Raw genomic sequence first — 57,443 nt, forward strand, 5'->3', positions numbered from 1 at the left:
ACCCGCGGCGCGATCGACACGTTCCCGTGGAACGGCAAGCAGGTCATGGACATGCAGTTCGGCCCCGACGGCGCCCTGTACGTCCTGGACTACGGTGCGGGCTTCGGCAACGGCGACGCCAACTCGGCCCTGTACCGCTTCGACTACGTCGGCAGCGGCAACAACCGGGCACCGACCGCGGTGGCGAGCGCGAACAAGACCTCGGGCCCCGCGCCGTTGACGGTCAACTTCTCCTCGACCGGCAGCAGCGACCCGGAGGGCGGCACCCTGTCCTACACGTGGGCGTTCGGCGACGGCACCACCTCGACCGCGGCGAACCCGACGAAGACCTACACCACCAACGGCACCTACAGCGCCACGCTGACGGTGCGCGACCCGCAGGGTGCCACCGGATCGGCCAGTGTGCAGATCAGTGTCGGCAACACCGCGCCCACCGTCGTGGTCAACACGCCGCCGGCAGGACAGCTGGTGTCCTTCGGCGACAGCGTGCCGTGGAGCGTCACGGTCAGCGACCCGGAGGACGGCACGATCGACTGCACCAAGGTCACCATGACCTACGTGCTCGGTCACGACCAGCACGCCCACCAGATCACGTCGCAGACCGGCTGCTCCGGCACGATCACGATCCCGGTGGACGGTGAGCACGACGACGCGGCGAACATCTTCCCGGTCTTCGACGCGCAGTACACGGACAACGGCGGGCTGACGGTCCACGCGCAGAACATCCTGCAGCCGCGGCACCGCCAGGCGGAGCACTACAAGAGCTCCTCCGGCATCAACCAGTACTCCAAGACGACGGCCGAGGGCGGCAAGACCGTCGGTGACATCCACAACGGCGACTGGATCTCCTTCGACCCGTACAAGCTCAACAACGCCACCTCGATCCAGGTCCGCGCGTCCTCCGCGGGCGCCGGTGGCACCGTGCAGGTCCGCACCGGCTCGCCGACGGGCACCGTCATCGGCTCCGCCACGATCCCCGTCACCGGCTCGTGGGAGACGTTCACGACCGTCACGGCGGCGATCTCCGGCGCACCTACCGGTACCACGTCGCTCTATTTGACGTTCGCCGGCAGCGGCACCGGGCTGCTGTTCGACGTGGACAGCTTCACCTTCGGCACCGGCACCGCGCCGTCCGGCGTCGGCCCGGTCAAGGGCCTGGCCGGCAAGTGCCTCGACGTGCGCGGCGGCGCCTCGGCGGACGGCACGCAGATCCAGCTGTACACCTGCTCGGGTAGTGCCGGACAGACGTGGACGCGCAACGGCCAGACGCTGCGGGCGTTCGGCAAGTGCCTGGACATCAACGGCGGCTCGTCCGCCGACGGCGCGAAGGTGCAGTTGTGGACGTGCAACGGCGGCGGCAACCAGAACTGGGCGCCGCAGTCGGACGGCACGCTGCGCAACCCGCAGTCCGGCAAGTGCCTGGACGTATCGGGTAACAACTCCGCCGACGGCACGGTCGTGCACCTGTGGACCTGCATCTCCGGTGCGGCGAACCAGAAGTGGACCCTGCCCTGACCTGACGATCCCGGGCCGCCCGTGGATGCGGGCGGCCCGGCCCCACCTTCCGCAACCGGAGGAACCATGCGCAGACTTCTCGCCGGTGCGAGCGCCGTCCTGGCCCTCGCCGCCGGCTCCCTCGCCGCGGCGCAGCCGGCCTCGGCCGCCGACGCCCCGTACGACGTCCTCGTGTTCTCCAAGACCGCCGGCTTCCGGCACGACTCGATCCCGGCCGGGATCCAGGCGATCCGGGACCTGGGCGCGGCGAACAACTTCACCGTCACCGCGACCGAGGACGCCGCCGCGTTCACCGCCGCGAACCTGGCCCAGTACGAGACGGTGGTCTTCCTCAGCACCACCGGCGACGTGCTCAACACCACGCAGCAGGCCGCGTTCGAGTCCTACATCCGGGCCGGCGGCGGCTACGTCGGCATCCACTCCGCCGCCGACACCGAGTACGACTGGTCCTTCTACGGCACGCTGGTCGGCGCGTACTTCGCGTCGCACCCGGCCATCCAGCAGGCGAACGTCAAGGTGGAGAACCGGGCCCACCCGGCCACGGCGCACCTGCCGCAGACCTGGACCCGCACGGACGAGCTGTACAACTACCGCTCCAACCCGCGCTCCACCGCCCGGGTGCTCGCCACGCTGGACGAGTCGTCCTACTCCGGCGGCTCGATGGGCGCCGACCACCCGATCACTTGGTGCAAGACGATCGACAGCGGCCGGTCGTTCTACACCGGCCTTGGGCACAGCCAGGCGTCCTACGCGGAGTCGGCGTTGCGCGCCCAGCTGCTCGGCGGCATCCGGTACGCGGCCAAGCGGGCCCAGGCCGACTGCCGGCCCGAGAGCGGGTACACGACGCTGTACAACGGCTCGACCACCGGCTGGTCGCAGGCGGGCCCCGGCGGATTCACCAACACCGACGCCACCCTCACCTCCACGGGCGGGCTCGGCCTGCTCTGGTACAACGCCCGGCAGTACACCTCCTACTCGCTGAAGGCGGACTGGCGGCTGACCGGCGACAGCAACTCCGGGGTCCAGGTGGGGTTCCCCAACCCGGGCACCGACCCGAACGTCGCGATGAACCAGGGCTACGAGATCCAGATCGACGCCACGGACTCCGCGGACCGCACGACGGGCGCGATCTACGGGGTCAAGTCCGCCGACATCGCAGCCCGCGACGCGGCGCTGAACCCCGCGGGGGAGTGGAACACCTTCGAGGTGCTCGTGGAGGGGCAGCGGATCCGGGTGTACCTCAACGGCAGCCTGATCAACGACTTCACCAACACCGACCCGAACCGCAACCTCGACGGCTACATCGGCATCCAGAACCACGGCAGCGGCGACGTCGCCGCCTTCCGCAACATCCGGATCAAGGAGCTCGGCACCCAGCCGTCCGGCGTCGGCCCGGTGAAGGGGCTGGCCGGCAAGTGCCTCGACGTGCGCGGCGGCAGCTCGGCCAACGGCACGCAGATCCAGCTGTACACCTGCCAGGGCAACGCGGCGCAGACGTGGACCCGCTCGGGTCAGACGCTGCAGGCGCTCGGCAAGTGCCTGGACGTCAACGGCGGGAGTACGGCGAACGGCGCGAAGGTGCAGTTGTGGACGTGCAACGGCGGCGGCAACCAGAACTGGGCGGCGCAGTCGGACGGCACACTGCGCAACCCGCAGTCCGGCAAGTGCCTGGACGTGTCGGGTAACAACTCCGCCGACGGCACGGTCGTGCACCTGTGGACCTGCATCTCCGGTGCGGCGAACCAGAAGTGGACCCTGCCCTGACCTGTCCGACGTGCGGAGGGCGGCCGGTTCGCCGGCCGCCCTCGAGTCTTCATACCTGCGACGTAGCCCACCCCGCCGAAGGAGTTACCGTGCCCCCCAGACCCGCTTCCCCGCCGCCAGGCAGGGCCGCCGCGCTCGTCAGGATCGCCGCCGCCGCCGTCCTCATCGCCGGCGGCGCCGCGACCCTCTCACCGCCGGCCGCCGCCGCCGTCATGCAGACGCTGTACGCCGCGCCGTCCGGCGCCGGCACCGCCTGCACCGCAGCCCAGCCGTGCTCGCTGTCCCAGGTGCAGACCGCCGTCAGGGCAAGCGCAGCGAACATGACGGGCGACATCGTCGTGCAGCTCGCCGGCGGCACGTACACCCTCAACGCGCCGCTCACCTTTACCGCCGCCGATTCCGGCACCAACGGCAACACCGTCATCTGGCAGGCCGCCGCCGGCGCCCGTCCGATCATCTCCGGTGCCCGGAAGATCACCGGATGGACGGTGTCGGACTCCGCCCAGAACATCTGGCGGGCCGACGTCGGCACCGGTTTCGACACCCGCCAGCTGTACGTCGACGGCCGCATCGCCACCAGGGCCCGTACCCAGGTCAACCGCGCGGACTTCACCGCCTCGACGACCGGGCTCAGCTTCACCAGCGGGGCACTGGGCTACCTCAACAACCTCGCCAACAAGAGCCGGGTCGAGCTGGAATCGGTCGACTCGTTCACCGACCGGTACGTGCCGGTGCAGACCATCGCCAACAACACGCTCACGATGCAGCAGCCCGCGTGGAACAACAACACCTGGGGCTACGACACGCTCACCAAACCGTTCCGCAGTGGGCCGATGTATCTGGTGAACGCCCGTGAGTTCCTGGACGCCGCGGGCGAGTGGTACCTGGACGCCGCCGCCGGCGTGCTGTACTACAAGCCGCTTTCCGGGCAGACCATGGCCACCGCCGACGTCCAGCTGCCGCGGCTGGAGTCGCTGCTGCGTGTCGGCGGCACCTACGCGGCGCCCGCCCACCACCTGACCTTCTCCGGCCTGCAGTTCTCCGGCACCAGCTGGCTGCAGCCCAGCAGCAACCAGGGCTACGCCGATCAGCAGACCGGCGCGTACATGTACGGCACCTGGAGCCGCCCGGCCGACGCGCTCACCTCGTGCCAGTCCGGCTGCCAGCTGTTCGAGGCGACCCGCCCCGCCTGGCGGCAGATGCCCGCCGCGGTGCAGGTGTCCGCGGCCAGCACCGTGTCCTTCACCGGCAACCGGTTCACCAACCTCGGCCAGGTCGGTCTCGGCATCGGCAACGACGCCAACGCGCACGGCACCGGCGTCGGGCTCGGCGCCCGCGACATCACCGTGACCGGCAACGTGTTCGAGTACATGTCGGCCGGGGCGGTCATCGCGGGTGGTGTGCAGGCCGACGCGCACCACCCGAGCGACAGCCGGATGACCAACAGCAACATCACCGTCAGCAACAACGTCGTGCACGACGTCGCCAGCGAGTACCGCAGCCACGTCGGGCTGCTCATGACCTACACCGCCGGCTCGACGATGGCGCACAACGAGCTGTACAACCTGCCCTACTCCGGGATCGCCCTCGGCTACGGGTGGGGTGCCAACGACGCCGGCGGCAGCCAGGACTACACCGACCGAGGGCTGTACAACTACCAGCCCAGGTACACCACCGCCACCGTCGCGGCGAACAACCGCGTCACGGCGAACTTCGTGCACGACGTGGTCCAGCAGATGACCGACGCCGGCGCGTTCTACCACCTCTCGGCGAGCCCCGGCACGACGGTCAACGAGAACTACTTCCGCAACAGCAACGGCTGGCTCGGCCTGTACTTCGACGAGGGCTCACGCTACGTCTCCGCGGCGAACAACGTCTTCGACAACACCGGCACCTGGGCGTACACCCAGGAATGGGCGAACAACAACACCGGCAACCTGACCCTGACCGGCAACTGGACCACCAACAACGGCAGCAACGTCAAGACCGGCACCCGCGGCAACACCAACAGCGGCACGGTCGTGGTCAGCGGCGGCAACTGGCCCAGCGGCGCCCGGGCGGTCATGGCGGCGGCCGGCGTGCAGGGCACCCAGCAGCCGGCGGATACCTTCGCGCTGCGCGGCCAGGCGTCCGGCCGGTGCCTGGACATTGCCGGAGCGTCGCAGGCCAACGGCGCACTCGCGCAGATCTGGGACTGCCACGGCGGCGCCAACCAGCGGCTCACCCTGACCGCCGCCGGTGAGTTGCGGCTGTACAACGGCAGCAAGTGTCTCGACGTGCTCGGCCGCGGCACCGCCAACGGCACCGCGGTGGAGATCTGGGACTGCAACGGCCAGACCAATCAGCAGTTCCGGCTCAACGCCGACGGCAGTGTGACGGCCGTCGGGGCGAACAAGTGCCTGGACGTCAGCGCCTTCGGCACCGCCAACGGGACGAAGGTCCAGATCTGGGACTGTCTCGGCGCCACCAACCAGCAGTGGAGCAGGGTCACGTCGTAGCCGCCTGCCCGCGGTCGCGGGCCGGGTGGCTCACCGCTGCAGCCGCAGCGCGTCGCCCGGCCCGCCACGGCGGGCCAGCCAGGCATCGGTGATGTGGGCGAACATCGCCTCCGCGGCGCCGTGCGGGTCGTGGGCGACGATGCGCTCGTACACGCGCCGATGACCCAGGTTCGACGCCACGCACAAGGCCCGCTCGGTGCGCCCCACGTACCGCGCGGTGTGGATGACCTGGCTCTGCAGCGCCTTGACCACCCCGCGGGCGATGCGGTTGCCGGATGCGTGCATGACGATGTCGTGGAAGGCGCGGTCGTGCTCCTCGTATGTGACGTGGTCGTCGACGAGTTGGTCCATGCGGTCCACGAGCGCGCGGAGCTGGTCGACGGTGTCCTGATCGGCGCGCCGGCTGGCGACGCCGGCCATGTCGGACTCCAGCAGCCGGCGGGTGACGACGACGTCGTCGAGGACACTGAGGGTGTCGTCCTCGGCGATGCTCGCGGCGAGCACGAGCTCGTCGAGCATGTTCCACGTGCCCGGCGCGGTGACGATGGTGCCGCTGCCCTGGCGGACCTGCACCAGCCCCTTCTCCTGCAGCAGCTTCACCGCCTCTCGGACCACGGTGCGGCTCACCGAGAACGTCTCGCACAGCGCTGGCTCCGGCGGCAGCGGCGTGCCGGGGAGGTGCAGCCCACGCACGATCCGGCCCACGAGCTCGGCGGTGATGGCCTTGGCGAGATTCGCCGGCCGCCGCGTCCAGGCAGGCGATGGCGCGGCCATCTGCGGTCCCGTCATGGCGCCTCCCGACCTTCCTGGCGTTCACGGCGTCGCGACGCCACCCAAGTATATGGGGCCGATGACGTCAGACGTAATACGAATACGTTACTGGCTCTTGTAGACGTCATACGTATGCCCTATATTTTGGGCGCGAAGAACCGGTGATCCTCACAGCGTTCGACACAAGGGGCACGAATATGGTCGGAAACGCACGGCAAGGACAGCTCCGGCGATGGACCGGTGCAGCCGCGCTGGCCCTCACCCTCACCGCTGCCGCCTGCGGCAGCGACAGCGGCACCACCTCCGGTTCCTACGGATTCCCGCAGGCCGCGCAGGACGACAAGGCGAAGATCACAGTGTGGGTCGACGCCGACCGGTCCTCGGCGGTCGACGCGTTCAAGAAGGCCCACCCGGACGTGCAGGTGGAGGCCGTCACCTACGACGGGTCGGCCAACGGCTCGAACTCGTTCCGCACCAAGATGCAGCTGTTCGACCGCGCCGGCAGCGGCTGGCCCGACGTGGTCTTCTCCACGCAGAACAACGACGCGGCCTGGGCCAGCCAGCAGAGCAACGGCAAGCAGGCCTTCGCCGCCGTGCTCAACCAGGGCCTCGTCGCCAAGGAGACCCTGGACCGCTTCACCACCGGCGCACTCAACCCGTGCACCGTCGAGGGCAAGCTGTACTGCCTGCGCAACGACCTCGCCCAGGTGGTGCTCTGGCACAACAAGGCCCTGTTGGACCAGTTCGGCTACACCCTGCCGACCACCTGGGAGGACTACCAGGCCCTCGGCGAGAAGGTGGCCCGCGAACACCCCGGCTACATCGTGGGCGCGGCCGGCGACGCCTTCACCCCGGAGATCTACCTCTGGAGCAGCAAGTGCCAGGCCAACGGCATTACCGGACCGAAGACGGTGACCGTCAACACCGCCACCACGGAGTGCAAGCGCGCCGCCTCGATGCTCGACACCCTGATCAAGAACGGCACGGTGCCCACCGTCAGCGTTTTCTCACCCGAGTTCGTGAAGAACTACGCGAACAAGGTCCTGCTGATGCCGGGCCCGGCGTGGTACGCCGGCGCCATCTTCAACAACCCGCAGTCGCTCAACGTCCCGAAGGGGCAGCTCGGCGTGGCCGCGCCGCTGGCATGGAAGGGTGAGGAGGCGGCGACCGGCAACGTCGGCGGCGCCACCTGGTTCATCAGCAGCCACTCCAAGAACCTCAAGGCCGCGCAGCGGTTCGTCGAGTTCGTCACCACGGCCGACGACTACCAGGTGAACCTCGCACCGGGGTATCCCGCGTACGCGCCCGCCGCCGACAAATGGATCAAGAAACAGGAGTCCAGCGGGTACTACGCCACCGACCTGCAGGCGATGGTCAAGGCCGGATCGCAGATCTGGAGCGGATGGGGCTCGGGCATCTTCAGCCAGGAAGCCATCTGGGCCAAGACCGTCACCCCCGCGATCGTCAGCGGCAAGAGCCTGGTCGGCCTGCTCCCTGAATGGCAGACCGCCATCAAGAACCAGGCCCAGGTCGACGGATACACCGTCACATGACAATGGCATACGAGGCCGCCCGCCGACCCGGCGGGCGGCCCCGCCCGACGCAGCACCGCAGCGCGGTCAGCTATGCCTTTGTCGCGCTCTACGCCGTGCTCGCGATCGCCTTCGGCATCCTGCCGGCCGCCTACGCCCTCTATCTCGCGTTCACCAACGGCGACGGCACCTTCGCCGGCATCACCAACTTCACCAAGGTCGTCGACGACTTCCGGTTCCTGCCCGCCGTCGGGCACGTCGCCTGGTACCTGGCGATCTGGCTGATCTCGCTGGTGGTGCTGGTGACGTTCCTGGCGATCGCGGTGCACGCCGTCGGCGTCCGCTGGCTGAGCCGCACCCTCCGGCTGGTGTTCTACCTGCCGGGCGCGGTCGCCGGCGCGTCCAGCGTGCTGCTGTGGCTGTTCGTGCTCGACCCGACCGCCAGCCCGGTCGCAGGGCTGCTGCGGCTGTTCGGGTTCGACAGCTTCAACCAGGTCATCGCGCCCGGACACCTGCCACTCATCTTCGCCGTCATCGCGTTCTGGACCGGCGCCGGCGGCTGGATCGTCATCATGTACGGCGCGCTCAACAACATCAGCGCCGACGTGATCGAGGCGGCGCGCATCGACGGCGCCGGGCCGGTCCAGATCGCCTGGCGCATCCAGCTGCCGCTGCTGCGCAAGTGGATCTCGTACATGGGCATCATGTCCCTGGCCGCCGGCACGCAGCTGTTCGTCGAGCCGCAACTGCTGTCCCAGGCCAGCAACGCGATCGTGCCCAACGACTACTCGCTCAACCAGCTCGCGTACCTGTACGCGTTCCAGCAGAACGACTTCAACGCCGCAGCCGCCATCTCGCTGCTGCTGCTCGTCATCGCCCTCGCGTTGTCGGCCGTCTTCGTGACGCGCGGCGGCCTGTTCGAAAGGGACTGAGCCATGACGACAGTGCTCACCCGGCGCCCGCACCACGTGTCGTCCGGCCCTTCCAGAGGCCACCGTGCCGGTGCCGGCGGCGGCGCGGGCCGCGCGCTCGTTGCAGTCGTGCTCGCCGTCTTCGTGCTGTTCTTCGTCATCCCGATGGTCTGGCTGCTGCTGGCCACGACGAAGTCGGCGCACGAACTCCTCGTCGGCAGCCCGTTCCTGCCCGGCACCCCGGCCGACCTGGCCGCCAACTGGCGTCAGCTGTTCGACTTCCAGGACGGCGCGGTGACCGCGTGGGTCGGCAACTCCGCGCTCTATGCGGTGGGCGCCCTGGTGATGACGCTCGTCGCGAGCATCCCGGCGGGCTATGCCATGGCCATGACGGACTTCCGGTTCCGCCGCTCGCTGCTGGTGCTGACGCTGATCATCATGCTCATTCCGAACACCGCGCTGGTACTGCCGATCTTCCTCGAACTCAATGTGGTCGGGCTGATCGGCAGCCCGCTGTCGGTGATCCTGCCCATGTCGTTCTTCCCGTTCGGGGTGTACCTCACCTACATCTACTTCTCCACCAGCGTCCCGCGGGACCTGCTCTCGGCGGCGCGCATCGACGGATGCTCCGAGCTCGAGGTCTTCACCAAGGTCGCGCTGCCGCTGGCGACGCCCATCGTCGCCCTGGTCGCTTTCTTCAGCTTCGTGCAGAGCTGGAACAACTTCTTCCTGCCCTTCGTGATGCTGCCGTCCAGCGACGGCTACCCGGTCCAGGTCGGACTGACGTCGCTGCTCGCCTCAACACCGGCGTTCAACCCCAGTTCCGCCGGTGCCCAGTCGGTGCAGCTGCCGACGCTCGCCCTGGCGACCGTCGTGTCCGTGCTGCCGGTGCTGATCGTCTTCGTGTTCGCCCAGCGGTTTCTGGTCGCGGGCATGACGGCGGGCGGCACCAAAGAGTGAAACCGAACCACGCCGAGAAGGAGCACGTGTGAAAGTCACCGGATACCGCAGCCTGACGACGAAACATGACTGGGGGCGGCTGATCGGCGACGCCAACGGGGTGATGTCGGAGCCGCGTACCGACGTGCACGTGCTGATCGTGGAGACCGACACGGGACTGGAAGGCATCGGGCTCGGCCAGCACGGCGACATCGACCGGGTCTTCGGCGCGGTCGAGGGCGAGGATCCGCGGGCAGTCTCGGCCCTGTACGACCGGATGCTGAACTGGGTGTTCAAGACCGGGCACGCGGGCGCCGCCTTCGGCGCGATCGGCGCGATCGACATGGCGCTGTGGGATCTCAAGGCGAAGGCGGCCGGCGAGCCGTTGTGGCGCACGCTGGGCGCGCTGGACCGGTTCGTGCCCGGCTACGCCTCCGGGCTGGACATCGCCTTGGACGACGACGCCCTGATGCGCCTGTACGAGGGGTTCGCCGACCGGGGTTTCAGCGCCGCCAAGCTCAAGGGCGGCCACGACGTCCAGCGGGACCTGCACAGGCTGGAAATGCTGCACGAGGTGCTGCGACGCAACTCGACGCAGCCGGCCCTCATGTTCGACGCGAACGAATCATGGAACCGCACCCAGGCGGTACGGTTCGTGACCGCCCTGGAACGCAGCGTCGACCTCACCTGGATCGAGGAGCCCGTGCGCCGCTGGGACGCCGCCGGCCTCGCCGCGGTCCGCCGCGGCGTCCGGGCCGCCGTGGCCACCGGGGAGAACCTCACGGGACTGGAGCAGTACCGGCCGCTGCTGGACGCCGACGCCGTCGACATCGTCCAGGTCGGCAACGTCTGGGGCATCACCCACTTCCTGCGGGTGGCCGCGCTCGCGCACGGGCACGACCTGCCGGTCAGCGCGGTCGCCTACCACGCCAACCCGTCGGCGCACGCCGCCGCGGCCGTACCCAACCATCTGGTTTTCGAGGTGCAGGACGTCACCTCACCGATCGGCCTCACCGTCGACCAGCAGTACGAGGACGGCGGCATCGTGCTCGGCGACGAGCCCGGCCTGGGCATCCGCGTCGACGAGCCGGCCATCGCCGCCCTGCGGGTCACGGCCCCGCCGGTCGTGGTCGCCGGCCCGCACGTCCGGCCGTCCCGGGCCGGGCTGAGGATCACCCCGGAGGCCCGCCGCGACGAGCGTCAGGGCGTGCCGGCGGCAGACGGGGTGAGCCGGTGAGCGCGCAGCGGCGGGTTGAGCGGCACGCGTTCATCGTCGGCGTCCGGCCGGAGCGGCGGGAGGAGTACCTGCGGCTGCACCGCAACGTGTGGCCGCAGGTCGAGCAGACGCTGCGCGACGCGCACATCACCAACTACTCGATCTTCATCGTCGGCGACCTCCTGTTCGCCTACTACGAGTACGCCGGTGACGACCACGCCGCCGACCTGGCCGGCATCGCCGAGGATCCGGTGACCCGCGAGTGGTGGACGCACACCGACCCGTGCCAGATCCGTGTCGTGGAGGAGCGGGACGTTGGCGCGCTGTGGCAGCCGCTGGAGGAGATCTGGCACCTGGCGTGAGCGGGGTGGGTGTTCAGAGCATGGCGAAGCGGCGAGCGGGACGCCACATCCGCCCGCGTCGCTCGGTAGACTCTGGCCCACCCGCAGCACCTGGCCGCGGCGGGCCGGCGGAGGGCACATGACGGCAGCACAGCATTCAACCGTGGAGGGTTCACCACCCCCTGGGTGGGTTCGAGGACCCGCCAGTCTCGCGAAGGCGCTCACTGCCGAACTGGTGCAGCGCATCGTCGGCGGGACCTACCCGCCGGGCAGCGCGCTGCCCCCGGAGCCCGTGCTCTGCGAGACGTACTCGGTCAGCCGGACCGTGGTGCGCGAGAGCGTGAAGATCCTGCAGGAGAAGCGGCTGGTCCAGGTCCGGCAGGGCAGCGGCACGGTCGTCAACCCGCCGGCGATGTGGGACCTGCTCGACGAGCAGGTGCTCGCCGCAGCGATCGCCGTGGACGAGGGCCTGACGGTCCTCGACGACGTGGTGGTGACCCGCCGGCTCCTGGAGGCCGACATGGCCAACGTCGCCGCCCGGCTGGCCGACGCGCAGGTCCTGCAGCGGATCCTCGCGTTCGTGGAGCTCATGGACGAGCACGTCGAGGATGCCGACACGTTCCACGAGCACGACGCCGCCTTCCACGACGTCATCATGCAGGCGTCCGGTAACCGGATCGGCCGGGCCGTGGTGCGCTCGTTGCAGCACCAGGTCGCCAACATCGACCGCTACGTGGGCAGGACGGACCGCGCGCTGCGGGAGGAGGCCAACCGCGGCCACCGGCGCATCTACGAGCGCATCGCCGCCAAGGACGCGGCGGGCGCGGCGGAGGCGATGTTCGCGCACATCACGGACGCGTGGCTGGTCCGGCGCGGCGGTAGCGCGGACCCGGACCGGCTGCACCGGTAACGGCGCCCCGACGGTCGCTGGTACCGCACCGTGACCCTGCGGCCAGGCCTCCCGCACCGGGCCGCGGGTGGGGGCAGGGCGTCGAGCGGCGGGCCGGCCGGTCGGCTGCGCGGTACCACCCGCGCCGGCTCGGTGCCTGATCATCATCAACGCTCTTCCGCAAGCAGTGCTGTCGGTGCTGCCGACCGGCCGCGTGGCCACGGACGGTCCTTCTGGAGGTGGCGTGCCTCGAGTTTCCAATGTGCGGGAAAGGCGCTACCGAGTCAAGGGATCGCTGGTACGCATTTCATTTATAGGGGAGGCGACTCGCTCGTCGTCCTTCAAGTAACAGAAAACGCGTGAAATTCGTTTCCGGAATTCTGTTATCCCTGACCGGGCCGTCGAGTCGTCGCGAATTTCTCGGGACCGTGCGGTCGGCGAATGCGGTCACACGGGTGGCGAAGCCGCCGATGGGGTTGTGTCATTGGCGGCCGAGAGCTGCAACGTTTGCAGGTGGCGAGTCGCGGTTCGCGCCTGGATTGTCCTCGCTCTGTTACCCACCCGGCCGAGCCAGCATGCTGCTGCGTTTGCCGGAAACAGCCTTGGCGTAGTTCGTCGAATTCCGCCGTCGTGTGTTGTCCCAATCGGTATTCGTTGACGTCGCTGGCGTCGTGGATGCAAGGTCAGCGGCGTGGTGACGGTGCGAAGGTTCCGCGATACCGACGCGCCCGTGTTGTGGGTGCCGTGACCGGTCGGACATCCCGTGTTCACGCCAAGCCCTTCCGGGAAGTGGGCGGGTGCCGGACCGGGCGCGAAGATCGCGCGGACGCGTGATGACCGGGAATGGTGCAGCTTCAAGACTTGCCTGTGGACGCCACCAGACACTCGGACCCGACAGGCAGGTGGACGCGATGCGACCGAATCCGATCTTGTTCTTCGGGGTCGTCACGGCGCTCGCGGTGGCGATCCATCTCTACCTGTGGTGGCGCCTGGTGCGCTCCACCGCGCGGTCCCGCCGCAACCGTCGCATCGGCGCGGCCGTCATCGGTGGGCTCGGCGCGTTCGGGCTCGTCGGACTGCTGGTCACCCGGACCGTCGGGGTGGATACCCGCTGGCTGGCGTGGATCGGCTACGGCTGGATCGCGGTCATGTTCTACCTGCTGCTCACCCTGCTCGTGCTGGAGATCCCGCGCGGCGCGTACGCGCTGTGGCTGCGCCGCACGGCAGCCACGGCACCGGACGGCACACAGCAGCACAGTACGCAGGAGCAGCAGGACAGCGCGCCGGCGACCGCCGCCGCGCACGGCGGGCCGGTCGTCACGGCACCTGCGCGCACCCGGCCGCGACCGACGGCGGAGGAACCCGGGGACGCCCCGGACCCGGGCCGGCGGTTGTTCATCGCCCGGGCGTGCGCGCTCGCCGCGTGCGGCGTCGCCGCCGGCGCCGTCGGGGCCGGGATGCGCACCGCATTCGGTGACCTGCGCACGGTCCGGGTGACGACACCGATCACCGGTCTCGACCCGCGCCTCGCCGGGTTCCGCATCGCGGCCGTGAGCGACACGCACTTCGGCCCGTTCATGCGCGAGCCGCTCGCCGAGCGGATCGTCACGGCGATCAACCGTGAACAGGTGGACATGGTCGTGGTCCTCGGCGACCTCGCCGACGGGTCCGTGGAGGAGGTCGGCTACGCCGCCGAGCCGATGCGCCGCTTCGAGTCCCGCAAAGGCACGTTCTTCGTCACCGGCAACCACGACTACTCCTCCGGCGTCGACCCGTGGGTGGAGCGGGTCCGTGAGCTCGGGATGCGGCCGCTGCTCAACGAGCGGGTCGAGATCACCTCCGGCGGTGCGGCGTTCGACCTCGCCGGCGTCAACGACCTGTTCGCCACCATGTACGACAAGCAGGGGCCGGACTTCGCGGCGGCGCTGAACGGACGGGACCCGGCACGCGCCCTGGTGCTGCTGGCCCACCAGCCGGTGCAGGTGCACGAGGCCGTCAAGTACGGCGTCGACCTGCAGCTGTCAGGGCACACCCACGGCGGGCAGACGGTGCCCTTCGACCGCATCGCCGGGCTGCAGCAGCCGGTGCTCGCGGGCCTGGCGAGGCGGGGCGACACGTCACTGTTCGTCACCCGCGGCGCCGGCTTCTTCGGCCCGCCGATCCGCGCCGGCATCCCGCCGGAGGTCGCGATCGTGCAGCTGCAGCCGCGTGGCTGAACGCCGGCACCGGCCGGCACCGCAACCAGATGGGGGAGTAGCAGTATGAGGTTCACCGGTCCGCGGGTGAAGCTTGCGCGGGGCGCGAGTCCGTGGCTCGTCCCGGTCGTCGCCGCCACGGCCACCGCCGTGCTCAGGTCCCGCCGGTCCCGCGCCTGGGCTGTGGCCGCGCCGCCACTGGTGACGCTGACAGGTCTGATGCTGTGGTTCTTCCGCGACCCGGAGCGGCAGCCCGCCGACGGCGTCGTGCTGTCCCCCGCCGACGGGGTCGTGCAGAGCATCGACCCGTGGCCCGACGGCCGGACCAGGGTGGCGATCTTCATGAACCCGCTGAACGTGCACGTGAACCGGGCGCCGTGCGCCGGGACGGTCAAGTCCGTCCAGCACATCCCGGGCGGTTTCCTGCCCGCGTTCGACAAGGAGAGCGACCGCAACGAACGGGTCGTGTGGCACCTGGACACCGACCTCGGCGACGTCGAGGTGGTCCAGATCGCCGGGGCCGTGGCGCGGCGCATCGTGCCGTACGCGAGCGCCGGGCAGCCCGTCGAGCAGGGCGACCGGATCGGGCTGATCCGGTTCGGCTCGAGGGTCGACGTGTACCTGCCACCCGGCCTCACTCCCGCCGTCACCGTCCGGCAGCGGACCCTCGCCGCCCGGACGCCGCTGGTCTGAGGAGCCCGAGGAGGCACCTTGCGCACGGACGCCGACACGACCGCCACCCTGCCGCACGACCCGCGCGCCGCGTACCTGGCCGTGCAGCGCGGCGCCGCCTTCACCCGCCTGCGGTCCAGGTCGCGCCGGTACGTGACCGCGATGACCGCCCTGGTGCTCGGCCTGTTCACCGGCGCCGTCGTGGTCGCGGGCTGGTTCCCGGGCGTCCTCGCCGCGCGGGTCGCCGGCAACGTCACCGCGGGCATCGTGCTCGCCGCGGGGCTGATCGTCCTGCCGGCCGTCACGTGCGCCGTCCACCTGCGCTACGCCGGCCGGCGGCTCGACCCGCTCGTCGAGCGGATCCGCGACGGGCTCGACGGGGGACGGCGGTGACGGCCGGCGTGGCGCACCTGCCCGCACGCCGCTCATGATCTTCAGCCTGGTCATCTTCTTCCTGGTGTCGAGGCTCGGCCGGGCCCGCGACACCCGGTCGGACTTCTACACCGCCGACCGCACGTTCACCGCGCCGCAGAACGGCGCCGCGCTGTTCGGCACGTTCATGATGATGACGTCGTTCCTCGCCGCCGCCGACGAGGTGGCCCGCAACGGCTACGACGGTGTCCTCGTCACGGCCGGCCTCGCCGTGTCGTGGGTCGCCGCGCTGCTGCTGGCCGAGCCGATGCGCAACACCGGCCGGTACACCCTCGGCGACACGTTGAGCATCCGGATGCGGCAACGCCCGGTCCGCCTCGCCGCTGCCACCGTCACGCTGCTGGTGTGCTGCTGCACCACAACCGTCCAGCTGGTGGGTGCGGGCCGGCTGCTCACCCAGCTGCTGCACCTGCCCGGCACCGCCGGCGAGGCGCTGGTCATCGCGACCATCGGCGGGCTCGCCGCGATGACCGTCTACTACGGCGGCATGCGCGGCACGACCTGGACCCAGATCATCAATGCGGTGCTGCTGTTCGCCGCGGTGCTCGTGCTGGCCGGCGCGCTGCTCGTACGGTACCGCTTCGACGTCTCGGCGCTGCTCGGCGACGCGGCGACGCAGGCCGGCCCGGGTGATGGGGATCCGCTGGCGCCCGGCGCGAAGTTCGGCGCGGGCACGCACCGGACGCAGTTCGTGTCCGAGCTGCTGACCTCGGTCCTCGGCTACGCCGCGCTGCCGTACCTGTTCATCCATCACCTCACGGTGCCCAGCGCGGCCACCGCACGGCGCTCGGTCGCCTGGGCCGTCTGGCTCATCACACCGTTCTACCTGCTCGTCGTGGTCCTCGGTGTCGGCGCGGCGGCGCTCGGCGGCGTGGATCCCCGCCAGTCCGCCGTGCCGCAGCTGGCGTCGAGACTCGGCGGGTTCCCGCTGGCCGCCGCCGTCGCCTCGGTCGTGTTCACCACGATCATCGCGGTCACCGCCGGACTGGCGATCAGCGCCGCGGCGAGCTTCACCCGCGACGGCTACGCCACCGTGGTGCGGCGCGGGCCGCTCGACGAGGCGCGGGAGATCACGGTGGCCCGGCGGGCGATCGTCGTGCTGTGCGTGCTGCAGACGCTCTGCGCGATCCTGCTGATGCACCAGGACATCGGGTTCCTGCTGTCGCTGGACGTCACCGTGGTCGCCTCGACGATCCTGCCGACCCTGCTGCTGTCGTGGCTGTGGCGGGGCTTCAACACCGCGGGCGCGCTGTGGAGCATGTACGGCGGCGCCGCCGCGTCCCTGGCGTTGCTCGCCGTGTCGCCGGCTGTCTCCGGCTCCCCGGGGTCGCTGCTGCCGGGCGTCGACTTCGCGTACTTCCCGTGGACGTCCGTCGGCCTCGTCTCGATCCCGCTGGGCTTTGTGTTCGGCTACCTCGGTGCCGGCCTGAGCCGGGAGCGTACGGAGACGGGCTATGCGGTGATGGAGGTGCGGGCCCTGACGGGCGCAGGCGCCGCCGAGGCGGTCCCGGCCGCCGCGACGACGGAACGAGGATCACGGTTCCGCCGGCGCCGAACCGCGGCGCGCGGCGACGGCCTGCGCCATCACGCAGACGGCGACGGTGACGGTGACACCGAGCAGCAGCCCGCCGGCGACGTCGTGCGGGTAGTGGACGCCGGTGAGGAGCCGGGCGGCGGCGACGACGAGCGCCAGGACCGGCGCCGCCCACCGGTACCGCGGCGACAGCAGCAGCACCGCCGAGGCGAGGGCGGCGGCGGTGGTCGCGTGGTTGCTCGGGAATGACCACCGTCCCGGCGGCGGGCACGTCACGGCGGCGACGACGGCGCGGCAGGGCCGTTCCTCCGCGACGAGCCGCTTGAGCAGCTCACCGGCGAGATAGGCGGCGACCACGCCGGCGAGGACGCCGGGCCGCAGTCCCCGGACAGGGCCGGCTGCCCCGCGCCGTATGGCGAAGGCGAGCAGGACGAGCAGGCCGAGCAGCCCGGCCGTGCCGGCACCGTCCAGGGCCGGTGCAACCCAGCCCGGCGCGGCTGCCACCACGGCGGCGATGTGCCGGTACTGCCCGGTCGACACCTGGCCGATCGGACCCACGGGTCCGGGCGAGACCAGCAGCAGGCCCGCGCCGGCGACGGCGACGGTGACGAGCGCGGTGCCGGGTGACGGTCGCATCACTGGGCGCCGGACAGGTTGAGGGTCACGACACCACCGATGATGAGCAGCAGGCCGGCGATCTTGGCGGCGGTGAGGGGCTCGTCGAACGCGTACAGGCCGATGACGGTGATGGCCGCGGTGCCGACCCCGGACCAGATCGCGTACGCCACGCTGATCTGCAGCTGTTTGACGGCCAGGGCGAGCAGCCCGAAGGACAGCAGGTAGCCGACGCCGACGACGACCGTCGGCACGAGCCTGGTGAAGCCGGCGCTCTGCTTGAGCGCCGACGTGGCGGTGACCTCGGCGGCGATGGCACCGATGAGCAGGATCCAGGCCATGGACGGCGTCCTTTCCGAAAAGATGCGGGTGAGCGACGTTACGGGGTGGCGGGTCCGAGGCTGCGCCGGCGGGTGAGCATCTCGCTCAACAGGAACGGCACGCCGACGACGATCTGCGACACCACCTGCTGGGTGTGGAAGATCAGGGCGAACGCGACCGCGGCGGCGGTCTGGCCACCCAGCGCGTCGAAGGCGGCCAGGACGCCGACCTCGAACGTGCCGGCGTGCGCGGGTGCCGACGGGAACAGGTTCGAGGTGTCCACGACGAACAGGATCACCGCCGCGGCGATCAGCGGCACGTCGATGTCCAGGGCGTACAGCACGGCCACGACAGCGGCGAGGTCGGCGAGCTCACCGACCACGGCGAGGGCGATCGCGGCGCCGACCCGCCGCATGTCGCGCAGGAACGTCAGCCCGGCGGTGAAGCGCCCCCACCGGGTCGCCGGCGCGTCCGCCCGGATCCGCCGGCCCGCGACGACGAGCGCCACGGTCAGCGCCGCCATCGCCGCGGCGAACACCCAGATGGTGCCGGTGAGCCAGCCGGGCAGGCCGGGCAGCAGCCACGGGGCGGCGAGCGCGAGCAGGGCCAGGCCCAGACCCTCGTACAGCTTCTTCACCCCGACCAGCGCGGCCGTGGTGCCCGGCGGCACGCCGTCGCGGCGCAGCAGCCACACCCGCAGCATCTCACCCGCCCGCGCGGGCATCAGGGCCGAGGCGGCCTGGGCGGTGAACTCGTAGCGGACCTGCCGGCCGAACGGGATCCGGTACCGGGGGCCGAGCATGACGGACCAGCCGAGGGCACGCACGTAGTGGCTGCCGATCCCGACACCCACGGCGACGACCAGCGGTGCGGGGCTGGTGCGGGCGAACGCGGCCCGCAGGTGATGCAGGTCCAGGCCGCGGACGAACCACACCAGCGCCACCGCCGTGCCGATGATCGACACCCAGCGCAGGATCGTCCCGGCCCGCTGCCGTACCTGCGGCCGGCGCAGCCAGGCGATCACCCGGCGGCGCGCGGCTGCGGCGCGGCGGTCGGCAGGCGGCGGGCCGCCTCGGTGCCCGGCAGCAGTCGCCGCTCGCGGGCGTACGCGTCGAGCAGGCCCGCGCGGGAGATCCCGGCGGCGGCCCGGATCTCGCCGAGCGGGCGGTCGAGCAGCTCGTGCCACGGCAGCGACTGCAGCGGCGGCAGCCGGTGCAGCTTCGCGAACGCGACACCGAGGTCGAACACGAGCAGGTCCGCCGGTCCGAGCCGGTACGGGCCGCGGTACAGGCGCCGGGCCGCGGTGGCGTACAGGCGGTGCTGCCAACCGGACAGCCGGCCGGTGGCGCCCATGGTGACGCCGATGACGAACGCCTCGTCCTGGGGCAGCATGCCGCGGCCGAGCGTGATGTGGACGCAGTCGTGACCGAACAGGTCGATCGCGCCGGGCAGCGCGACCGGGCTCGCCGGGTTCTCCAGCAGTCGCACGTACCAGGGGATCGCCGCCTGCGGGTCGCCGGGCATCGTCGCGTACACCGTGCGCAGCGTCGGCCGGTCGTCCAGGCCTGGCGTCCAGGCCCCGATGCGTGCCGGTGGCGGTGCGGTGCCGTTCGGTGCGGTGCTCATCTGGGTGCCTCCCCGTCGGTGGACCGGTCAGTGGACCCGGCCGCGGTCGCCGTCGACGGTCACGACCTGGCCGTCGACGATGTGCCGGGTCGCATCGGTGGTGCCCATGACGGCCGGGATGCCGTACTCACGGGCCACGATCGAGCCGTGCGACAGCACCCCGCCGACGTCGGTGACGACCGCGCCGGCGATCGCCAGCAGCGACGACCAGGCCGGCGTGATGTGCGGGGCGACGAGCACGTCGCCCGGCCGGAGCCGGCCGAAGTCGTCGGTGGAGCGCACGACCCGGGCGGTGCCGGTGACCCGGCCGGGGCTGACGGCGGCGCCGCGCAGCCCGCCGGGCTCGCCGTCGTCGGTGTCGGCGCCGAACACGGCCAGCGCGGTGATGTCGAACGGCCCGAGGTGGATGCGGGCGTCCGGCGGGACCTGCCGCGGCGGGTTGAGCCGGCGCTGCCGCTCACGTTCGCCGCGGCGGCGCCGCACGTCGTCGCGCCGGTCGGTGGGATCGCCGTGCACCGCCGCGCGCAGCTCGTCACCGCTCAGGTGGAACACGTCGGCGGGCGCGCCGAGGACACCGGTCGTGGCCAGCCGCCGGCCGAGCTCCAGGTACCCGCGCCGCAGCACCGGCCAGCCGAGGGTGAAGGCGAACAGGGTCTCGTCGCGCACCTGGGCGTAGCGGCGGCTCCAGCGCAGCAGCCCGCGAAGGACGCGCCGGCGCAGCGGCGAACGGCGCAGCGCGTGGAACACCGCGGCCTCGGCGCGTTCCCGCCGCCCGGCGAGGTCACGCAGCCGCTCGTGCGGGTCCGTGGCGTGGCCCTGCCGGTAGGCGTCGAGGGCCGCGGTGAAGGCCACCGGGTCCTCGGCCGGTGTCGGTTCGGCGAAGTCGAGGTTGTGGACCTGATGGCCGTACCGGGCGAGGAACGCCGCGAACGCCGCCGTGTCCGGGCCGCCCCCGTCGCGGGCGAGGTGGTACAGCTCCTGCTCCGCCCGCGAGGTGGTGGTGGGGTAGCCCAGCAGCAGCGGCGTGTGACTGTCGCCGGAGCCGCTCAGCCGGCGGAACGCGGCCGCGAGCAGCCACTCGCCGACGTTCCAGTACCAGGCCAGCCCGCCGATGATGGCCCAGTACTCGGCGCTGAGCCGCTCCACGTCACCGAGCAGGCGCAGGACGGCCTCGCCGTCCATGGCGGCCAGGTCGGCGGCGGCCGCCTCGGCGATCCGCTCGACGTGCCGGGGCAGGATCGTGCCGCGCCAGCGCCGCTCGAGCCGGGCGAGGTGGAACCGGAACCACCCGGCGACGAGCCTCGCCGTCCACAGTGGATGGCGGTTCAGCGGGAAGTCCAGCCGCAGGTAGGCGAAGCCGTTGATCACGCCGGCCATCGGTCTGGGCAGCAGCGGGTTGCGCAGCGCGGCACGTTCGCCGCCGGCCCAGTTCCAGGTCCACCGTTGCACCATGCTCGGGTAGAGCGTGGTGGCGAAGAGGGTCGACAGTGGCTCGGGCAGCCAGGCGTCGCAGATGCTGATGCGCGCCCACCAGGCACCCTCGACCGGGCTGTGCCAGGCCACGTCGGGCACCGCGACGCTGCGGGTGACGGGCCGCGCCTGCAACACCGCCGGCCGTCCGGCCGCGTACGCCCACTCCACGTCCTGCGGGGCGCCGAAATGACGCTCGATCTCCAGCGCCAGCCGGGCCAGCTCCGCGACCTGCACCGCGGTCAGCGACGGGTGTGCCTGCCGTTCGTCGGCGACGTCGACAGGGCCGCCCGGCCCGACCGCGACCGTCTTGCGCGACAGCTCGGCGCGCACGATCCGGCCGCCGGCCCGCGCGACGTGGAACCGGTCGGGGTTGACCAGGCCACCGACGACCGCCTCGCCGTAGCCCCAGCTGGACTCGATGACCAGCTCCCCGGACCCGGCGGCCCCGGGATCGGCGGTGAACAGCACGCCGGCGGCGTCGGCCTCGACCATCACCTGCACGACCACGGCCATCGCGGCGTCGGTGTGCGCGATGCCCTGCCGCTGCCGGTACCTGACGGCCTGCGGCTGCCACAGCGAAGCCCAGCAGCGCCGCACGGCGTCGAGGAGCCGTTCGGCGGTGACGGCCAGTTCCGTGTGGTACTGCCCGGCAAAGCTGGCCCCGGCGGAGTCCTCCGACGTCCCGGACGAGCGCACGGCCACCGGGCCGCCGTCCGGGCTGATGCGGCGGTACGCGGCGACGAGCTCCGCCTGGATCGTCGCGGGCAGGTCGATCCGCTCCACGGCGCGCCGCAGCCGGTCGGCGTCGCCCTCCACGTCACCGTCGAGCAGCCCGGCCAGGGCCGGCGTGACGACCTCGCGGTAGACGGCGACAGGCAGGCAGAAACCGGCGGGGATCGGCAGCCCGGCGTGGATGAGCTCGCCGAGGTTCGCCGCCTTCGCCCCGGCGACGCCGGCGTCGCCGGCCCGCAGGTCGGCGAGCGCGACCACACGGTCAGGCATGCGCCGGCTCGTGCGTCGTGGCGGGTGCCGCCCGGTCGACCCACTCCTGGTAGTACCGGCGGAACCGGCGCACCCCGTGATCGCCCTCGACGTAGATGCCGTGGTGGTCCCCGGGCCGGATCGTGTCGAAGATCGGCAGGTCCTGGTTGGAGGCGACCGTCACCTCGATCCGGTTGACCAGGTAGTGCCACAGGTCGCGCCAGTAGCGGCCGGACCGCTCCACGGCCACGGCGATGTGCTGCACCGTCCTGTTCGCGGCGACCGGGGTGGCCGCCAGCAGCAGCCGGTACTGGGGGACACCGTCGGCGTAGTACGTGATCCGCTGGCCGGCGGGCCAGCCGTCGACCCGCAGCACGAACTGGGCCGCGTTGGTGCCCATGAGCCGGGTCAGCGCGCCGAGCCGGCCGCTGTACCGGGGCCAGCCGAGCTCGGCGCCGAACCACGCCTCGGCCGGGATGGCCGGACCGTGCTCGGCGGGGAAGTCGGCGGGCGTCAGCAGCCGCAGCCGCAGCGGACCGGCGACCTGCAGCCCGTGCAGCTCGACCAGATGGTCGGGGTCGTAGGTGTTCTCCATGATGCGCCGCACGGTGGCGCCGGTCGTGTCGGCGAAGCGGAACCGGCGGTGGCCGCGGCCGGCGGGGTCGAGGGCGGGCAGGTGCGGCAGCGGGAACATCGGCTCGGCGCTGCCGTACCAGACCCAGATGTAGCCGTACCGTTCGACCGCCGGGTACACGAGCCGGTGCGCCCGCACGGGGATGCGGTCCGCGCCGGGGACCGCCACGCACGTGCCACCGGCGTCGAAGCGCCAGTGGTGGAACGGGCACTGCAGCGCGCCGCCCACGACGCGGCCCTGGGCCAGGCTGGCGCCCATGTGCGGGCAGGCACGCGGCATGACCGTGACCCGGCCCGACCCGTCACGCCACACCACCATCGGGCGGCCGAACAGCGTGACCGGCTTCGGCGACCGCCCCAGCTCGCGCGAGGGCATGGCGACGTACCAGCTCGCGGCGAGGTTGAGCGCGGCATCGGCGGCAGGATGTGCCCGGCGGCGCATGTCACGCTGCCCCGGCCGGTGCGGTGGCGGCCTCGGTGGCCTCGGCTCTGTCCACCCAGCCTGCCCAGAACCGGCGGAAGCGCAGCACGCTGCGGTCGTAGCGGACCGGCACCGGCGTGTCCACGTCGGCGGCGTGGCGGTACACCGCCAGGTCCTCCCGGGTGCCCTGCCAGTGCTGCGCGCGGTACATCAGCAGCAGCGTGAGGTCCCGCGGCAGGAACCCGGAGCGCGGCACGAGCGTCCAGCCCTGCATGACGGTGCGGCCGGCCGCGACGGGTGTCACGCCGAGCAGCTCCTTGGCGACCATCCTGCCGTCGAGGTAGAACGTGAGACGCTGCCCACCGGGCCAGCCGTCCACCAGCAGGCTGAAGGTGTCGGTCCGCAGGCCCAGCGCCCGGATCGGCGCCGGCACGTGCAGTCCGCGGGACCGCAGGCGCGCGCCGATCCACGCCTCGGCCGGGATCGGCGGGCCGTTGTCGGCAGCCTCGGACGGGTCGTCGAGCAGGTCCAGCTCGACCGGCTCCCGGGAGCGGACCTGGTGCAACGTCATGAAGTGGTAGAAGTCGAACGCGTTTTCCAGCACGCGGCGCGGCGAGGCGGGGGTGCTGTGCCGGAACCGGTAGGTGAGGTACCGCTCCGGCGTGTCCAGCGCCGGCACCTCCGGCAGCTCGTAGGCCGGCCGGGGCCCGCCGTACCAGGCCCACAGGTAGCCGTGACGTTCCCGGAGCGGGTACGTGCGCAGCCGCGCGGTGCGGGTCAGGCCGGTGGCGCCGGGGATGTCGACGCACGTGCCGGTGGCGTCGTAGCGCCAGTGGTGGAAAGGGCAGCGCAGGCAGCCGTCCACGACCTTGCCGAGGGCGAGGCTGGCGCCGAGGTGCGCGCAGTGGCGCGGCATGAGCACAGCTCGTCCGGTGCCGTCGCGCCAGGCGACGAGCTGCCGGCCGAACAGGTCCAGCGGAACGGGCCGCCGGCGCACGGTGTCGGCGCGGGCCGCGATGTACCAGCCGGCGGCGAGGTCGAGGTCGCCGGCCACGGTGGTGCCGTGCCGTGCGCCGGTCATGACTGCACCTCCGCCGTGCCGCGGGCCGGTTGGGCGGCGCGCTCCACCCAGTGCTGGTACTGCCGCCGGAACTTGAGCACCCCACGGTCGTAGGGCACGTGGAAGCCACCGCCGGTGGCCTCGGTCGTGTCGTAGATCGGGATGTCCTGCCAGGTGCCGCCGCGGCTCTGCCCGTACAGCAGCAGCAGGTTGAGCAGCGTGCGCCAGGGCCGGCCGGTGCGGCGGACCAGCGCCCAGCCGACCTGGGTCGTGCGCCGCTCGTCGGTGGGGACGAGCGCCAGCAGGACCTTGTAGACCTCCCGGCCGTCGATGTACCCGGTGAACCGCTGCCCGCCGGGCCAGCCGTCGACGAGCAGCTGGAATCGGCGGCCGGAGCCGTAGGTGGCGGCGGTGTGCAGCAACCACCGGGCCGGGCTGCGCCACCAGCGGTACGACGGCACGGTGCCGTCCAGCCACGCGCCGAAGAAGGCGTCGGCGTCGATCGGGGTGCCGTTGTCGCCGGCCTCGGCGGGGTCGTCCAGGACGCGGAACTCCAGGGGATCCAGCTGCAGGCCGTGCAGCGTCAGGAAGTGGAAGTAGTCCACGGCGTTCTCGATGAGCTGCCGGGCGGTGCCGGCGGTCACGTCGGTGTACCGGAAACCGGCGTAGCGGTGCCGGTGCTCGCCGAGTGCGGGGAAGTCCGGCAGGTCGAACAGGGGCTGCCCGCCGCCGAACCAGACCCAGACGTAGCCGTAGCGCTCCTGCACCGGATACGTCGCGAGCCGCGCGGTGGACGGGATGCGGTCGGTGCCGGGGATGTGGGCGCACTCGCCGGACGGCTCGAACCGCCAGCCGTGGAACGGGCAGCGCAGGCACCCGTCGACGACGGCGCCGATGGCAAGGCTGGCGCCCTGGTGCGGGCAGTAGCGGGCGGCGACGACCGCGCGGCCGGCCATGCCCCGCCATGCGACGAGGTCGGCGCCGAACAGCCGGACCGGCACCGGCCGCCGCCGCAGCCGTGCCGACGGCATCGCGACGTACCAGCTGGCCGCCAGGCCGGACATGCCGTTGGGCGCGGCAGCGCCCTCGTCGGACCGGTGCATCGCCGCTCAGCTCGATCGTGCGCAGACGTAGTCGGCCATCGACAGCAGCGCGGCCGCGCCGCCGGCGAGCGGCAGCAGCTCCGTCTTGGCCCGCTCCACCAGGTCCCGGGCCCGCCGCACCGACTCCTCGACGCCCAGCAGCCGGGGGAAGGTCGCCTTGCGCGCGGCCTGGTCCTTGTTCGGCGTCTTGCCCAGCTGCTCGCGGCTCGCGGTGACGTCCAGGACGTCGTCCACGATCTGGAACGCCAGGCCGAGATCCTGCGCGAACCGTGACATCCTCGCGATGAGGTCCTCGTCCGCGCCGGACAGCACCGCACCGGTGACGACGGCCGCCTCCAGCAGCGCCCCGGTCTTGTGCGTGTGGATGAACTCCAGGGTGGCGAGGTCGACGTCGTCGCGGCCCTCGGACTCCATGTCCACGGCCTGCCCGCCGACCGCGCCGTGCACGCCGACCATGTGGATCAGCGTCCGCATGACCCGCAGCAGCCGGTCGGACGGCACGTCGCGGGTGTTGTCGATGATGAACTCCAGCGAGTACGCGAGCAGCGCGTCCCCGGCCAGCAGGGCCATGCCCTCACCGAACACCTTGTGGTTGGACAGGCGGCCACGGCGGTAGTCGTCGTCGTCCATCGCGGGCAGGTCGTCGTGGATGAGCGTCGCCGTGTGCAGCATCTCCAGCGCGCAGGCCGTCGGCAGCGCGGTGGCGGCGCTGCCACCGGTCGCCTCGCAGGCGGCGATGCACAGCACGGGCCGCAGCCGCTTGCCGCCGGACATCAGCGAGTAGCGCATGGCGTCGTAGAGCCGCTCCGGGTACGCCGACGCGACGGCCCGCTCGAGCTCCCGGTTGACGAGTCCCTGCCGCATCCGTAGGTAGTCGAACAGGTCGAATTGTGCGGCGAATTGCACGCTGCTTTCCCCCGAATAGCCCACGGCAACGGAAGCTAGCACCGTTACGAGAGGACCGTCAATCGTCTGGACGGGAATTTGCGCAGCAGTGAACGCCAGGTAATCAAGATCGACATAAGTCGATCAATGAATGCGGGTTGACAATGGTTGGAAGACCTCTGAGTCTGAATGCTGCCGCAATTCGGATGCCTGCACCACGGGGAGTGGAATGGTGTTGAGCAATGACGGCGACACGCGATGAGTAATGGGACCGGGCGGTGAGCGCGCCGTGGCGCAGGCGGCTGCGCGCGAGCGGTCTGGACGCACCGCGCAAGGCGTGGCGCATCTACCGCGACTACGTCCAGCGCTGGTACTTCCCGCTGCATGGCCTGACGGTGTCGCAGCGCGTGCGGTGTGCGCCGCTGCTGCTGCTCGTCGAGGTGCTGGTGTACCAGGTGGACGCGGTCAGCGAGGGGGCCAAGGACGTCGACCTGGACGTGGTGCGGAACGACGACTACGCCAAGCTGCACCGCTACAAGGCAGCGTTCGAGGCGTTGCTGCGGCGGGCGCACGCCTACAACGACGCCGTCGCCCGCCAGCTGCAGATGGGTGAGCAGTACGTCCGCCTCGAGAACAAGGTCACCGCCACCCGCACCGCGGCGCGTGAGGACGTGCTGCGCCTCGCCGAGCTGCGCCCCTCTGACGTGCGGCTGCTGCACGCGATGATCTTCGCGCTGCTGCGCCAGCCCGCCGACGAGGAGCTGCTCGACCTCGCCTGGCCGGTCGAGGTGCTCGCCGACATCGGCAATGACCTGCGGCATTACCACGACGACGTGGCCAGCGGCCGCTACAACACCTACGCGGCCTTCGTGGCGCTGTACGGCGCCGACGCCCCGGCCCGCATGCGCGCCGAGATCCAGCGGTACGAGGAGGCCTTCCGCAGCCGCCTGCACCGCGTCCCGATGCCCCGCCGCGCCGCGGTCGAGCAGCTCTGCCTGCGCCGATACGCACGCGACGTCGCGAGCCTGCCCGAGATCGTCCGGAGCTGAAGGAGCACGGTGGCGGTTGGTACCCAGTCGGTCGTCTTGACCGGCGTCATCTGCGTGCTGTTCTGGATGGTCGCCTACGTTGCGATCATCTACCGCGGGTTCAAGGACCGGACCTACGGCATGCCGGTGGCCGCGCTGGCGGCGAACCTGTCCTGGGAGTTCGCCTACGGGTTCCTGCTCGATCCGTTCGGTGACCACATCCACACGCTGAGCATCCCGTGCTTCGTGATCGACCTGGTCATCGCCTGGCAGTGCCTGCGCTACGGCCGCAAGGAGCAGGACCTGCCGCTCGTGCGCCGGCACTTCCCGGCCGTGGTCACCGCCGCGGTCGCCATCGCCTTCCCCATCGTCTACCTGGGGTTCTCCGAGTTCGACGACCCCGACGGCGAGTACACCGGCTTCGGCATCAACTTCATGATGTCGCTGCTGTTCATCGGGATGCTGCTGCGCCGCGACAGCCCCGTGGGCCAGTCGATGTACATCGCGATCGGCAAGTGGCTGGGCACGCTGTTCGCCTGGATCGCCACTGCCCTGACCGTGACCACCGGCCCGGACCAGCAGTGGCCGCGCAGCCTCGGGTCCTTCCTGCACGGCAGCCTGACCAGCACCGACTATCCGCTCACCCCGCTGATCAACGTGCTGTACGGCGTCACGTTCGTGGTCGACGTGGTCTACATCGTGCTGCTGCACCGCATGCTGCGCCGGGACGGCATCGCGCCCTTCGGGAGGCTCTGACCGCACCGGCGGGGAGCCTCCCTGACGCCGCGGCGCTACCCCTGCCGCGGCGGGCGGAAACCGGCGACGAACCGGCGCTGCCAGGGCGTCTCCACCGCGTGCCGGGAGTAGTGCGCGCGGACGTAGCGGACGGCCTCGTCCGCGGGGACGCCGTCGAGCACCGCCAGCAGCGCCATCGCCGTGCCGGTGCGCCCCTTGCCGCCGCTGCAGGCGATCTCGACGCGCTCGTCGCCGGCCCGCTTCAGCGCCTCGGACAGTGCGTCCACCGCGTCGGTGCGATCGGACGGCAGCCAGAAATCGGGCCACCGGATCCAGCGGCTCTGCCACGGCACTTCCGGTGGCCGGCGGCCCAGCAGATATAGGCCGAACGACGGCTGCTGCCCGGCTGGAAATGGATTGCGCAACCCTCGACCGCGGATGCGTCGACCCGAGGGCAGTTGTAGCACGCCGTCGGTTTCGGAGTCCCATGTCTCGGTCATGAGAAAACCCTAACGCAACGTCAAACGTCAATCACGCACCTCCCCGGGAAGCGCGCGTCAAGAATTGCGCATGACGCATTCACCGCGCACTTCCCGGGAGTGATCCCGGCGCGGCGCGGTGACTGCCCGGCGGCACGACGAGCCGGAGCCTCCCCGGGTCGGAGCATAGCATCGAATGTGATTGCTTCAAATGGCTTTGCTGGATCCTTGCGCGATGCGCCTGGCTTCGCCGGCCGCCGGCCGCCGGGTGCCGTCCGGTTGGGAGGGCGGACCGCTGAGCCGGGCGGACTCGCATCCGTGGCGGTGCCGAAGGGTCGTCGTCGACGCGTGCCGCGGCGCCGCACCGGTGCCCGCCGGCCCGCCGGTGCGTGTCTGCCTGCCCGGCTCTTGTTCGCGGGCCCGGTCCTGGTCCGCGCTGTTGTCCGGGCCCGTTGTCGTCCGCGGGCCCGGTCGCGGCGGCCGCTTTCTGCCTCCGCCTGCCGCTGCATCACCGTGCCGCACCCCGGTCGGGGCGGGATGTCGCCGCGCAGCCACCGGCGGCGCGACCAGCCACCGCGTCCGGCCCGCCACTTCCGGGGCGCTGTGGCCGGCAACGTTGTGCCCTGTCGCGGCCGTCGTGCCGGCGTCGGCCGACGGTCAGGCGGGGCGCAGGGCGCCCGTCAGGCGGTCGCGGATCGCGGCCGCCGCGCGTGCCACGTCCTCGGTGGATCCGGACTGCGGCGCGGCCAGGAAGGTGGTGCCGCGCAACGGGTTCGTGGCCGCGCGTGGGTACAGCCAGGCGTGGAAGTGCTGGACCCGGTCGCGGGTGGAGACGAGGTGCACCCGCTCCGCGTCCACCGTCGCGTGCACGGCGGCGTCGAGCAGGGCGATCAGCGGCCCGAACGACGCCTGCTCGGCGGGGGTCATCTCGGCGAAGTCGGTGAAGTGCCGGACCGACCGGATCAGCAGCCCGCCCGGGGCCGTGCTCTCCGCCGGCCCGTGGGCGACCGCCCAGTGCGCGTCCCGGTACACCCAGCCGTCACGATCGTCGCCGGCCACCAGGGCGCAGTAGGGGCAGTCATCCGTCATCTCCATGTGTCCTCCTCGCGTCGACCGGGCCCGGCATCCCGCCCGGCCGTCATCCGGTCGCCGGCAGACTCGTCAGGCGGTGCAGCAGGAACCCGATCCGCTCGGCGAGTTCGGTCGCCGTGCGGCGGAACGCGGCCACCCCGTCGGACTGCTCGGCCGGATCGGGAATGGACCAGTGCACCGCGTCGGGGTTGCCGGAGAACTCCGGGCACACCTCGCGGACCCGGTCGCACAGGGTGATCACATGGTCGAACCGCTCGTCGTGCAGCTCGTCGACGTGTTTGCTCCGCGCGTCGGTGAGGTCGACGCCGAACTCGCCCATCACCTTGACCGCGTGCTGGTGCACGGGCTTGGGGCGGATGCCCGCGCTGCGCACGAGCACGCGGTCGCCGCCGCGGCTGCGCAGCAGGCCCTCCGCCATCTGGGAACGGGCGCTGTTTCCGGTGCAGAGGAACAGCACGGACGCGCCGGCCGGCGCGGTGTCGGCGGGCGCGGCGGCCGGTGGCAGCGCCGGATGCAGTGACCTGCCTGCCTCGGCCAGCAGGTCGGCGCAGCGCCGCAGGTCGATGGCGTAGTAGGTGTCCCGGCCGTCGGCCGAGCTGCGCCGGAACCGCACCAGCCCGCCCTTGCGCAGCACGCCGAGGTGGTAGGAGACGAGATTCTGCTGCTTGTCGACCAGCTCGGTCAGCTCGGTCACCTGGCGGTCGCTGTGGGCCAGCTCGACGAGCAGCTGCCAGCGCAGCGGATGCCCTGCGAGGCGAAGGAATTCCGGGGGCTCCAGACCGCTGCTGGTCGGCTTCTGTCGCGGCACATCCGGATCATACATCAAATTGATATGATGCATCAGCCGGTGTACTCACCCGCTCGCGACACCGCCGGCGTGCGCTGCGCCGGGGTGCTCTTGCCCCATGCCTCGATGAGCTCCGTCGCCTGGTCGAGGTTGAGTCTCGGGTCGCACAGGGACGAGTAGTGCCGGGGCAGGTCCTCCTCGCCCGGCACCGGCCCGCCGATGCACTCGGTGACGCCGCCCGCGGCGACCTCGATGTGCAGACCGGCGGCGCGCTGGCCGTGCCCCTCGACGATGTCCCGGAACGCCAGGGCCTCCGCGACGATGTCGGTGAGGTATCGCGTCTTCAGGCCTGTCCGGCGGGACATGACGGTGTTGCCGTGCATCGGGTCGCTGAGCCAGATCACCGGGTGGCCGGCGGTGGCGACGGCCCGCACGATCGGCGGCAGGACCCGGCCGATCCGGTCCCGGCCCATCCGCGGGATCAGCGTCAGCCGTCCGGGCGTGCGGCCCGGGTCGAGCGCGTCGCACAGGCGGAGCACGTCCTCGGGGGTGGCCGTGGGGCCGATCTTGCATCCGACGGGGTTCGCGACGGCACCGAGCAGCGCGACGTGGGCGCCGTGGACGTGGCGCGTGCGCTCGCCGACCCAGGGCAGGTGGGTGGAGGCGAGGTACACCGCGCCGGAGTCCGGGTCGCGCCGCAGCAGCCGGGCCTCGTAGTCGATGATCAGTGCCTCGTGGCTCGACCACGGGCCGGTGGCGTCGGGTGTGTCGCCGGTCGGCCCGCGGTGTGCCCGCATGACGCGCTGCACGGCGTCGCTGGCCCGGTATGCCCGCCACATCCGCTGCGGGTCGGCCACGCGGGCGGCCGGCGTCGCGGTCTCGGAGTTCAGCATGTGCCCGCGGAACGCCGGGATGCTCAGGGCGCCCCGCTGTTCGACCGCCTGAGACCGCGGTTTGGCGAACTGGCCGGCCATGCGCCCGACCCGGACGACCGGCGAGCCGGTCAGATCGTGGAGGCGGTCCGCGAGCCGGTCCAGGACGTCGAGCTTCGCGGCGGTGTGGGTATCGGTGCACTCGTGGAAGCTCTCGGCGCAGTCGCCGCCCTGCAGCACGAGGGTGTCGGACGTGGTCACGGTCGACAGGGTCTGCGACAGGTGCCGCAGTTCCGCGGGTGTCACCAGGGCGTCGGCGGCAAGGAGCTTGCGGCAGGTCTCCTCGAACGCGGGGTGATCGTGCCAGTCCGGCTGCTGCTGGGCAGGCAGCCGGTCCCACGGTCGGAGGTCGGTCGGGTCGCCAGTGGCACCGGCGTTGTGCATGTCTACTCCCGTCGAGAAAACGAGGCCGTGCGGTCCAGTCCACGTCCTGAGGAGCGGTGCCGGTGCCTTGCTCCTCACCCGGTTGCGGTGTCTCGGCACAGCTTCGCCCACCGCCGTGTGGCGACACATCACGTCTTCGCGCTGTCGGGTCTGCGGGCCGGACGGCCTCCGTCGCCGGCTTCCGAGGTTGAACGGGTGCCCGGCTGGGGCGGCCCCGCGGTGCGCGGAGCTGGTGCCGAGGGCCGGTGCCGGGAGGGTCTGGCTCCGGCGGCGCCCGGAATGTAAGATTGATGAACTTTCAGCTGATACTTCCCATCGGTTCCTTCACGCAGCAACTGCATCAAAACGATTTGATGTAACGCGTTCACGCCATCTTCGCTTAAAACCAGCGATGTTCGTCTATAACCTAGGTAGGTTCGCAGGAGGGATCATGAGTCTCGACGCATGGGGGTAGTCATGTATCCAATTGCTGGACGTGAATACGTCTTGTCAGTGCTCACGGGGTACTTGGATGCCACGCTCGGCGGCTCCGGCGCCTGTGTTCTGCTCGAAGGAGCGGTCGGGACGGGCAAGAGTCGCATGCTCAGAGCCGTCGCCCTCGAAGGGGCGGAGCGCGGCCTGGCGGTGGCGCACATGCGCGCGGGTGCAATTGATGGAGCGCCGATACTCCGCGAGATGGCGGCTTTTCTGCACCACGTGACCTCGGGTCAGGGTCAATTCGAGGACACCGATTGGGCCGGCCTGTTCGGATCCCACGTCAACCCTTTCGTGGCGGCGGACCACCTCGGTGAAATGATCGAGAAGGCGGCACGACGGCGTCCGTTGCTGATCCTCATCGACGACGCCCAGGAGGCGGACGAGGTCAGCGGGGTGGCGCTGCAGGCACTGGTGCGCTCGCACGCCGCCGCCCCGGTGCTGTGGGTCCTCGCCCGTACGCCCGTGCCTGCGCAGTCGCTCGCCCAGCACGCACTCGGCTGGCTGTGCGGCAGGGTCGCCGTCCAGTTGCACCTCGGCCTGCTCGACGACGAGGCGGCGGCCGCGTTGTGCGGCAACGTGCTCGGCGCCAAGCCTGACGCGTCCGTGCTCGCCTGGGCGGCGCGCTGCGGCGGGCACCCGTTGCTGCTCGAGCGACTGATGAACGCGTTCATTGACGCGGGGAGGGTCGTCATCGTCGACGGCACCGCCTCAGTGCTGGCCGAGCGGCTCCCCGATGGTGTTCTCAGGTCAGTGCAGCAGATCCTGGACGTGGTCCCGGCCGATGTGCGCGACCTGCTGCTGCCCGGCCGGCGAGGTGCGGCACCGGCACGGGTCCCGGACACCGCCACGCCGGTCCCGCCTCCGGCCGACGCCACACGGCTGCCCGCCCGCACGGCGCCGAGGGCGGAACTGTGGCTGCCCGGCCGGTTCGACGAGTGGGCGTCCAAGGAGACGCCGCCGTTCGTCACCCCGCGTCTCGACCCGCCCCGCGCCGGGCAGCCGGCGCGCCCGCTGCCGTCGCACCGGCGGTGCGGGTGCGATGAGGTCGGGGCGCGGGTGCTGGCCGCCCTCGGGCAGCCGTTCGAGGCGCCGGCGAGACTCGCCCGGGCGCTGAGCCTGCTCGCCGGTGCCGGTCGCGGCGCCGAGGCCGCCCGGCTCGCCGACGCCGTCGTGCGCACCGGGATGGAGCCGGTCGCCGAGGCGCAGCTGACGATGACGTTCGTGCCGGGCCTGCAGAGCGCCGCGCGGCACGACATCGCGATCGAGCAGCTGCGGCGCACGCTGGGGCGCCGCGATCTCTTCGAGGCCGACCGGACCAACCTGGAAGGACTGCTGACGGGCGCCGTGCGGCGTTCGGCGATCGGCCGTGCCGCGGACACCTCGAGCCCCGGGCCAGGGGACGCCGCCGCCGGCGCGGCGCAGGCCGGCCCGGCGCCGTCGGAGGCCGGCTGCGAGGTGTGCGGATCGCCGTCGTGGGCGTGGATCGTCCACGCGTTGATCGCCGCGGACCGGTTCGAGGACGCCGAGACCGTCGCCGCCGCGGTCAGGACCGCCGGAAGCGCCGGCGACGTGTACCCCGAGGTGCAGTGGCACGGTCACCGCGCCGAGATCCTGATGGCCCTCGGACGCCTGGGCGAGGCGCGCGTCGCGGCCGAGACCGGGCTGCGCCTCAGCGACCGGTCCGCCCCGGCCACGTCGATGCTGACGCACGCGGTGCTCGCCCGGATCAGCCTGCACTATGGCGACACGGCAACCGCGAGCGAGCATCTGCGGGCGGCCGAGCGGCTGGTGACCGATGACGCCGGCGCTGACCGGACCCGCCTGGACTGGGCTCTCGCGCAGTTCCACGCGGCATGCGGCCGCCCCCGGATGGCCGTGCAGACGCTGATCAAGGTGGACGCGAAGGTGGACGCGGACGTCCTGCTGTTCACGGAAGCGCCGGCGGCCGCGGCGACCCTGGTCCGCCTGGCGGGCAAGGCGGGTCTCACCATCGAGGCGGAGCGGGCCGCGGAGTACGCCCGTCAGGTGGCCGGGCGCAACCCCGGCGTGGCGTCGCTGGCCGGTGCCGCCGAGCACGCCGACGGGCTGGTGCGCCGCGACCTCGACGCGCTGCGCCGGGCGGTGGAATGCTACCGGCGCAGCGGACGGCCCTTGGCGGCCGGCACCGCGCTGGAGGACAGGGCTCAGGAGGAGCAGCACCACCAGCGTCAGTCCGCGGCGGTTGAGTCGCTCAGCTCCGCGCTCGACCTGTACTCCCAGTGCGACGCCCGGCGTGACGTCGCCCGGGTCCAGAAGAAGCTGCGCCGTCTCGGTGCGCCCGACGTGGGCGACCCGGGTCTGGACCGGCCCACGTCCGGCTGGGAGAGCCTGACGACCGCGGAGCTGCGGGTGGTCCGGGCGATCGTCGACGGCAAGACCAACAAGGAGGCGGCCAGCACCCTGTTCCTGTCGCCGCACACGGTCGACAGCCATCTGCGGCGGGTGTTCGGCAAGCTCGGCATCAACACGCGGGTCGAGCTCACGAAGCACTTCCTCACCCGTGGAGCGGCGTGAAACCACCCGCAGGAGCAGATCCACCTAACCAGTTTGATGTAGTCTGGCGTTGTGGCAGTGACGACGACCCCCTCGGCCGTGGCGGCCGCACCGCCCGGCGTCCTGCGCCTGACGAGCCACCCCGTGCGGTGGCAGCTGCTCAGCGAGCTGGCGCGCAGCGACCGGCAGGTGCGTGAGCTGGTGGAGCTCACCGGTCAGCGGCAGAGCCTGACCTCCTACCACCTCGGCCAGCTGCGTGAGGGCGGGCTGGTGACGACGCGGCGCAGCTCGGCGGACGGGCGCGACACCTATTACAGCCTGGACCTGGCGGCGTGCCGCGAGCAGCTCGCCGTGGCGGGTGTCGGGCTGCACCCGGGGCTGCGCCTCGTCCCGCCCGGGCTGACGCCGTCGCCCGGCCCGCTGCGGCGCGGGACCGGCTCACCGGTGCGGGTGCTGTTCCTGTGCACCGGAAACAGCGCCCGGTCCCAGATGGCCGAGGCGCTGCTGGAGCGGCTGGGCGGGGCCCGCGTCGAGGCGGCCAGCGCCGGCAGCCACCCCAAGCCGCTGCACCCCGACGCCGTGCGGGCCATGCGTGAGCGCGGCATCGACATCGGCGGTCGCCACTCCAAGCACCTGGACATCTTCGCGGGCCAGCGCTTCGACTACGTGATCAGCCTGTGCGACCGCGTGCGGGAGGTGTGCCCGCAGTTTCCCGGATCGCCCGCCGTCGTGCACTGGAGCATGGCCGATCCGGCGGCCGCCGCGGCGCCGGGCGAGGCCGGCTACCCGCAGTTCGTGCGCACCGCCGACGAGCTGAGGACCCGCATCGAATTCCTGTTGCACGCGATCGACGAGGTCGCGGCAGGCCCAGAGAGGAAGTAGCAATGGCTGAGGACTTCACCGACATGGTGCACGTCCGGTACATGGTCGACGACGTGGAAGCCGCGATCGAGTTCTATACGAAACATCTGGGGTTCCGCCTCAGGATGAGCGCGGCCCCCGCCTTCGCCGACGTCCTGCGGGGCAAGCTGCGGCTGCTGCTGAGCGGGCCGAGCAGCTCCGCCGGCCGCCCGATGCCGGACGGTGCGAAGCCGGTGCCCGGCGGGTGGAACAGGATCCACCTGCCCGTCGAGGACATCGCCGCCGAGGTGGACCGGCTGCGCGCGGCGGGCCTCACGTTCCGCAACGACATCGTCAGCGGCCCCGGCGGCAAGCAGATTCTGCTGGAGGATCCCGCCGGCAATGTTGTGGAGTTGTTCGAGCCCGCAGGCTGACGCAGACCACGGGCGCCCGGCGGCCTCGCGGGCCGCGGCTCCCGCAGGGAAGGCGGCGGTGACCGGCACGTGGTCGGTCGTCGCCGCCTTTGTCGTGCCTGGCGCGTGGGTGATCCGGGCGCCACCAGAAATTCGACCAAACAGCTTTGATGGAACGAACTGATTTGATGTATTGTGATGGTGTGGGCTGCGCCACTTCGCGCTGTCGCCGGCATCGGCGTGCCGACCGGCCGTGAGTTGGCGAACGCGTCCCGGACAACCCGTCGGATCGTTGCAGCAAGCCGGGCTCAGGCCTGTTACCACCAGGGAGATCGTTGCCATGGCCGAGGAAACCGACCGCCGCGAGCGTCCCGCGCCTCCGGGCGACGCGGCCGCGCCGCAGGGCGGTCCGCAGAAGAACCAATGGTGGCTCGTGATCGCCGCCGCGCTGGCGGTCTTCATGGCATCCGTCGACATGAGCATCGTCAACGTCGCGCTGCCTGCGATCGAGCACGACCTGAAGATCGGCACCAGCATGACCGAGTGGGTCGTGCTGGCCTACCTGCTGCCGCTCGCCGGCCTGGCCCTGCCGAGCGGTCGCTGGCTCGACACCGTCGGGCGCCGGCCGGCCCTCCTGTTCTCACTCGGCGGCTTCGCGCTCGCCAGCCTCGCCGCCGGCCTCTCGCCCAACCTGATCTGGCTGATCGCCGCGCGGTTGCTGCAGGGCACCTTCGGCGCGCTGCTGTTCTCGCTCGTACCGGCCCTGGCCACGACGGCCGTCCAGCCGAAGGCCCGCGGCCGGGCGATGGGACTGATCACGACCCTCGGCCCGCTCGGGCTCATCAGCGGGCCCGGGCTCGGCGGCGTGATCGTCGACGGCCTGGGCTGGGCCTGGATCTTCTTCGTCAACGTCCCCGTCAGCGTGGTCGTCATGGCCGTCGGCCTGCGCACCCTGCAGGCCGGCAAGCCGTTGCGGGCCCCGGACCGCGCATGGTTCACCGAGGCGCTCCTGCTCAGCGCCGCCGTCGCCGCGTTGTTGCTCGCCCTGTCCTTCGCCGCGAGTGAGGGCCCGGCGTGGCTGCTGCTGGGGCTCGTCGCCGTGGGGCTGCTCGTCATCTGGCTCCGCATGCCCGTCAGCCGCGCCGTGCGGGGCCTGCTGCGGTCGCCCGGCGAGGCCGGGCCGCACCTGGCGCTGCTCGCCGCCGCGACCGCCATCGGCACCGTCTTCTTCATCACGCCGTTCTTCATGCAGCGGGAGCTCGGCGTGTCGGCGTCCGCCGTCGGTGCGACCGTCCTGCTGTTCCCGGCCGGCATGGCCATCACCGGACCGATCGGCGGCATGCTCGGCGACTGGTGGGGCGCGCGCCGGGTCGCCGTGCTCGGCACGGTGCTGTTCACCGCCGGACTGGCGCTGCTGCTGCCGATGGACGGCTCGTGGGGAGTGGGCGACCTCGCGTGGCGGCTGTTCCTCGCCGGCGCCGGCAACGGGCTCTTCAACGCGCCCAACATGGCCATGGCGATGACCAACGCGCCGGCACCGTTGCTGGCGACGACCGGCTCCTCGACGAACCTGTCCCGGACCCTGGGCTTCGCGCTCGGACCGGCGCTCGCCACGGCGGTGTGGGCGGCGTTCTCCTACGAGCGCGCCGGCATGCAGGCTTCGGTGGTCATGGCGGCGGTGTTCAGCGCCCTGTCGATCGCCGCCGTCATGTGGACGCGGACGCCCACCAAGCAGCCGGACGTGACGGCCGCGCAGCCGGCCGCCGGCACCGCCGCCCGCGGCTGACCGGCCAGGGCCGTCGGCGCGCGGTCCGCGGCGACCGACCGGGAGCGCCGGCACCGCCGCCCGCGGCAACCGGCCCGGGGCGGCGGGGACGCCGGGCCGGTTGCCGCGGTGACCCGGGCCCGGGCCGCCGGCGCGGCCGTTCGTGCCCGACGGCGCTCCCGGCGCTCGCTGCGCTCCCGGCGCTCGCTGCGCTCGCTGCGCTCGCTGCGCTCGCTGCGCTCGCTGCGCTCCCGGCGCTCGCTGCGCTCGCTGCGCTCGCTGCGCTCGCTGCGCTCGCTGCGCTCGCTGCGCTCGCTGCGCCGGCCGCCGGCGCCGCACCACCTCGCTGTCGCACTACCACCACCGCACCGCCGCCATCACCGCACCACCTCGCTGCTGCCCTGCCGCGGCGCCGCCACCGCCGCACCGGCGCGGAGATGCCGGCGTCGTGCTGGGGGAGACCCGGCCGCCCGCCAATCCGAACAGAAACCGAAAGGGAGTTCCACATGCACGTCACCGTCGACGAGGACCTGTGCTGCGGCGCAGGTCAGTGCGCGCTCGCGGCGCCGGAGGTCTTCGCCCAGCGGGAGGACCGGACCGTCATGCTGCTGCAGCCGGCACCCCAGGAGCAGCACCGCGACGCGGTCCTCGACGCGGTCGGGTCCTGCCCCAAGGGCGCCATCACCCTGAGCGACGCCGCGCCGGTGCCGTTCGCCGACGCTGCCGGCGAGGCGCCCGCAGCGCCGCCGGCATAGCCGCGTCACAGCGAAATCCCGCGGCGCCGGACGCCGCGGGATTTCGCATTTCCGGGCGCGTATTCGCCGGGACGCCCGGCATCGCGCCCAACCCCGGGACCGGCTGGCGTGCTACCCGGCGCGGCGGGTCAAAACACCAGGTCAGTGCCCGTTCGGGTAGTGGTGGATGACGAAGTCGAGTAGTTTCCCGGCCGGTTCGGCATCGATAAAATCGAATTGTTTCCTGCTGGGTGCCGCAATGCGGCGGCCGTAACCATCACGGCGACGCGCCGATCGGCGACGTACGAATGAGTGGACGGAGAATCAACGGTGTCGAATCCGCGACGGTCTTCGCGTCGGCCCTCCGCCCTGCCGGGCGGTACGTCATGAGCGGCGAGCGGGCCATCTTCCTGCGCGAGTTCCTGCGGCACCCGCTGCGGACCGCGGCGATCATGCCGAGCCCGCCACCGGTCGCGAGGAACATGGCGGCGGCGGTGCCCGCGCACGGCGACCCGGTGGTCGTGGAGCTCGGCCCTGGCACCGGACCGTTCACACTGGAGATCCAGCGCCGGCTCGCGGGACGGGGCCGCCACCTCGCCGTCGAGCTCAACGAACGGTTCGCCGCCCAACTGCGCAGGCGGTTCCCCGACGTCGAGGTCGCCGACGGCGACGCGGTCCAGCTGCGGCGGATCCTCGACGAGCGAGGGCTGGCCCATGCCGACGTGATCGTCAGCGGCCTGCCGCACGGGCTGTTCTCCCACGCGCTGCAGCGCCGGTTCGTGGAGACGTTCCGGTCCTGCCTGGCACCCGACGGCAGGCTGACGGCGTACGCGTACCTGCACGCGGTCTGGTCGCCGCCGGCGCGGCACTTCCACCGGCTGGTCCACACCGGCTTCCAGGAGGTCATGACCGGGCAGGTGCACTGGTCGTACTTCCCGCCGGCGTACGTGTACACGGCCAGCCACCCGATGCGGCCGCACGCCGGTGAGACGACCGCCGTCGAGGCGTTGCGCACCGGTCACGGCCGGGCGAACCCCTGACCCGGCGCCGCCGGGCGCACGACGCCGGCCCTCCCGGTGCGGTCGCACTGGGAGGGCCGGCGCCTTTGTGGCCGCGGCGGCGGGAACTGCGCGGGGCAACGGGGGAGAGACCCCGCGGGTCACCCGCTGACGGCCACCGGGATCAGCGCGTGCAGCATCTCGCTGAGGATCTGCGGTCCGTGCTGGGTCAGCACTGACTCCGGATGGAACTGCACCGAGCGGAAACCCGGTCCACGCAACGCGTGTACCTCGCCCGAGTCCCGGTCCCGGCTGGCCCGGACGATCTCCGGCAGGGACGCGCAGGCTACGACGTCCTCGGCGGCGACCGCACTGAAACTGTTGTAGAAACCGACCTGCTGCACGACGCCGAACAGGTCGATCGACCGTTGGACCCCCTGGTTGGGCCGGGCCCGGCGGACGACCTCGAAGCCCAGCTCGGCGGCGAGGATCTGATGACCCAGGCAGATGGACAGGAACGGGACGTCGCCGTCGAGCAGCTCGCGGGTGAGCGCGTGCAGCGCGCCGATCCGCGGGTCGGTCGTGTCGCGCGGGTCGCCCGGCCCCGGGCCGACCACGACGAGCTCGTGCGCCGCAGGCTCCAGCGGGTCGTCGTGCCGCGCGATCGTGGTCCGCAGCCCGAGCGCGCGCAGCTGGTGGCCGAGCATCGCGGTGAAGGTGTCCTCACCGTCCACGACGAGGACGCTCCTGCCGAGCAGCGCCGGCTCCGGCGCCGTCGAGCCCGCACCGTCGAGCCAGAAGCGCGACAGGGTCGTGTTGCGCTCGGCCAGCGCCCGCCGCACCCGCGGGTCCGCCGTCGGCGCGTCGCGGCCGGCGCGCGCGACGGGCTCGGGGTGCGCGGCGGGCTGTAGGTGCGTACCACGCGCGTCCTGGGAGAGCCCGAGCGCCTGCAGCATGCCGGCGACCTTGGCGTGGGTCTCGGCCACCTCGGATTCGGGGTCGGAGTCGCGCACGAGCGTGGCGCCGACGCCGATGCCGAGCCTGCCGCCGGGGTCGAGCTCCGCCGTACGGATCATGATGGACGAGTCGAGGGTGCGCCCGCCGTCCGCGTCGTGCCCGATGACGGCGAGCACGCCGCCGTAGTACCGGCGCCCGGTGCGTTCGTGCCGGCTGATGACCCGGAACGCGTTCTGCAGGGGACTGCCCGTCACGGTCGGCGCGAGCAGGGTCTCGGACAGCACGTCGCGCACGTCGAGGTCGCAGTCGCCGCTGAGCAGGTACTCGGTGTGGGTGAGCCGCGCCATCTGCTTGAGGAACGGGCCGTGCACCCGCCCGCCGCCCCGGGAGCACATGCGGGCCATCATCTTGAGCTCCTCGTCGACGACCATGTACAGCTCGTTCGCCTCCTTCGCGTCGTCGAGGAAGCCCAGCAGGCCGGCCGGGTCGGGACCGCCGGGCGGGTGCCGGTAGGTGCCGCTGATCGGGTTCATCACGACCGTGCCGCCGGCCAGGCTGACGTGGCGCTCCGGTGAGGCGCCGATGAAGGTGCCGGCGCCGGTGTGGAACAGGAACGTCCAGTACGCGCCGAGCTCGCCGGTCAGCAGGCGCCGGAAGATGCTGAGCTCCTTGCGCACGCCGAAGTCGTCGATCTGCGCGACGAAGGACCGCCGGATCACGAAGTTGGACCCGGAACCCTGCGCGATCTCCTCACGCATCACCTGCCGCACGATCGCGGCGTACGTCGCGTCGTCGATGTCGAAGCCCGCGCCGGACAGGTGGACGTCCTCGTCCGGCAGCGCCGCGAGCGCCTGCGGCAGGCTCAGCGCGGCGCGCTGCCGGATCTGCATGGCGAGCAGCGGCGCGGCGTCGTCGCGGCAGTCGAACCCGCGCTCGGTGATCTGCCGGTACGGCACCGCGACGAGCAGGTCCTGGCCGGGCCCGTCCGGTGCGGACCGCACGTCCGGCAGTGGCAGGTCGGCGAGGCGGCCGACCGTGCGGACGGCGCCGGCCAGCACCTCGATCTGCGGTTGCGGCCCGGAATGCGGTCGATGGAGCAGGGCGAAAGCCTGCCCGCGTCCGCCGAGGCCGGTCAGATAGCCCATGAAATCGGCCGAGCCTGGCATTTCCCCGACCATGTCTCGCCCTTTCGCGTGGCATCGGATGTGCTTTTCGAGCTGCGGAGGTGTCACGGGCAGGACGATGTCCAGAATCCCCGACGACGGCAGACCGGGGTATCACGTGGAAACGCGATGATGCGGCCCGGTGCCATTGGCGCAAACACCTGCAAGTCGCGGCACTACCCGCCCGAGTAGTGGGCAAAGCGGAGGGTCGCGATTACGGTCGGACTGGCGTCAATCGATGTCGAGCCGCGATTCGACCACCTCGTGCTGGCTGGACCTGCGGTGATGTCTCTCGGGAGAGGAGGTGGGCAGCATGAGCAACGACGTCGCCGTCGAGCAGACCACGACCCGGAGCCGTATCGGCAACAGGGTGCTGTGGGTGATGCAGGTCGTGGTCGGTGTCGACTTCATCGTCGGCGGCCTGGCGAAGCTCGGCGGGTTGCAGCGGATGGTGGACCTGTTCGACCACATCGGTGCGGGCCACTGGCTTCGCTACTTCGTCGGGGTGGTCGAGATCTTCGGCGGGATCGGCATTCTGATCCCGAAACTGTCAGGGCTCGCCGCGACGGGTCTGGCGCTGCTGATGGTGGGGGCCCTGTACACCAACGTGGTGCTCATCGACGAGTCGTGGGCGCCGCTGGCCTGGCTGGTCATCGTCGCCATCATCGCGTGGCGTCGCTGGCCGCAGACCAAGGCGCTGCTCAGCCGGTTCAGACGCTGACCCGTGATCCTCGACCTCCACCGGTCCCCGGCCGGTGGAGGTCTTCTTCATGGGCGGTGCACACGGCCCCGGAAGCGGTCGATCCGCCTCCGGGGCCGTGTGCACCGCCCCTCAGTGCGGGGCGCCGCCGCCCAGCACGTAGTTCTCGCGGTCGAACCGGCGGGTCCGCCGGCGGAACGTGCGGGTCAGGCCGGGCCACAGCGTGGTGTTGCGGCCGCGGGCGTCGAGGTACCAGCTGCGGCAGCCGGACACCCAGACGGTGCCGATGCTCTTGCGCTGCACCTCCGAGACGAAGGACGTCTGCGCGTCGGCGCGGACCTCCACCGTCGGCACACCCGCCCGCTGCATGAACCGCACCGCGTCGATGACGTAGTCCACCTGCGCCTCCATCGTCAGCAGCGACGAGTTCTGCCCGGACACGCTGTTGGGGCCGAGCAGCATGAACAGGTTGGGGTAACCGGTCACGGCGGTGCCCAGGTACGCCTGCGCCCCGTCGCTCCACGCGTCGGCGAGCAGCCGGCCGTCGCGGCCGCGCAGCCGGGCGGCGACCGGCATGTTCGCCGACTCGTAGCCGGTGCTGAAGATGATCGCGTCGACCGGCCGTCGCGTGCCGTCGGCGCAGACGATCGAGTCGCGCCGCACCTCCAGGATCGGGCTGCGCACCAGCTCGGTGTTCGGCTGGGTGATCGCCGGATAGTAGGAGTTGGAGAGCACCACCCGCTTGCAGCCGAGCCGGTAGTCCGGGGTGAGCGCCGCCCGCAGCTGTGGGTTCTCGACCTGCCGGCGCAGGTGCCGCCGGGCCAGCCACTCCGCGGGCTTGAGCATCCGCTGGTCGAACGTGAGGCCGAGGATGAGCGTCTCCCGCCACAGGTAGACCGCCGTGCGGGCCAGGCGCTGCACGAACGGCAGCGCGCGGAAGACGCCCTGCTCGACGGGGCTCTTGTGGCGGTCCCAGCGGGGGATGACCCACGGAGGGGTGCGCTGGAAGACGTACAGCTGCGCCACCTCCGGCTGGATCTCCGGGATGAACTGCACCGCCGACGCGCCCGTGCCGATCACCGCGACCCGCTTGCCGTGCAGGTCGTAGGAATGGTCCCAGGCCGCGGAGTGGAAGGCGGCGCCGGCGAACTGTTCCAGCCCGGGCAGGTACGGGACGGCCGGCTTGCTCAGCGGGCCGGTGGCGACCACCAGCACGTCCGCGGTCACCGTGCCCCGCGAGGTGGTGACCGTCCAGCGGGCGGACTCGTCGCTCCACCGCGCCTCGAGCATCTCGTGCCCGGCGCGCAGGTGCGGGTCCAGGCCGAACTGGGTGGCGCAGCGGAGCAGGTACGCCTGGATCTCCGGCTGCGACGGGAACGTCCTGGTCCAGTGCGGGTCCGGCGCGAACGAGTACGAGTAGAGGTTGGACGGCACGTCGCTGGCGGCGCCGGGATAGATGCTGTCGCGCCACGTGCCGCCCACGTCGCCGGCGCGTTCGAGGACGACGAAGTCGTCGATGTCGGCCTGCTTGAGCCGGATCGCCATGCCCAGGCCGGCGAACCCGGCACCGACCACGGCGATGCGCACGTGCGGCGGCAGTGTCGGCACGCAGGCATCCGCGCCGGCTCCGCGCGTGCTCCACTGCTGCGCGGGGACCGGCCGCGCGGCGTTGCGCAGCACCGCCAGGACCGGCCCTGACGTGAGATACGCGCCGATCGCGCCGGCGAAGGTGAGCGTCGGCCGGACGGCGGCAGCGGCGACCGCCGGCAGCCACACCCACCACGGCAGCGCGGCGAGCGGGCCGAACTTCGCGTAGGGGATCGTGGTGATCATCAGGAAGGCCAGGCCGGCGACGATGCCGAGGTGGCTGCCGACCGGCGCGACGTCCAGCAGGATGGCGAGCGCCAGGATGACCGCCGGCATCGCGGCGGGCAGGCCCGCGAAGCATCGCGCGTCCTTCGGCACGACGTTGAAGCGGGCGAGCCGGATCATCGCGCAGGCGGACAGCATGGCGCACGCCGACGCCGTCGCGTAGTCGGGCGCGGCGCCGTCGAGCCAGTGGTAGGCGAGCAGCGGCGTGGCCACCCCGAACCCGCAGAGGTCGGCGAGGGAGTCCATCTGCGCGCCGAACGGGCTCGCCACACCGAACCTGCGGGCCAGCGCGCCGTCTAGGCCGTCCATGCAGAAGCAGCCGAGGATGCACGCGGCCGCCCACCGCAGGTGGCCGCTCTCGGCGAGCAGGATCGCGCAGACGCCGAGGAGCAGCACGGCCACGGTGCACAGGTTGACCACGGCGAAGCGCAGCAGGCGCCCCGGCGCCGGGTCTCCGGGCAGCAGGGTGCTGAGCCACCGCGCCGGGCCCCGGGCCGCGCGCCTGGCGGTCATCCCGGGCGGCTGTCCCGCCGGGGGAGCGGCGACGGGACGCCGGTTGACGGAACGCTGACCGGTGGAGCCCTGCCCGGCGGTGCGGCGCCCCACCGGGCGGTGGTTGGCCGGAGGTTGTCTGATAGGCATGCGAGCGCCTTCCAAATTGTGAATGGCACGCTCTTTCGCCTCAGAGTCTCCGTGTCGCGACCGCCGGGTGGCGTCACTGATTTCCGCGATTTCCCGCGTATTCGCGTGAACTGGTGGCGTCCCCGCCCGTCAAACGGTGTTGGCGTGAATACCTGGGTGGCGCGGCACCACTCGCGTGAGTAGTAGGTGCATCGATGTTCGGCGATTACTGTCGATTTCAGCGCGAGGCTCGAAACGGGGCGGTGACCGACCATGGACGTGCTGGTGCAGAAATACGGCGGAACCTCACTGGAAACCCTCGACCGGGTGCGCAACGCCGCCCTGCGCGTCGCCGGGCAGTGGCGCGACGGACGTTCGATGGTCGTGGTCGTCTCCGCCCGGGGCGGCCGGACCGACGACCTGCTCCGCCTCGCGGCGGACGTCGGGCCGACGCAGCCGTCGCGGGAGCTGGACCAGCTGCTGGCCGTCGGGGAGGCGGAGTCGGCAGCGCTGATGGCGCTGACGTTGCGCGGCCTGGGTGTGCCGGCACGGTCGCTGACGGGGCACCAGGCCGGCATCCGTACCACTGAACGGCACGGTGACGCGCTCATTGCCGGGATCGGGGCGGACCCGGTCCTGGCGGCGCTGCGCGAGCGCCACGTCGCCGTCGTCGCCGGTTTCCAGGGCGTCAACGGCGCCGGAGATCTCGCCACCCTCGGGCGGGGCGGCTCGGACACGACCGCCGTCGCGCTGGCCGCGCAGCTGCGGGCGGCGTGCGAGATCTACACCGACGTGGACGGGGTCTTCACCGCCGATCCCCGCATCATGCCCGCCGCCCGGTGCCTGCCGTGGGTGCATCCGGACGTCATGGCGGAGATGGCGTTCGCCGGCGCCCGCATCCTGCACACCCGCTGTGTCGAGCTCGCCGCAATGGAAAGGGTCGAGGTGTCGGTCAGAAACGCATTGTCGCAGTCGCCGGGGACGACGATCGCCGAGTCGCCGCGGGACCGGTCGCTGGAGACCCGTCGCGCGGTGGTGGCGGTGACCCACGACACCGACGTCGCCCGGGTGCTCGTGCACTGCCGCAGCGGCAGGCACGACGTCGCGCCCGAGGTGTTCAAGGTGCTCGCGGCGCAGGGCACGGTGGTCGACCTGGTCGCCCGGTCCGGGCCGTACGAGAACGAGTTCCGGATGGGTTTCACGATCCGCCGCAGCGAGGCCAGCCGGGTCAGGGACGCCCTGTACGAGGTGGCGGTCGGCTTCGGCGGCGGGGTCCACTTCGACGAGAACGTCGGCAAGGTGTCGGTCGTCGGCATGGGCCTGCTGAGCCGCCCGGAGTACACGGCAAGGCTCATGGCGGCGCTTGCCGACGCGCGGATCCCGACCAGCTGGATCTCCACGTCCCAGGCGCGGCTGTCGGTCATCGTGCCGCAGGACCTGGCGGTCGCCGCCGTCGACGCCCTGCACACCGCCTTCCAGCTCGACCGCGCCGAGCCGCCCGCCCCGGCGGCCCCCCGAACAGCACCGACCTCCGAGCACGTATCCACGGTTCGAGACAGGTAGGACACCATGACCGTCAACAACGCCTCCTTCGCCCGGCGGCTGCGGGTACGACGTCTGTTCCGCCACGGTGACGGACGCCTGTTCGTGGTCCCCCTGGACCATTCCGTCGCTGACGGCCCGCTCGGCTGCGCCGACCTCAACGCGCTGGTCACCGAGCTCACCGGCACCGGCGTGGATGCCGTCGTGCTGCACAAGGGCAGTCTGCGGCACGTCGACCCCGGCTGCTTCACCGACATGTCCCTGATCGTGCACCTGAGCGCCAGCACCCGGCACGCACCGGATCCGAACGCGAAGTACCTGGTGGCCGGCGTCGCCGAGGCGGTGCGGCTCGGCGCCGACGCGGTCAGCGTGCACGTCAACCTCGGCTCGGAGCAGGAGGCCCGGCAGATCGCCGACCTGGCCGCGGTGTCCGGGGAGTGTGACCGCTGGAACGTGCCGTTGCTGGCCATGGTGTACGTCCGCGGCCCGAAGATCAGTGACTCGCGGGCCCCGGACCTGGTGGCGCACGCCGCGTCGCTGGCCGCGGACCTCGGCGCCGACATCGTCAAGACCGACTATGCCGGCTCACCGGAGGCCATGGCCTCGGTTGTGCGCGGCTGCCCGATCCCGCTGATCGTCGCCGGTGGACCGCGGGAGGAGCAGACCGAGGCGGTGCTCGCCCACGTCGCCGACGCCCTGCGCGGCGGGGCCGCCGGTGTCGCGATGGGCCGCAACGTGTTCCAGGCCAGCCAGCCGGGCCGGATGGCCGCCGCGGTCGCCGGGCTCCTGCACGGCCCGCTGCTGCCCTCGCCCCGGCAGCCGCTCGACGACCGGCTTTCGCTCACCAACTGACTCGGAAAAAGAGGAGACCAACTCATGAAGATGTGCTGGGTGGACGTGCGCAGCGCCGGCAGCGCCCGGACGGCGATCGTCGAGGAGGCCGTGCACCAGCGGGTCGACGCCATCGTGGCGGCCGATCCGGGCGACCTGCGGGCACTTCCCCCGACGGTGAAGAAGGTGCTGTTCGCGCAGGGCGACGCCCTGCCCGACGAGCTGGACGCCGCCGATCTGGTCATCGTGGAGCCCGCCCGCCACGGCGAGCCGGCCGAGCTCGCCGAACGCCACCCCGACGTGGAGTTCGGCCGGTTCGTGGAGATCACCGACGCGGCCAGCCTCGAGGAGGCGTGCCGGGCGGCGCAGCTGGACCGCTGGAGCGTGCTGTACTTCCGCGACCCGACCAAGATCCCGCTGGAGATCGTGCTCGCGGCCGCCGCCCGCGCCGACGGGTCCATCATCACGCAGGTCGCCGACGTCGAGGAGGCACAGATCGTCTTCGGGGTGCTGGAGCACGGCTCCGACGGGGTGATGCTCGCGCCGCGGGCGGTCGGGGAGGCCACCGACCTCAAGGCCGCCGCGGCCGGCAGCCCCGACGACCTGTCCCTGGTGGAGCTGGAGATCACCGCGATCAGGCGGGCCGGCCTCGGCGACCGGGTCTGCGTGGACACCTGCTCCCAGTTCCGCCCCGACGAGGGCATCCTGGTCGGCTCGTTCTCCCACGGGATGATCCTGTGCTGCAGCGAGACCCACCCGCTGCCGTACATGCCGACGCGTCCGTTCCGCGTCAACGCCGGCGCGCTGCACTCCTACACGCTGTCAGACCAGGGACGCACCCGGTACCTCAGCGAGCTCGACGCCGGCGGCAAGGTCCTGGCCGTGGACTCCAAGGGCCAGGTCCGCGTCGTGACGGTCGGCCGGGTGAAGATCGAACGCCGGCCGATGCTGGCGATCGACGCGGTGTCGGACTCGGGCGTGCAGGTCAACCTCATCGTCCAGGACGACTGGCACGTGCGGGTGCTCGGCCCGGGCGGCACGGTTCTCAACGTCACCGACCTGACCGCCGGCACGAAGGTCCTCGGCTACCTGCCGGTCGAGCAACGCCACGTCGGCTACCCGATCGACGAGTTCTGCATCGAGAAGTGACCCGTGGCCGCGACCGATTCGCCGCCGGCGACCGGTGTGGCGGGGCAGCCAGTCCTGGACTTCCACGTCCGGCTGGTGCCCCGCCCCGGGGCCCGCGAGCGGCTGCTCGCCGCCCTGGACGAGTGCGGGCTGGAACGCGCGGTGGTGTGCGCCGGCGGCACCATCGCCCTGGACCGCCTGGCCCGGCAGCTCGTCCTCGGTGGGCACGTCGAGACCGACGCTGACAACGCGGCCGTCCAGGCTGCCTGCGAGGGCACCGACGGCCGCCTCGTGCCGTTCTTCTTCGCCAACCCGCACCGGGAACCCGCCCGGTACCGGGACGTCGCCGACCGCTTCCGGGGCCTGGAGATCTCGCCGGCCGTGCACGGCGCCGGCCTCACCGACCCCCGGGTCGTGGCCCTCGTCGACGTCGCCGCCGCGGCCGGCCACCCGGTGTACGTGGTGTGCATCGACCGGCCCGGCGCCGGTGTCGCCGACCTGGTCGAGCTGGCCCGCCGGTTCCCCACGGTGCACTTCGTGCTCGGCCACAGCGGTATCGGCAACATCGACCTGTACGCACTCGCGCTGATCGAGGGCGAGCCCAACATCCTGCTGGAGACGTCGGGCGGCTACACCTGCGTCGCCGAGGCGGCGCTGCGCGACCTCGGCGCCGACCGGGTGGTGTTCGGCTCCGAGTTCCCGCTGCAGCATCCGAGCGTCGAACTGGCCAAGTTCCGCGCCATCCGGATCCCGGCCGAGCAGTGGCGCCGGGTCGCCTGGGACAACGCGCACCGATTGCTGGGGGAGACCAAACCATGAACAGCTTCAGTTCCGCCCTGCCACAGCTCGGCCAATGGCACAGCCTGGAGGACCTGCGAGAGCTGCAGGACAAGCAGCTGCCGCAGACGGTGTCGTGGGCCGCCCGCTCGCCGTTCTACCGCGACCGGCTGGCCTCCGGTGCCCTGCCGGCGACCGGTGCGGAGCTCGCCGGGCTGCCGCTGACCACGAAGCAGGACCTGCGCGACGCCTATCCGTTCGGGCTGCTCGCCGTGCCGAAGGAGCGCCTGGCGACCTATCACGAGTCCAGCGGCACCGCGGGCCGGCCGACGCCCTCGTACTACACCGAGGAGGACTGGGTCGACCTGGCGGAACGTTTCGCCCGCAAGTGGATCGGCATGTCCGACGCCGACCTGTTGCTGGTGCGCACACCGTACGCGCTGATGCTCACCGGGCACCTCGCGCACGCCGCGGGCCGGCTGTGCGGCGCCACCGTCGTGCCCGGCGACAACCGGTCCCTGGCCATGCCCTACGCCCGCGTCGTGCGGGTCCTGCACGACCTGGGCGTGACCCTGACGTGGGCGGTCGCCACGGAGTACCTGCTGTGGGCGGCCGCGGCCGCGGCCGCCGGGCACCGGCCCGACGCCGACTTCCCGCACCTGCGGGCCCTGTTCACCGGCGGTGAGCCGCTCACCGACGCGCGCCGGCGACGGATCAGCCGGATCTGGGGGGTGCCGGTCGTGGAGGAGTACGGCTCCACGGAGACCGGCAGCCTCGCCGGTGAGTGCCCGCACGGGCGGCTGCACCTGTGGGCGGACCGGGCCGTGTTCGAGGTGTACGACCCGGCGACCGGAACCGTGCGCGCCGAAGGCGACGGGCAGCTGGTCGTCACGCCCCTGTACCGCGAAGCCATGCCTCTGCTGCGGTACAACCTCGAGGACAACGTCTCGGTCTCCTACCAGGACTGCGCCTGCGGGTGGGGCCTGCCGACCGTCAACGTGTACGGCCGCGCCGCATTCGGCTATCCGGTCGGCTCGACCACCGTCACCCAGCACCGCCTCGAGGAGCTGGTCTTCTCGCTGCCGGACGCCCACGGGGTGCTGTTCTGGCGGGCCAGGGCCGAACCGCCGCTGCTGCGCATCCAGATCGAGGTGGCCGACGAGCACCGCGACGCCGCCACGGCGGCGCTCACGGCGGCGGTGCGGGCCACGCTCGGCGTCGACTGCGACGTCACCGGCCTGGCACCGGGCACGCTCGTGCCGCACACGGTGCTGACCTCGATGGCCGACGTGGTCAAGCCACGCAGCCTGTTCGGCGCCGACGAGGACTGGGACAAGGCGCTGCTGTACTACTGACCGGCACCGGGACGGGAGAGACATGCCGCGCACGAGTGTGGCCATCGTAGGGGCCGGCCTGGCCGGCCTCACGCTCGGCGCCGCCCTGGACCGGGCCGGTGTCGACTTCCAGCTGTACGAGCAGGCACCGCGACTGACCGAGGTGGGCGCCGGGGTGCAGCTCGCGCCGAACGCCACCAGGCTGCTGCACCGGCTCGGCCTGGGGAAAGGGCTGCGCGCGGCCGCCGTCATGCCGCAGGCGATCGAGATGCGCCGCTGGGACGACGGCGCGCCGCTGCACCGCACCCCGCTCGGCGACGCGTGCCTGAGCAGGTTCGGCGCCCCCTACTACACGGTGCACCGGGCGGACCTGCACAGCTGCCTGCTCTCCATGGTGCCCACCGGCCGGGTGCGGCTGGGCGTGCGGTGCGTCGCGGTCACCCAGACCGCAGACGCCGCGCGACTGGAGCTGTCCGACGGCACGACGGTCGAGGCCGACCTCGTCGTCGGCGCCGACGGCATCCACTCCGTCGTGCGCGAGCACCTCGTCCGCGACCACCCCCGCTACTCGAGGCAGGTGATCTACCGGGGGCTGGTGCCGGCTGCCCGGGTGCCGCACCTGCTCGCCGAGCCGCGGGTGCTGCTGTGGTTCGGGCCGGACCAGCACTGCGTCTGCTATCCGGTGTCCGCGGGCCGGCAGGTGAGCTTCGGCGCGACGGTGCGGGTGCCGCACCGGCACGGGGAGTCGTGGTCGGCGCAGGGCAGCGTGCGGGACCTCGCCGCCGCATACACGGGCTGGCACGAGGACGTCACCCGGCTGATCCACGCGGCGGACGCGGTCGGCAGGTGGGCGCTGCACGACCGGGACGCCCTCCAGCGGCTCAGCGTGGGCCGGGTCGCCGTCGCCGGCGACGCGGCGCACCCGATGCTGCCGTTCCGGGCCCAGGGCGCCAACCAGGCGATCGAGGACGCGGTCACGCTCGCCCGCTGCCTCACCGACTCGGGCGCGGCGGCCGGCGACGGCGCCGCGCTAAGCGCCGCGCTGCGCCGGTACGAGGGGATCCGGCTGCCCCGCACGAGCCGCATCCAGCAGGAGTCGCGCGACAACGTACGCGTCTTCCACCTGCCCGACGGGGCCGAGCAACGGCACCGTGACGCCGCCGCGGCGACCTCGTCGGGCCTGGAAAGCAACGACTGGTTGTTCGGCTACGACGCCGACGCCGACGCTGCCGCCGCGCCGGTCGCCGCCGCCCGCGAGCCCGGCTGAGCCCCACCGAAGGGAGCGCATGATGGAACTGTCCGGCATAGCGTCGAAGGTCGCGCTGGTCACCGGCGCGGCGCAGGGGATCGGCGCGGCAGTCGCCCGCACCTTGGCGGAGGCCGGCGCGCTGGTCGCGGCCGCGGACCGCAACACCGAGCGGCTCGGCACCGCGGTGACGAAGCTGGAAGCGGACGGCCTGACCGCCCGCGGCTACCCGGTCGACGTCAGCGACAGCGCGGCGGTCGATGCACTCGTGCGGCTGGTCGAGGACGAGCAGGGCCCCGTGGACATCCTCGTCAACGCCGCCGGTGTGCTGCACACCGGCAGCATCGTCGAGCTGCCGGACCGGCACTGGAGCGAGGTGTTCTCCGTCAACGCCGGCGGCGTGTTCAACGTCTCCCGGGCCGTCGCCCGCAGGATGATCCCCCGCCGGCGCGGGACGATCGTGACGGTGGCGTCCAACGCGGCCGGGGTGCCGCGGGTCAACATGGCGGCCTACGCGGCGTCCAAGGCGGCGTCCGCCCAGTTCACCCGGTGCCTCGGCCTGGAGCTCGCTGGCCATGGCATCCGGTGCAACGTCGTGTCGCCGGGATCGACCGACACGCCGATGCTGCGCACGATGCTCGGCGAGCACACCGATCCGGCGTTCGCGGTCGAGGGTTCCCTGGCCGCGTACCGGGTCGGCATCCCCCTGCGGAAGCTCGCCCAGCCGTCCGACGTGGCGGATGCGGTCGCGTTCCTCGTGTCCGACCAGGCCGGCCACATCACCATGCACGACATCTACGTCGACGGCGGAGCTGCCCTGCACGTGTGACGCCACGTCACAGCCAGCACGACCGACGAGCCGAACAGGAGCCCGACGATGGCCATGAACAGGATCGCGCCCTACCCGATGCCGGGCGCCGGCGAGCTGCCGGCCGCGGCGGTGCCGTGGCGTCCCCGCGCGGACCGCGCTGCGGTGCTGGTCCACGACATGCAACGGTACTTCCTGCGGCCGTTCCCGGCGGGCGGGTCTCCACTCACCGAGCTGCTGACCAACGTCGCGGTGCTGCTCGCCGCGGCGCGCGGGGCGGGCGTACCGGTCATGTACACCGCCCAGCCGGGCGGCATGAGCCGGCAGGACCGCGGCCTGCTGCACGACTTCTGGGGCGCGGGCATGAGCGGCGATGCAGACGACCGGCAGATCGCCGATGCGCTCGAGCCGGAACCCGGCGAGGTGGTCCTGACGAAGTGGCGATACAGCGCATTCCACCGCAGCGACCTCGAGGAGCGGCTGCGCGGCTCCGGCCGCGACCAGCTCATCGTCTGTGGCGTCTACGCCCACGTGGGCTGCCTGATGACCGCCTGCGACGCGTTCACCCGCGACATCGAGGCGTTCTTCGTCGCCGACGCCATGGGCGACTTCTCGCTCGACCATCACATGCTGGCCCTGTGGTACGCGGCGGCGCGGTGCGCGGTGCCGTTGACGACCGCCGGTGTCGTGGACACGCTGACGGCTCAGCCGGCCGCGTCGATCACGTCGGCCGTCTCGGAGTAGTGCAGCAACGTGAGCCTGGCCAGCTCGACCCTGGAGCGGATGTCGAGCTTGCGGAACATGCGGCGCAGGTGGTAGTTGACCGTGTGCGGGGACCGGAACAGCTGGCTGGCGATCTGCTGGTTCGTGAGCCCCTGGCTGACCAGCCGCGCCACGCGACGCTCGGTGTCGTTGAGCAGCGTCCACTCCGGCGCCTGGCGCGCGGGCGCGGCGAGCCGGATCGCGGCCGGCCGGTCGCGCGCCTCGGCCCGGCCGGCGTCCCATAGGTCGAGGACCCGGTCGGACCCGGGGACCGCGTTGCCGGCCGGCTCCGCCCCCGCGGACTGGGCCAGCGCAACCCGCGCTGGAAGCGGCAGTGCCAGCAGCAGGCACTGCCGGAACAGGTCCTGGGCGAAGGCCAGCCGGTCGCCGTCGCAGACGAGGACGTCGGCGGCGAGTACCTCGTCGAGCGGGGCGAGCAGGTCCGCGGCCGGCCGATGCAGCAGGTGCGCCGCGTCGCTCAGGGTGAACCGGGAGCCGAGGACCGCACCGACCTCGAGCAGCTGCCGGCAGGTGCCACCGAGCTCGGTAACGCACCGCAGGACACACGCCCGCACCCGGGCGGACGGTCCGCGCCGCCACCCGCCCGGGCCGGAGCCGGCGGCGTCGCAGGCCAGCGCGACGGCCAGCGCTGGGTTGCCGCCGGCGGCACGCAGCAGCTCCTGCGCGCCCGTCATCGGGCCACCAGCACGGTCCGCCACCAGCTGGACCAGCACCTGAGGCGGCAACGGTCGCAGGTCGACCCGCCCACCCGGCGCCGAACCGTCCGCGAAGAGCCGGTCCACGACCTGCCCGCCGGCCCGGCGCCGCCGGCTGAGGATCCAGGCGACGGACCGGTCCCGCAGCCGCCCGGGCAGCGAGTACAGGCTGCGGACGAACACCGGGTCGGCGTGGTGCAGGTCGTCGAGCACGACGAGGACAGGCCGTGACGACGAGCCGCGGGTGGTGAGGGCGGCCGGTTCGGCCCCGGCGACCCAGCCGGTGTCCACGACGGCGAAGCCGAGCCGCCCGGCCATGACCGCCACCTCCTCCAGCAGCCGCGTACGGCCGCTGCCCCAGCCGCCCTCGACACGCAGCACAGTGTTCGTCCCCGCCACCACGGTGTGCAGCGCCCGCAGGATCTGCCGCTGCTCGGTCTCCCGGCCCCGCAGGCGTGGCGTCATCGGCGCTCCATTTCGAGAGTTTCTCCGGCGGTACCCGTCCGGCGTCGTCATCCGGAGTCCGCCGGCGCGGTGACCGACGCCGGTGCCGCAGCGGGGGGCCGCGCCTGCCGGAGGCTCCGGGCGAGCGGGACCGCGCCGGCCACCAGGATGAGCGCGGCGGCGAAGAACGCGGCCCGGATCCCGGCGAGCCCGTATCCAGACAGCCCCCAAACGAGCGTCGCCAGCGCCGGGCCGCACGCGAAACCGCTCTGCCGGGCCACGCTCGTCGCGGCGCCGGCGGTGGCGAGCAGACCACCCGGCGGCGCCGACATCGCCGCGCTCATGTTGGGCGCGTTGAACAGGCCCAGGCCCGCACCGGCGACCGCCAGCCGCAGCGCGACGTCCGCCGCGTGCCAGGACCGGTCCGCGGGGATCAGCAGCACCAGGCCGCTCACCATCGTGAGCAGGCCGGTGAGCGCGACCCGCCGGTCGCCGTACCGGTCGGCGAGCACCCCGGCGACCGGCCCGAGCAGCGCGGCGGCGAGCGGGAACGTCAGCATCGTGGCACCGGCGACCGGAGGCGGCATGCGCAGCACCGTGATGAGCTGGAACGGCACGAGGTAGAACAGCAGACCCGTCGCCACGGCGGTGACCGTCAACGCCGCCAGCGGCGCCTGCATCGCGGGCACCCGCAGCAGCCTGCGCACCGGCTCGCCGGCCGGCAACCGCCACCACGCGGCGACCGCCGGCACCGCCACCACCGCCAGCGCGAGCCACAGCGGCGTACCGTCGGCGGCGAGGGTCAACGCGAGCATGACGGCGCAGGCGGCGGCGGTCAGCAGCGCCGCCTCCGCGGCGGTGGCGCGATCCGGCGGGCGCACGCGTGCGCCGCGGGGCAGCTGCACGTACGCCAGGACGACGAGGCCGGCGCACACGGGCACGTTGCAGTAGAAGATCCACGGCCAGCCGACCGAGTCGACGATCAGGCCGCCGAGGCCCGGCCCGCTGATCAGGCCCAGCATGCCGAGCGTGTCGACGGTCCCCATCGCCCGGCCCCGGAACCGGGCCTCGACGGCGGTGGTGGTCAGCACCGGGATCAGGGTCATCAGCGCCGTGCCGGCCACACCCTGCACCACGCGCGCGGCGACGAGCCAGCCGATGCCGGGTGCGAGACCGGCGGCGACGCTCGCGGCCGCGAAGCCGGCGCAGGCGCCGACGAGCACGCCGCGGTGCCCGACCCGGTCCAGCCACCGGCCCGTCGGCAGCGCGAGGGCGACCAGCGGCAGCAGGTAACCGAGCACGACCCACTGGGTCGCCGCGGCCGGCGCCGCGAACGAACTGCCCACGGCGGGCAGCGCCACGTTGACGATGCTCATGTCCAGCGACGCCATGAACACCGCCAGTCCCATGCCGCCGACGATCCACCAGCGGCCGGCGCGAGGTGGACCGGCGGTGGTGTCGTGGCGTGCCTGGGTCATCGCGCACCTCTCGGACGGGTCCGGCCTGCGTGCCGACGGCGGTGCCGGGGCGCCTGCGGCCGCGCCCGGCGACATTGAGCCTCACCGGCCACGCACCCGCTGACCATCGCTCATTCACGTGGTTCGCCGGCGGCCGCGGCCGCCCGCCCTGCCGGACGTGCCGGGCCTGGATACCGCGAACACGTGACGACCGCCGGTCCCGGCCCGGGTACGGTCGGCGGATTCACGTCCAGCGATGCGGTGCACCGCGCCGCAGGGCAGGAAGGAACATCGATGTCTGATCGCACGCAGGTCGTCGTGGTCGGTGGCACCTCAGGGATCGGCCGGCACGTCGCAGAGACGTTCGCCGGCCGCGGCTGCGACGTCCTCGTCACCGGCCGGACGGACGCCCGTGCCAAGGCGGTCGCCGACGAGATCGGCGGGCACGCCCGCGGGCTCGGGCTGGACCTGACCGTCCCGGAGCAGGCGGCGGACACGCTGGCCGGCGTGCAGCGCGTCGACCGGCTGGTGCTCGCCGCCCTCGAACGCGACCACAACACCATCCGCGGGTACCGCCCGGCGGACGCGGTGCGGGTGCTGACGATGAAGCTCGTCGGCTATGCCGCCGTCGTGCACGCGCTCGCGCCGCGTATGCCGGCCGACGCCGCGGCGGTGCTGCTCGGCGGGCTGGCCATGCACCGGCCGTACCCCGGCTCCACCACGGTCACGACCGCCAACGGCGGCATCAGCGCGCTGGTGCGCACCCTGGTGACCGAGCTGGCGCCGATCCGGTTCAACGCCCTGCACCCGAGCCTCGTCGCCGACACCCCACAGTGGCGGGACAAGCGCGAGATCTGCGATGCCGTGCAGGCACGCACGCCGACCGGGCGGCTGGTCACGATGCAGGACTGCACCGACGCGGTCATGTTCCTGCTGGAGAACCGCTCCGTCAACGGCGTCAACCTCAGCATCGACGGCGGCGAGCTGCTCGTGTGACGCCGCTCAGGCCGGCGCCGGGGTCGAGGTGATCCGCCACGGCCCCCACCGGCCTGTCGCGCCCTGCCCGTGCTCACGCTCCGCGCGGGTGTAGCGGCCCAGGTCCCGCGCCGAGAACAGCGCCATGCCGATGTGGAAGCCGTCGACCGGCACTGGCGTGCGCGCCCAGTACGCGACCCGGCCGTCGACGTGGAAGAGGACCTCCGACGTGTCCGCCCGGTACGTCACGGCGTAGCGGTGCGGCACCGCCGGCGCCGTCGGCGTCTCCAGCACCACCCGGTGCACGTAGGGCCCGGTCGCACCGGGGACGGGCAGCCGCTCCACCACCGCGTAGAGCGTGTCGTTGGTGGCGGCGGCGTTGAACACGACCCCGCTGTCGAGGTCGAAGACGTTCACCGTGCCGAAGGCGTCGAGCAGGTCGTGCGGGATCTGCCCGTACGTGCGCACCGCCATGTCGACCTCGACCGTCAGCTGCCCGCCGGCGGGCACCGGGAAGCGCCGCACGGACCGGTACATCTGCTTGGCGTTGTTCTGCCTGCGGTCCGTGTCGTGGAAGCGGGTGAACG

49 protein-coding genes and 1 pseudogene (1 of these 50 running past the window's edge) are annotated in these 57,443 nt (G+C 72.2%); 31 read left to right on the forward strand and 19 right to left on the reverse strand.

What is annotated here, in order from left to right; translation table 11 throughout:
* The 3 genes from AB0H83_RS36880 to AB0H83_RS36890 all read left to right on the forward strand — a co-directional run.
* On the forward strand, nt 1-1,515 hold a 1,515-nt coding region (locus tag AB0H83_RS36880; RefSeq protein WP_360103355.1), incomplete at its 5' end, for a carbohydrate-binding protein.
* A 66-nt stretch (nt 1,516-1,581) separates the two neighbouring features.
* On the forward strand, nt 1,582-3,279 hold the full coding sequence (locus tag AB0H83_RS36885) for a ThuA domain-containing protein (RefSeq protein ID WP_360103357.1): 1,698 nt from the start codon (nt 1,582-1,584) through the stop codon (nt 3,277-3,279).
* Nucleotides 3,280-3,368: 89 nt separating this feature from the next.
* The gene (locus AB0H83_RS36890; RefSeq protein ID WP_360103359.1) at nt 3,369-5,777 is read left to right on the forward strand and encodes a ricin-type beta-trefoil lectin domain protein; all 2,409 of its coding nucleotides are present in this window, start codon (nt 3,369-3,371) and stop codon (nt 5,775-5,777) included.
* Between the two features lie 30 nt (nt 5,778-5,807).
* On the opposite strand, the gene AB0H83_RS36895 is transcribed toward AB0H83_RS36890, so the two are convergent.
* Nucleotides 5,808-6,566, reverse strand: a complete 759-nt coding sequence (locus tag AB0H83_RS36895) for a FadR/GntR family transcriptional regulator (RefSeq protein ID WP_360103361.1) — start codon at nt 6,564-6,566, stop codon at nt 5,808-5,810.
* Between the two features lie 179 nt (nt 6,567-6,745).
* Here AB0H83_RS36895 and AB0H83_RS36900 point away from each other — a divergent pair, with 179 nt between their 5' ends.
* From AB0H83_RS36900 to AB0H83_RS36945, 10 genes and pseudogenes are all read left to right on the forward strand, one after another.
* Nucleotides 6,746-8,101, forward strand: a complete 1,356-nt coding sequence (locus AB0H83_RS36900) for an extracellular solute-binding protein (RefSeq protein WP_360103363.1) — start codon at nt 6,746-6,748, stop codon at nt 8,099-8,101.
* Nucleotides 8,098-9,012, forward strand: a complete 915-nt coding sequence (locus AB0H83_RS36905; protein WP_360103365.1) for a sugar ABC transporter permease — start codon at nt 8,098-8,100, stop codon at nt 9,010-9,012. Before AB0H83_RS36900 ends, AB0H83_RS36905 begins: the two co-directional genes overlap by 4 nt.
* Nucleotides 9,013-9,015: 3 nt before the next feature.
* Nucleotides 9,016-9,951, forward strand: coding sequence for a carbohydrate ABC transporter permease (locus AB0H83_RS36910; protein WP_360103367.1), 936 nt, complete (start codon nt 9,016-9,018; stop codon nt 9,949-9,951).
* A 28-nt stretch (nt 9,952-9,979) separates the two neighbouring features.
* A complete protein-coding gene (locus AB0H83_RS36915) occupies nt 9,980-11,167 on the forward strand; it encodes a mandelate racemase/muconate lactonizing enzyme family protein (RefSeq protein ID WP_360103369.1) in 1,188 nt (395 codons plus the stop codon).
* Nucleotides 11,164-11,508: an L-rhamnose mutarotase gene (locus AB0H83_RS36920; RefSeq protein ID WP_360103371.1), complete on the forward strand. Its 345-nt coding sequence runs from the start codon at nt 11,164-11,166 to the stop codon at nt 11,506-11,508. Before AB0H83_RS36915 ends, AB0H83_RS36920 begins: the two co-directional genes overlap by 4 nt.
* A 118-nt stretch (nt 11,509-11,626) precedes the next feature.
* Nucleotides 11,627-12,397, forward strand: coding sequence for an FCD domain-containing protein (locus tag AB0H83_RS36925; RefSeq protein ID WP_360103373.1), 771 nt, complete (start codon nt 11,627-11,629; stop codon nt 12,395-12,397).
* An 890-nt stretch (nt 12,398-13,287) separates the two neighbouring features.
* Nucleotides 13,288-14,592 (forward strand): metallophosphoesterase, encoded by a 1,305-nt coding sequence (locus AB0H83_RS36930; protein ID WP_360103375.1) that lies wholly within the window; start codon nt 13,288-13,290, stop codon nt 14,590-14,592.
* A 45-nt stretch (nt 14,593-14,637) separates the two neighbouring features.
* Nucleotides 14,638-15,264 (forward strand): phosphatidylserine decarboxylase, encoded by a 627-nt coding sequence (locus AB0H83_RS36935; RefSeq protein WP_360103377.1) that lies wholly within the window; start codon nt 14,638-14,640, stop codon nt 15,262-15,264.
* An 18-nt stretch (nt 15,265-15,282) separates the two neighbouring features.
* The gene (locus AB0H83_RS36940) at nt 15,283-15,636 is read left to right on the forward strand and encodes a DUF485 domain-containing protein (protein WP_360103379.1); all 354 of its coding nucleotides are present in this window, start codon (nt 15,283-15,285) and stop codon (nt 15,634-15,636) included.
* Nucleotides 15,637-15,670: 34 nt separating this feature from the next.
* Nucleotides 15,671-16,933, forward strand: a pseudogene (locus AB0H83_RS36945) (cation acetate symporter); the annotation flags it as partial.
* A gap of 276 nt (nt 16,934-17,209) precedes the next feature.
* On the opposite strand, the gene AB0H83_RS36950 reads toward AB0H83_RS36945, so the two are convergent.
* The 9 genes from AB0H83_RS36950 to AB0H83_RS36990 are packed head-to-tail and all read right to left on the reverse strand — an operon-like array spanning nt 17,210 to nt 26,348.
* A complete protein-coding gene (locus AB0H83_RS36950; protein ID WP_360103381.1) occupies nt 17,210-17,845 on the reverse strand; it encodes a phosphatase PAP2 family protein in 636 nt (211 codons plus the stop codon).
* Nucleotides 17,845-18,165: a multidrug efflux SMR transporter gene (locus tag AB0H83_RS36955; RefSeq protein ID WP_360103383.1), complete on the reverse strand. Its 321-nt coding sequence runs from the start codon at nt 18,163-18,165 to the stop codon at nt 17,845-17,847. The genes AB0H83_RS36950 and AB0H83_RS36955 overlap by 1 nt, the downstream gene beginning before the upstream one ends.
* Nucleotides 18,166-18,203: 38 nt before the next feature.
* Nucleotides 18,204-19,169 (reverse strand): lysylphosphatidylglycerol synthase transmembrane domain-containing protein, encoded by a 966-nt coding sequence (locus AB0H83_RS36960; RefSeq protein ID WP_360103385.1) that lies wholly within the window; start codon nt 19,167-19,169, stop codon nt 18,204-18,206.
* The gene (locus AB0H83_RS36965) at nt 19,166-19,771 is read right to left on the reverse strand and encodes a hypothetical protein (protein WP_360103387.1); all 606 of its coding nucleotides are present in this window, start codon (nt 19,769-19,771) and stop codon (nt 19,166-19,168) included. Before AB0H83_RS36965 ends, AB0H83_RS36960 begins: the two co-directional genes overlap by 4 nt.
* Nucleotides 19,772-19,798: 27 nt before the next feature.
* Complete coding sequence (locus AB0H83_RS36970) at nt 19,799-22,246, reverse strand: PEP/pyruvate-binding domain-containing protein (protein WP_360103389.1); 2,448 nt, start codon at nt 22,244-22,246, stop codon at nt 19,799-19,801.
* The gene (locus AB0H83_RS36975; protein ID WP_360103391.1) at nt 22,239-23,300 is read right to left on the reverse strand and encodes a Rieske 2Fe-2S domain-containing protein; all 1,062 of its coding nucleotides are present in this window, start codon (nt 23,298-23,300) and stop codon (nt 22,239-22,241) included. The genes AB0H83_RS36970 and AB0H83_RS36975 overlap by 8 nt, the downstream gene beginning before the upstream one ends.
* A 1-nt stretch (nt 23,301) precedes the next feature.
* Nucleotides 23,302-24,360: a Rieske 2Fe-2S domain-containing protein gene (locus AB0H83_RS36980; protein WP_360103393.1), complete on the reverse strand. Its 1,059-nt coding sequence runs from the start codon at nt 24,358-24,360 to the stop codon at nt 23,302-23,304.
* On the reverse strand, nt 24,357-25,442 hold the full coding sequence (locus tag AB0H83_RS36985) for a Rieske 2Fe-2S domain-containing protein (RefSeq protein ID WP_360103395.1): 1,086 nt from the start codon (nt 25,440-25,442) through the stop codon (nt 24,357-24,359). The genes AB0H83_RS36980 and AB0H83_RS36985 overlap by 4 nt, the downstream gene beginning before the upstream one ends.
* A gap of 6 nt (nt 25,443-25,448) precedes the next feature.
* The gene (locus AB0H83_RS36990; protein WP_360103397.1) at nt 25,449-26,348 is read right to left on the reverse strand and encodes a polyprenyl synthetase family protein; all 900 of its coding nucleotides are present in this window, start codon (nt 26,346-26,348) and stop codon (nt 25,449-25,451) included.
* A gap of 257 nt (nt 26,349-26,605) precedes the next feature.
* Between AB0H83_RS36990 and AB0H83_RS36995 the strand changes: the two genes are divergently transcribed.
* Nucleotides 26,606-27,376, forward strand: a complete 771-nt coding sequence (locus tag AB0H83_RS36995; RefSeq protein WP_360103399.1) for a hypothetical protein — start codon at nt 26,606-26,608, stop codon at nt 27,374-27,376.
* Nucleotides 27,377-27,385: 9 nt separating this feature from the next.
* The gene (locus tag AB0H83_RS37000) at nt 27,386-28,111 is read left to right on the forward strand and encodes a hypothetical protein (protein ID WP_360103401.1); all 726 of its coding nucleotides are present in this window, start codon (nt 27,386-27,388) and stop codon (nt 28,109-28,111) included.
* Nucleotides 28,112-28,146: 35 nt separating this feature from the next.
* Here the strand turns inward: AB0H83_RS37000 and AB0H83_RS37005 are convergent, their stop codons facing one another.
* The 4 genes from AB0H83_RS37005 to AB0H83_RS37020 all read right to left on the reverse strand — a co-directional run bounded on the left by AB0H83_RS37005 (nt 28,147) and on the right by AB0H83_RS37020 (nt 31,764).
* On the reverse strand, nt 28,147-28,590 hold the full coding sequence (locus tag AB0H83_RS37005) for a protein-tyrosine phosphatase family protein (RefSeq protein ID WP_360103403.1): 444 nt from the start codon (nt 28,588-28,590) through the stop codon (nt 28,147-28,149).
* 636 nt (nt 28,591-29,226) lie between these two features.
* The gene (locus AB0H83_RS37010; protein WP_360103405.1) at nt 29,227-29,664 is read right to left on the reverse strand and encodes a hypothetical protein; all 438 of its coding nucleotides are present in this window, start codon (nt 29,662-29,664) and stop codon (nt 29,227-29,229) included.
* Between the two features lie 43 nt (nt 29,665-29,707).
* Nucleotides 29,708-30,469: an ArsR family transcriptional regulator gene (locus AB0H83_RS37015; RefSeq protein ID WP_360103407.1), complete on the reverse strand. Its 762-nt coding sequence runs from the start codon at nt 30,467-30,469 to the stop codon at nt 29,708-29,710.
* A gap of 32 nt (nt 30,470-30,501) precedes the next feature.
* Nucleotides 30,502-31,764, reverse strand: coding sequence for a 3-deoxy-7-phosphoheptulonate synthase (locus AB0H83_RS37020; RefSeq protein WP_360103409.1), 1,263 nt, complete (start codon nt 31,762-31,764; stop codon nt 30,502-30,504).
* A 456-nt stretch (nt 31,765-32,220) separates the two neighbouring features.
* Between AB0H83_RS37020 and AB0H83_RS37025 the strand changes: the two genes are divergently transcribed.
* The 6 genes from AB0H83_RS37025 (at nt 32,221) to AB0H83_RS37050 (ending at nt 39,565) form a co-directional block, all read left to right on the forward strand.
* A complete protein-coding gene (locus AB0H83_RS37025; RefSeq protein ID WP_360103411.1) occupies nt 32,221-34,794 on the forward strand; it encodes an AAA family ATPase in 2,574 nt (857 codons plus the stop codon).
* A gap of 51 nt (nt 34,795-34,845) precedes the next feature.
* Entirely contained in the window at nt 34,846-35,655 is an 810-nt protein-coding gene (locus AB0H83_RS37030; RefSeq protein ID WP_360103413.1) for a MarR family transcriptional regulator, read from the forward strand.
* A 2-nt stretch (nt 35,656-35,657) separates the two neighbouring features.
* Nucleotides 35,658-36,047 (forward strand): VOC family protein, encoded by a 390-nt coding sequence (locus AB0H83_RS37035; protein WP_360103415.1) that lies wholly within the window; start codon nt 35,658-35,660, stop codon nt 36,045-36,047.
* A gap of 319 nt (nt 36,048-36,366) precedes the next feature.
* Entirely contained in the window at nt 36,367-37,812 is a 1,446-nt protein-coding gene (locus AB0H83_RS37040) for an MFS transporter (RefSeq protein WP_360103417.1), read from the forward strand.
* Between the two features lie 485 nt (nt 37,813-38,297).
* Nucleotides 38,298-38,546 carry a ferredoxin gene (locus AB0H83_RS37045; RefSeq protein WP_360103419.1) on the forward strand — a complete coding sequence of 83 codons (249 nt, stop codon included), beginning with the start codon at nt 38,298-38,300 and terminating at the stop codon, nt 38,544-38,546.
* Between the two features lie 287 nt (nt 38,547-38,833).
* On the forward strand, nt 38,834-39,565 hold the full coding sequence (locus AB0H83_RS37050) for a methyltransferase domain-containing protein (protein WP_360103421.1): 732 nt from the start codon (nt 38,834-38,836) through the stop codon (nt 39,563-39,565).
* A 119-nt stretch (nt 39,566-39,684) separates the two neighbouring features.
* On the opposite strand, the gene AB0H83_RS37055 is transcribed toward AB0H83_RS37050, so the two are convergent.
* Entirely contained in the window at nt 39,685-41,646 is a 1,962-nt protein-coding gene (locus AB0H83_RS37055) for an anthranilate synthase family protein (RefSeq protein ID WP_360103423.1), read from the reverse strand.
* Between the two features lie 310 nt (nt 41,647-41,956).
* On the opposite strand from AB0H83_RS37055, the gene AB0H83_RS37060 reads away from it, so the two are divergent.
* The gene (locus AB0H83_RS37060; RefSeq protein WP_360103425.1) at nt 41,957-42,364 is read left to right on the forward strand and encodes a DoxX family protein; all 408 of its coding nucleotides are present in this window, start codon (nt 41,957-41,959) and stop codon (nt 42,362-42,364) included.
* A gap of 111 nt (nt 42,365-42,475) precedes the next feature.
* On the opposite strand, the gene AB0H83_RS37065 is transcribed toward AB0H83_RS37060, so the two are convergent.
* Nucleotides 42,476-44,728, reverse strand: a complete 2,253-nt coding sequence (locus AB0H83_RS37065; protein ID WP_360103427.1) for an NAD(P)-binding domain-containing protein — start codon at nt 44,726-44,728, stop codon at nt 42,476-42,478.
* Between the two features lie 381 nt (nt 44,729-45,109).
* Between AB0H83_RS37065 and AB0H83_RS37070 the strand changes: the two genes are divergently transcribed.
* From AB0H83_RS37070 to AB0H83_RS37105, 8 genes are read left to right on the forward strand one after another with little or no spacing between them, the layout of a single operon-like run.
* Nucleotides 45,110-46,399: an aspartate kinase gene (locus AB0H83_RS37070; protein ID WP_360103429.1), complete on the forward strand. Its 1,290-nt coding sequence runs from the start codon at nt 45,110-45,112 to the stop codon at nt 46,397-46,399.
* A 6-nt stretch (nt 46,400-46,405) separates the two neighbouring features.
* Nucleotides 46,406-47,230 (forward strand): 2-amino-3,7-dideoxy-D-threo-hept-6-ulosonate synthase, encoded by an 825-nt coding sequence (locus AB0H83_RS37075; RefSeq protein ID WP_360103431.1) that lies wholly within the window; start codon nt 46,406-46,408, stop codon nt 47,228-47,230.
* A gap of 24 nt (nt 47,231-47,254) precedes the next feature.
* The gene (locus AB0H83_RS37080) at nt 47,255-48,358 is read left to right on the forward strand and encodes a 3-dehydroquinate synthase II (protein ID WP_360103433.1); all 1,104 of its coding nucleotides are present in this window, start codon (nt 47,255-47,257) and stop codon (nt 48,356-48,358) included.
* Between the two features lie 3 nt (nt 48,359-48,361).
* Complete coding sequence (locus AB0H83_RS37085; RefSeq protein WP_360103435.1) at nt 48,362-49,156, forward strand: amidohydrolase family protein; 795 nt, start codon at nt 48,362-48,364, stop codon at nt 49,154-49,156.
* Complete coding sequence (locus tag AB0H83_RS37090) at nt 49,153-50,469, forward strand: AMP-binding protein (RefSeq protein ID WP_360103437.1); 1,317 nt, start codon at nt 49,153-49,155, stop codon at nt 50,467-50,469. The genes AB0H83_RS37085 and AB0H83_RS37090 overlap by 4 nt, the downstream gene beginning before the upstream one ends.
* A gap of 22 nt (nt 50,470-50,491) precedes the next feature.
* On the forward strand, nt 50,492-51,715 hold the full coding sequence (locus tag AB0H83_RS37095) for an FAD-dependent monooxygenase (RefSeq protein WP_360103439.1): 1,224 nt from the start codon (nt 50,492-50,494) through the stop codon (nt 51,713-51,715).
* A gap of 19 nt (nt 51,716-51,734) precedes the next feature.
* Nucleotides 51,735-52,523, forward strand: a complete 789-nt coding sequence (locus tag AB0H83_RS37100; RefSeq protein WP_360103441.1) for a 2,3-dihydro-2,3-dihydroxybenzoate dehydrogenase — start codon at nt 51,735-51,737, stop codon at nt 52,521-52,523.
* Nucleotides 52,524-52,571: 48 nt separating this feature from the next.
* Complete coding sequence (locus AB0H83_RS37105) at nt 52,572-53,246, forward strand: isochorismatase family protein (protein ID WP_360103443.1); 675 nt, start codon at nt 52,572-52,574, stop codon at nt 53,244-53,246.
* Here AB0H83_RS37105 and AB0H83_RS37110 read toward each other — a convergent pair.
* Both AB0H83_RS37110 and AB0H83_RS37115 read right to left on the reverse strand, forming a co-directional pair.
* Nucleotides 53,207-54,445 (reverse strand): helix-turn-helix transcriptional regulator, encoded by a 1,239-nt coding sequence (locus AB0H83_RS37110; protein WP_360103445.1) that lies wholly within the window; start codon nt 54,443-54,445, stop codon nt 53,207-53,209. The two genes, AB0H83_RS37105 and AB0H83_RS37110, sit on opposite strands and share 40 nt — an antisense overlap.
* A 47-nt stretch (nt 54,446-54,492) precedes the next feature.
* Nucleotides 54,493-55,902: an MFS transporter gene (locus tag AB0H83_RS37115; RefSeq protein ID WP_360103447.1), complete on the reverse strand. Its 1,410-nt coding sequence runs from the start codon at nt 55,900-55,902 to the stop codon at nt 54,493-54,495.
* 273 nt (nt 55,903-56,175) lie between these two features.
* On the opposite strand from AB0H83_RS37115, the gene AB0H83_RS37120 reads away from it, so the two are divergent.
* Nucleotides 56,176-56,877 (forward strand): SDR family oxidoreductase, encoded by a 702-nt coding sequence (locus AB0H83_RS37120; RefSeq protein WP_360103449.1) that lies wholly within the window; start codon nt 56,176-56,178, stop codon nt 56,875-56,877.
* Between the two features lie 6 nt (nt 56,878-56,883).
* Here AB0H83_RS37120 and AB0H83_RS37125 read toward each other — a convergent pair whose 3' ends face one another.
* A protein-coding gene (locus AB0H83_RS37125) for a DUF6081 family protein (RefSeq protein ID WP_360103451.1) crosses the window boundary here: on the reverse strand, nt 56,884-57,443 show its 3' portion. The gene runs 178 nt beyond the window's last position; only the last 560 of its 738 coding nucleotides appear in the window; the start codon falls outside the window, past its right edge; it ends in the stop codon at nt 56,884-56,886.

It is taken from the genome of Dactylosporangium sp. NPDC050688, from assembly GCF_040654515.1.
Taxonomy (GTDB): Bacteria; Actinomycetota; Actinomycetes; order Mycobacteriales; family Micromonosporaceae; genus Dactylosporangium.

Bases quoted from the DNA above. Each gene is read 5' to 3' on its own strand.
- AB0H83_RS36955 (WP_360103383.1), bottom strand. From the start codon at position 18,165: ATGGCCTGGATCCTGCTCATCGGTGCCATCGCCGCCGAGGTCACCGCC.
- AB0H83_RS36970 (WP_360103389.1), bottom strand. From the start codon at position 22,246: ATGCCTGACCGTGTGGTCGCGCTCGCCGACCTGCGGGCCGGCGACGCC.
- AB0H83_RS36905 (WP_360103365.1), top strand. From the start codon at position 8,098: ATGACAATGGCATACGAGGCCGCCCGCCGACCCGGCGGGCGGCCCCGC.
- AB0H83_RS37005 (WP_360103403.1), bottom strand. From the start codon at position 28,590: ATGACCGAGACATGGGACTCCGAAACCGACGGCGTGCTACAACTGCCC.
- AB0H83_RS37095 (WP_360103439.1), top strand. From the start codon at position 50,492: ATGCCGCGCACGAGTGTGGCCATCGTAGGGGCCGGCCTGGCCGGCCTC.
- AB0H83_RS37070 (WP_360103429.1), top strand. From the start codon at position 45,110: ATGGACGTGCTGGTGCAGAAATACGGCGGAACCTCACTGGAAACCCTC.
- AB0H83_RS37090 (WP_360103437.1), top strand. From the start codon at position 49,153: ATGAACAGCTTCAGTTCCGCCCTGCCACAGCTCGGCCAATGGCACAGC.
- AB0H83_RS37040 (WP_360103417.1), top strand. From the start codon at position 36,367: ATGGCCGAGGAAACCGACCGCCGCGAGCGTCCCGCGCCTCCGGGCGAC.
- AB0H83_RS37055 (WP_360103423.1), bottom strand. From the start codon at position 41,646: ATGCCAGGCTCGGCCGATTTCATGGGCTATCTGACCGGCCTCGGCGGA.
- AB0H83_RS37050 (WP_360103421.1), top strand. From the start codon at position 38,834: ATGAGTGGACGGAGAATCAACGGTGTCGAATCCGCGACGGTCTTCGCG.
- AB0H83_RS37025 (WP_360103411.1), top strand. From the start codon at position 32,221: ATGTATCCAATTGCTGGACGTGAATACGTCTTGTCAGTGCTCACGGGG.
- AB0H83_RS36885 (WP_360103357.1), top strand. From the start codon at position 1,582: ATGCGCAGACTTCTCGCCGGTGCGAGCGCCGTCCTGGCCCTCGCCGCC.
- AB0H83_RS36930 (WP_360103375.1), top strand. From the start codon at position 13,288: ATGCGACCGAATCCGATCTTGTTCTTCGGGGTCGTCACGGCGCTCGCG.
- AB0H83_RS37075 (WP_360103431.1), top strand. From the start codon at position 46,406: ATGACCGTCAACAACGCCTCCTTCGCCCGGCGGCTGCGGGTACGACGT.
- AB0H83_RS36980 (WP_360103393.1), bottom strand. From the start codon at position 24,360: ATGACCGGCGCACGGCACGGCACCACCGTGGCCGGCGACCTCGACCTC.
- AB0H83_RS37080 (WP_360103433.1), top strand. From the start codon at position 47,255: ATGAAGATGTGCTGGGTGGACGTGCGCAGCGCCGGCAGCGCCCGGACG.
- AB0H83_RS36950 (WP_360103381.1), bottom strand. From the start codon at position 17,845: ATGCGACCGTCACCCGGCACCGCGCTCGTCACCGTCGCCGTCGCCGGC.
- AB0H83_RS37120 (WP_360103449.1), top strand. From the start codon at position 56,176: ATGTCTGATCGCACGCAGGTCGTCGTGGTCGGTGGCACCTCAGGGATC.
- AB0H83_RS36975 (WP_360103391.1), bottom strand. From the start codon at position 23,300: ATGCGCCGCCGGGCACATCCTGCCGCCGATGCCGCGCTCAACCTCGCC.
- AB0H83_RS37105 (WP_360103443.1), top strand. From the start codon at position 52,572: ATGGCCATGAACAGGATCGCGCCCTACCCGATGCCGGGCGCCGGCGAG.
- AB0H83_RS37060 (WP_360103425.1), top strand. From the start codon at position 41,957: ATGAGCAACGACGTCGCCGTCGAGCAGACCACGACCCGGAGCCGTATC.
- AB0H83_RS36895 (WP_360103361.1), bottom strand. From the start codon at position 6,566: ATGACGGGACCGCAGATGGCCGCGCCATCGCCTGCCTGGACGCGGCGG.
- AB0H83_RS37020 (WP_360103409.1), bottom strand. From the start codon at position 31,764: ATGCACAACGCCGGTGCCACTGGCGACCCGACCGACCTCCGACCGTGG.
- AB0H83_RS37065 (WP_360103427.1), bottom strand. From the start codon at position 44,728: ATGACCGCCAGGCGCGCGGCCCGGGGCCCGGCGCGGTGGCTCAGCACC.
- AB0H83_RS37110 (WP_360103445.1), bottom strand. From the start codon at position 54,445: ATGACGCCACGCCTGCGGGGCCGGGAGACCGAGCAGCGGCAGATCCTG.
- AB0H83_RS36910 (WP_360103367.1), top strand. From the start codon at position 9,016: ATGACGACAGTGCTCACCCGGCGCCCGCACCACGTGTCGTCCGGCCCT.
- AB0H83_RS36900 (WP_360103363.1), top strand. From the start codon at position 6,746: ATGGTCGGAAACGCACGGCAAGGACAGCTCCGGCGATGGACCGGTGCA.
- AB0H83_RS36985 (WP_360103395.1), bottom strand. From the start codon at position 25,442: ATGCACCGGTCCGACGAGGGCGCTGCCGCGCCCAACGGCATGTCCGGC.
- AB0H83_RS36925 (WP_360103373.1), top strand. From the start codon at position 11,627: ATGACGGCAGCACAGCATTCAACCGTGGAGGGTTCACCACCCCCTGGG.
- AB0H83_RS36935 (WP_360103377.1), top strand. From the start codon at position 14,638: ATGAGGTTCACCGGTCCGCGGGTGAAGCTTGCGCGGGGCGCGAGTCCG.
- AB0H83_RS37045 (WP_360103419.1), top strand. From the start codon at position 38,298: ATGCACGTCACCGTCGACGAGGACCTGTGCTGCGGCGCAGGTCAGTGC.
- AB0H83_RS37010 (WP_360103405.1), bottom strand. From the start codon at position 29,664: ATGGAGATGACGGATGACTGCCCCTACTGCGCCCTGGTGGCCGGCGAC.
- AB0H83_RS37100 (WP_360103441.1), top strand. From the start codon at position 51,735: ATGATGGAACTGTCCGGCATAGCGTCGAAGGTCGCGCTGGTCACCGGC.
- AB0H83_RS36965 (WP_360103387.1), bottom strand. From the start codon at position 19,771: ATGAGCACCGCACCGAACGGCACCGCACCGCCACCGGCACGCATCGGG.
- AB0H83_RS37035 (WP_360103415.1), top strand. From the start codon at position 35,658: ATGGCTGAGGACTTCACCGACATGGTGCACGTCCGGTACATGGTCGAC.
- AB0H83_RS37115 (WP_360103447.1), bottom strand. From the start codon at position 55,902: ATGACCCAGGCACGCCACGACACCACCGCCGGTCCACCTCGCGCCGGC.